52 protein-coding genes, 1 tRNA gene and 1 pseudogene (1 of these 54 cut by a window edge) are annotated in these 57,238 nt (G+C 66.3%); 20 read left to right on the top strand and 34 right to left on the bottom strand.

All coding sequences use genetic code 11. The annotated features are described in order from the left end of the window. Both BTO20_RS24765 and BTO20_RS24760 read left to right on the top strand, forming a co-directional pair. On the top strand, positions 1–541 hold the 3' portion of the coding sequence (locus tag BTO20_RS24765; RefSeq protein ID WP_087078700.1) for a hypothetical protein. It extends 68 nt beyond the left edge of the window; 541 of the gene's 609 nt are visible here — the last part of the coding sequence; its start codon lies off the left edge, out of view; its stop codon occupies positions 539–541. Continuing rightward, positions 538–1,002 (top strand): hypothetical protein, encoded by a 465-nt coding sequence (locus BTO20_RS24760; protein WP_408632125.1) that lies wholly within the window; start codon positions 538–540, stop codon positions 1,000–1,002. Before BTO20_RS24765 ends, BTO20_RS24760 begins: the two co-directional genes overlap by 4 nt. 5 nt (positions 1,003–1,007) lie before the next feature. On the opposite strand, the gene BTO20_RS24755 is transcribed toward BTO20_RS24760, so the two are convergent. Beyond that, positions 1,008–2,552 (bottom strand): PTS transporter subunit EIIC, encoded by a 1,545-nt coding sequence (locus tag BTO20_RS24755; protein WP_087078699.1) that lies wholly within the window; start codon positions 2,550–2,552, stop codon positions 1,008–1,010. Positions 2,553–2,676: 124 nt separating this feature from the next. Between BTO20_RS24755 and BTO20_RS24750 the strand changes: the two genes are divergently transcribed. After that, entirely contained in the window at positions 2,677–3,147 is a 471-nt protein-coding gene (locus BTO20_RS24750) for a PTS sugar transporter subunit IIA (RefSeq protein WP_087078698.1), read from the top strand. A gap of 136 nt (positions 3,148–3,283) precedes the next feature. After that, entirely contained in the window at positions 3,284–5,884 is a 2,601-nt protein-coding gene (locus BTO20_RS24745; RefSeq protein WP_087082610.1) for a helix-turn-helix transcriptional regulator, read from the top strand. Between the two features lie 3 nt (positions 5,885–5,887). Here BTO20_RS24745 and BTO20_RS24740 read toward each other — a convergent pair whose 3' ends face one another. From BTO20_RS24740 to BTO20_RS24720, 5 genes are all read right to left on the bottom strand, one after another. Continuing rightward, complete coding sequence (locus BTO20_RS24740) at positions 5,888–8,452, bottom strand: helix-turn-helix domain-containing protein (RefSeq protein WP_087078697.1); 2,565 nt, start codon at positions 8,450–8,452, stop codon at positions 5,888–5,890. 71 nt (positions 8,453–8,523) lie between these two features. Further along, positions 8,524–10,941 (bottom strand): phosphoenolpyruvate--protein phosphotransferase, encoded by a 2,418-nt coding sequence (ptsP, locus tag BTO20_RS24735; protein WP_087078696.1) that lies wholly within the window; start codon positions 10,939–10,941, stop codon positions 8,524–8,526. Then, positions 10,938–11,552, bottom strand: coding sequence for a dihydroxyacetone kinase subunit DhaL (dhaL, locus tag BTO20_RS24730; protein WP_087078695.1), 615 nt, complete (start codon positions 11,550–11,552; stop codon positions 10,938–10,940). The genes ptsP and dhaL overlap by 4 nt, the downstream gene beginning before the upstream one ends. Position 11,553: 1 nt before the next feature. After that, positions 11,554–12,552: a dihydroxyacetone kinase subunit DhaK gene (gene dhaK / locus BTO20_RS24725; RefSeq protein WP_087078694.1), complete on the bottom strand. Its 999-nt coding sequence runs from the start codon at positions 12,550–12,552 to the stop codon at positions 11,554–11,556. A gap of 11 nt (positions 12,553–12,563) precedes the next feature. Continuing rightward, positions 12,564–13,316 carry an MIP/aquaporin family protein gene (locus BTO20_RS24720; protein WP_087078693.1) on the bottom strand — a complete coding sequence of 251 codons (753 nt, stop codon included), beginning with the start codon at positions 13,314–13,316 and terminating at the stop codon, positions 12,564–12,566. Positions 13,317–13,467: 151 nt separating this feature from the next. Between BTO20_RS24720 and BTO20_RS24715 the strand changes: the two genes are divergently transcribed. Further along, on the top strand, positions 13,468–14,214 hold the full coding sequence (locus BTO20_RS24715) for an IclR family transcriptional regulator (protein ID WP_087078692.1): 747 nt from the start codon (positions 13,468–13,470) through the stop codon (positions 14,212–14,214). Between the two features lie 3 nt (positions 14,215–14,217). On the opposite strand, the gene BTO20_RS24710 is transcribed toward BTO20_RS24715, so the two are convergent. From BTO20_RS24710 to BTO20_RS24700, 3 genes are read right to left on the bottom strand one after another with little or no spacing between them, the layout of a single operon-like run. Then, positions 14,218–15,891, bottom strand: a complete 1,674-nt coding sequence (locus tag BTO20_RS24710; protein WP_232491267.1) for a patatin-like phospholipase family protein — start codon at positions 15,889–15,891, stop codon at positions 14,218–14,220. 37 nt (positions 15,892–15,928) lie between these two features. After that, the gene (locus BTO20_RS24705; RefSeq protein WP_087078691.1) at positions 15,929–16,465 is read right to left on the bottom strand and encodes a YbaK/EbsC family protein; all 537 of its coding nucleotides are present in this window, start codon (positions 16,463–16,465) and stop codon (positions 15,929–15,931) included. Further along, complete coding sequence (locus BTO20_RS24700) at positions 16,462–16,662, bottom strand: hypothetical protein (RefSeq protein ID WP_087078690.1); 201 nt, start codon at positions 16,660–16,662, stop codon at positions 16,462–16,464. Before BTO20_RS24700 ends, BTO20_RS24705 begins: the two co-directional genes overlap by 4 nt. 19 nt (positions 16,663–16,681) lie before the next feature. On the opposite strand from BTO20_RS24700, the gene BTO20_RS24695 reads away from it, so the two are divergent. Together BTO20_RS24695 and BTO20_RS24690 are read left to right on the top strand one after the other, a co-directional pair. Beyond that, positions 16,682–17,056, top strand: a complete 375-nt coding sequence (locus BTO20_RS24695) for a DUF488 domain-containing protein (RefSeq protein WP_087078689.1) — start codon at positions 16,682–16,684, stop codon at positions 17,054–17,056. A gap of 37 nt (positions 17,057–17,093) precedes the next feature. Further along, positions 17,094–17,696 (top strand): GNAT family N-acetyltransferase, encoded by a 603-nt coding sequence (locus BTO20_RS24690; protein WP_087078688.1) that lies wholly within the window; start codon positions 17,094–17,096, stop codon positions 17,694–17,696. A gap of 70 nt (positions 17,697–17,766) precedes the next feature. Here BTO20_RS24690 and mbtN read toward each other — a convergent pair whose 3' ends face one another. The 6 genes from mbtN to crcB (BTO20_RS24660) are packed head-to-tail and all read right to left on the bottom strand — an operon-like array spanning position 17,767 to position 22,710. Next, positions 17,767–18,927 carry a mycobactin biosynthesis acyl-ACP dehydrogenase MbtN gene (mbtN, locus tag BTO20_RS24685; protein WP_198344051.1) on the bottom strand — a complete coding sequence of 387 codons (1,161 nt, stop codon included), beginning with the start codon at positions 18,925–18,927 and terminating at the stop codon, positions 17,767–17,769. 11 nt (positions 18,928–18,938) lie between these two features. Beyond that, complete coding sequence (gene mbtM / locus BTO20_RS24680; protein WP_087078686.1) at positions 18,939–20,522, bottom strand: long-chain-fatty acid--ACP ligase MbtM; 1,584 nt, start codon at positions 20,520–20,522, stop codon at positions 18,939–18,941. Then, a complete protein-coding gene (locus BTO20_RS24675) occupies positions 20,519–20,788 on the bottom strand; it encodes an acyl carrier protein (protein WP_087078685.1) in 270 nt (89 codons plus the stop codon). The genes mbtM and BTO20_RS24675 overlap by 4 nt, the downstream gene beginning before the upstream one ends. A gap of 53 nt (positions 20,789–20,841) precedes the next feature. Further along, positions 20,842–21,921, bottom strand: coding sequence for a DUF190 domain-containing protein (locus BTO20_RS24670; protein WP_087078684.1), 1,080 nt, complete (start codon positions 21,919–21,921; stop codon positions 20,842–20,844). After that, positions 21,918–22,286 carry a fluoride efflux transporter CrcB gene (crcB, locus tag BTO20_RS24665; protein ID WP_087078683.1) on the bottom strand — a complete coding sequence of 123 codons (369 nt, stop codon included), beginning with the start codon at positions 22,284–22,286 and terminating at the stop codon, positions 21,918–21,920. Before crcB (BTO20_RS24665) ends, BTO20_RS24670 begins: the two co-directional genes overlap by 4 nt. A gap of 31 nt (positions 22,287–22,317) precedes the next feature. Next, entirely contained in the window at positions 22,318–22,710 is a 393-nt protein-coding gene (gene crcB / locus BTO20_RS24660) for a fluoride efflux transporter CrcB (protein ID WP_087082606.1), read from the bottom strand. A 71-nt stretch (positions 22,711–22,781) separates the two neighbouring features. Between crcB (BTO20_RS24660) and pgm the strand changes: the two genes are divergently transcribed. The 3 genes from pgm (at position 22,782) to BTO20_RS24645 (ending at position 25,800) form a co-directional block, all read left to right on the top strand. Continuing rightward, positions 22,782–24,416 carry a phosphoglucomutase (alpha-D-glucose-1,6-bisphosphate-dependent) gene (gene pgm / locus BTO20_RS24655; protein ID WP_087078682.1) on the top strand — a complete coding sequence of 545 codons (1,635 nt, stop codon included), beginning with the start codon at positions 22,782–22,784 and terminating at the stop codon, positions 24,414–24,416. Beyond that, positions 24,413–25,672: an MFS transporter gene (locus BTO20_RS24650; protein WP_087078681.1), complete on the top strand. Its 1,260-nt coding sequence runs from the start codon at positions 24,413–24,415 to the stop codon at positions 25,670–25,672. The genes pgm and BTO20_RS24650 overlap by 4 nt, the downstream gene beginning before the upstream one ends. Before the next feature lie 55 nt (positions 25,673–25,727). Further along, positions 25,728–25,800 (top strand) — tRNA-Ala (locus BTO20_RS24645). A 152-nt stretch (positions 25,801–25,952) separates the two neighbouring features. Here BTO20_RS24645 and BTO20_RS24640 read toward each other — a convergent pair. Both BTO20_RS24640 and BTO20_RS24635 read right to left on the bottom strand, forming a co-directional pair. Beyond that, positions 25,953–28,184, bottom strand: coding sequence for a serine hydrolase (locus BTO20_RS24640; protein ID WP_087078680.1), 2,232 nt, complete (start codon positions 28,182–28,184; stop codon positions 25,953–25,955). Next, complete coding sequence (locus BTO20_RS24635) at positions 28,181–28,828, bottom strand: LGFP repeat-containing protein (protein WP_157680317.1); 648 nt, start codon at positions 28,826–28,828, stop codon at positions 28,181–28,183. The genes BTO20_RS24640 and BTO20_RS24635 overlap by 4 nt, the downstream gene beginning before the upstream one ends. Before the next feature lie 957 nt (positions 28,829–29,785). Between BTO20_RS24635 and BTO20_RS24625 the strand changes: the two are divergent. Continuing rightward, a pseudogene (locus BTO20_RS24625) lies at positions 29,786–30,771 on the top strand (IS481 family transposase). Between the two features lie 53 nt (positions 30,772–30,824). Here the strand turns inward: BTO20_RS24625 and BTO20_RS24620 are convergent. Then, entirely contained in the window at positions 30,825–31,241 is a 417-nt protein-coding gene (locus BTO20_RS24620; RefSeq protein ID WP_087082603.1) for a hypothetical protein, read from the bottom strand. Positions 31,242–31,428: 187 nt separating this feature from the next. On the opposite strand from BTO20_RS24620, the gene BTO20_RS24615 reads away from it, so the two are divergent. Next, complete coding sequence (locus BTO20_RS24615; RefSeq protein ID WP_087078678.1) at positions 31,429–32,223, top strand: DNA polymerase beta superfamily protein; 795 nt, start codon at positions 31,429–31,431, stop codon at positions 32,221–32,223. 38 nt (positions 32,224–32,261) lie between these two features. Here the strand turns inward: BTO20_RS24615 and BTO20_RS24610 are convergent, their stop codons facing one another. After that, the gene (locus BTO20_RS24610; protein ID WP_087078677.1) at positions 32,262–32,492 is read right to left on the bottom strand and encodes a hypothetical protein; all 231 of its coding nucleotides are present in this window, start codon (positions 32,490–32,492) and stop codon (positions 32,262–32,264) included. Positions 32,493–32,954: 462 nt separating this feature from the next. Between BTO20_RS24610 and helR the strand changes: the two genes are divergently transcribed. Then, the gene (gene helR / locus BTO20_RS24605) at positions 32,955–35,177 is read left to right on the top strand and encodes an RNA polymerase recycling motor ATPase HelR (protein WP_087078676.1); all 2,223 of its coding nucleotides are present in this window, start codon (positions 32,955–32,957) and stop codon (positions 35,175–35,177) included. Here helR and BTO20_RS24600 read toward each other — a convergent pair. Then, positions 35,174–36,556 (bottom strand): NtaA/DmoA family FMN-dependent monooxygenase, encoded by a 1,383-nt coding sequence (locus tag BTO20_RS24600; protein ID WP_087078675.1) that lies wholly within the window; start codon positions 36,554–36,556, stop codon positions 35,174–35,176. The two genes, helR and BTO20_RS24600, sit on opposite strands and share 4 nt — an antisense overlap. A gap of 20 nt (positions 36,557–36,576) precedes the next feature. Further along, on the bottom strand, positions 36,577–37,734 hold the full coding sequence (locus tag BTO20_RS24595) for an LLM class flavin-dependent oxidoreductase (protein WP_087078674.1): 1,158 nt from the start codon (positions 37,732–37,734) through the stop codon (positions 36,577–36,579). Between the two features lie 284 nt (positions 37,735–38,018). On the opposite strand from BTO20_RS24595, the gene BTO20_RS24590 reads away from it, so the two are divergent. Next, positions 38,019–39,566, top strand: coding sequence for an HAL/PAL/TAL family ammonia-lyase (locus tag BTO20_RS24590; RefSeq protein WP_087078673.1), 1,548 nt, complete (start codon positions 38,019–38,021; stop codon positions 39,564–39,566). 24 nt (positions 39,567–39,590) lie between these two features. Here BTO20_RS24590 and BTO20_RS24585 read toward each other — a convergent pair whose 3' ends face one another. Next, positions 39,591–40,526 carry a LysR family transcriptional regulator gene (locus tag BTO20_RS24585; protein ID WP_087078672.1) on the bottom strand — a complete coding sequence of 312 codons (936 nt, stop codon included), beginning with the start codon at positions 40,524–40,526 and terminating at the stop codon, positions 39,591–39,593. Positions 40,527–40,649: 123 nt separating this feature from the next. Between BTO20_RS24585 and BTO20_RS24580 the strand changes: the two genes are divergently transcribed. Together BTO20_RS24580 and BTO20_RS24575 are read left to right on the top strand one after the other, a co-directional pair. Then, positions 40,650–41,462, top strand: a complete 813-nt coding sequence (locus BTO20_RS24580; RefSeq protein WP_029367539.1) for a HalD/BesD family halogenase — start codon at positions 40,650–40,652, stop codon at positions 41,460–41,462. A 41-nt stretch (positions 41,463–41,503) separates the two neighbouring features. Further along, positions 41,504–42,868: an MFS transporter gene (locus BTO20_RS24575; RefSeq protein ID WP_198344050.1), complete on the top strand. Its 1,365-nt coding sequence runs from the start codon at positions 41,504–41,506 to the stop codon at positions 42,866–42,868. Positions 42,869–43,023: 155 nt separating this feature from the next. On the opposite strand, the gene BTO20_RS24570 is transcribed toward BTO20_RS24575, so the two are convergent. The 10 genes from BTO20_RS24570 to BTO20_RS24535 all read right to left on the bottom strand — a co-directional run bounded on the left by BTO20_RS24570 (position 43,024) and on the right by BTO20_RS24535 (position 50,591). Next, complete coding sequence (locus BTO20_RS24570) at positions 43,024–43,560, bottom strand: carboxymuconolactone decarboxylase family protein (RefSeq protein ID WP_087078670.1); 537 nt, start codon at positions 43,558–43,560, stop codon at positions 43,024–43,026. 11 nt (positions 43,561–43,571) lie between these two features. After that, a complete protein-coding gene (locus BTO20_RS24565; RefSeq protein WP_029367534.1) occupies positions 43,572–44,159 on the bottom strand; it encodes a peroxiredoxin in 588 nt (195 codons plus the stop codon). A gap of 173 nt (positions 44,160–44,332) precedes the next feature. Next, a complete protein-coding gene (locus tag BTO20_RS24560) occupies positions 44,333–45,478 on the bottom strand; it encodes a glycerate kinase (RefSeq protein WP_157680316.1) in 1,146 nt (381 codons plus the stop codon). A gap of 19 nt (positions 45,479–45,497) precedes the next feature. Continuing rightward, a complete protein-coding gene (locus BTO20_RS39500; protein ID WP_157680315.1) occupies positions 45,498–45,644 on the bottom strand; it encodes a hypothetical protein in 147 nt (48 codons plus the stop codon). 1 nt (position 45,645) lies between these two features. Then, positions 45,646–45,915 (bottom strand): hypothetical protein, encoded by a 270-nt coding sequence (locus BTO20_RS39495; RefSeq protein ID WP_029367531.1) that lies wholly within the window; start codon positions 45,913–45,915, stop codon positions 45,646–45,648. A 15-nt stretch (positions 45,916–45,930) separates the two neighbouring features. Next, positions 45,931–46,956 carry a hypothetical protein gene (locus BTO20_RS24555; RefSeq protein ID WP_029367530.1) on the bottom strand — a complete coding sequence of 342 codons (1,026 nt, stop codon included), beginning with the start codon at positions 46,954–46,956 and terminating at the stop codon, positions 45,931–45,933. Beyond that, positions 46,953–47,279, bottom strand: coding sequence for a hypothetical protein (locus BTO20_RS24550; RefSeq protein WP_029367528.1), 327 nt, complete (start codon positions 47,277–47,279; stop codon positions 46,953–46,955). Before BTO20_RS24550 ends, BTO20_RS24555 begins: the two co-directional genes overlap by 4 nt. Beyond that, positions 47,276–48,232 (bottom strand): sugar phosphate isomerase/epimerase family protein, encoded by a 957-nt coding sequence (locus BTO20_RS24545; protein ID WP_029367527.1) that lies wholly within the window; start codon positions 48,230–48,232, stop codon positions 47,276–47,278. The genes BTO20_RS24550 and BTO20_RS24545 overlap by 4 nt, the downstream gene beginning before the upstream one ends. Further along, positions 48,229–49,407, bottom strand: a complete 1,179-nt coding sequence (locus BTO20_RS24540; RefSeq protein WP_087082601.1) for a dihydrodipicolinate synthase family protein — start codon at positions 49,405–49,407, stop codon at positions 48,229–48,231. Before BTO20_RS24540 ends, BTO20_RS24545 begins: the two co-directional genes overlap by 4 nt. Continuing rightward, positions 49,407–50,591 (bottom strand): Gfo/Idh/MocA family protein, encoded by a 1,185-nt coding sequence (locus BTO20_RS24535; RefSeq protein ID WP_087078668.1) that lies wholly within the window; start codon positions 50,589–50,591, stop codon positions 49,407–49,409. The genes BTO20_RS24540 and BTO20_RS24535 overlap by 1 nt, the downstream gene beginning before the upstream one ends. A 172-nt stretch (positions 50,592–50,763) precedes the next feature. Between BTO20_RS24535 and BTO20_RS24530 the strand changes: the two genes are divergently transcribed. From BTO20_RS24530 to BTO20_RS24515, 4 genes are all read left to right on the top strand, one after another. Continuing rightward, the gene (locus BTO20_RS24530) at positions 50,764–51,819 is read left to right on the top strand and encodes a LacI family DNA-binding transcriptional regulator (protein WP_087078667.1); all 1,056 of its coding nucleotides are present in this window, start codon (positions 50,764–50,766) and stop codon (positions 51,817–51,819) included. 140 nt (positions 51,820–51,959) lie between these two features. After that, the gene (locus tag BTO20_RS24525; RefSeq protein ID WP_087078666.1) at positions 51,960–53,564 is read left to right on the top strand and encodes a GMC oxidoreductase; all 1,605 of its coding nucleotides are present in this window, start codon (positions 51,960–51,962) and stop codon (positions 53,562–53,564) included. 26 nt (positions 53,565–53,590) lie between these two features. Then, positions 53,591–54,034 (top strand): hypothetical protein, encoded by a 444-nt coding sequence (locus BTO20_RS24520; protein WP_087078665.1) that lies wholly within the window; start codon positions 53,591–53,593, stop codon positions 54,032–54,034. A 35-nt stretch (positions 54,035–54,069) separates the two neighbouring features. Continuing rightward, positions 54,070–55,464: an NAD-dependent succinate-semialdehyde dehydrogenase gene (locus BTO20_RS24515; RefSeq protein ID WP_232490839.1), complete on the top strand. Its 1,395-nt coding sequence runs from the start codon at positions 54,070–54,072 to the stop codon at positions 55,462–55,464. 52 nt (positions 55,465–55,516) lie between these two features. On the opposite strand, the gene BTO20_RS24510 is transcribed toward BTO20_RS24515, so the two are convergent. Both BTO20_RS24510 and BTO20_RS24505 read right to left on the bottom strand, forming a co-directional pair. Further along, the gene (locus tag BTO20_RS24510; RefSeq protein ID WP_232490838.1) at positions 55,517–56,170 is read right to left on the bottom strand and encodes a nucleotidyltransferase domain-containing protein; all 654 of its coding nucleotides are present in this window, start codon (positions 56,168–56,170) and stop codon (positions 55,517–55,519) included. Positions 56,171–56,196: 26 nt separating this feature from the next. Further along, on the bottom strand, positions 56,197–57,225 hold the full coding sequence (locus BTO20_RS24505) for a putative nucleotidyltransferase substrate binding domain-containing protein (RefSeq protein ID WP_232490837.1): 1,029 nt from the start codon (positions 57,223–57,225) through the stop codon (positions 56,197–56,199). Positions 57,226–57,238: the final 13 nt, after the last annotated feature.

The raw sequence follows: 57,238 nt of genomic DNA, 5'->3' as shown, positions 1-57,238 counted from the left end.
AGGCGCATCGATGATGCGTAAGAAGCGTAGTGACAGGTTGAAGGACCAGTTCGGTCCGGAGTACGAGCGGGCCGTGGAGACCGCCGGAGGTCAACGCGCCGCGGAAAAGGAACTTCTTGCCCGCGAGCGCAAACACCACAAGTTGGACATCAGTGAGTTGACGCCGCAATCCAGGGCGCGATATGAGCAGGCGTGGGAGGAAACCCAGGCGGGGTTCGTGGACAATCCGTCGGAGTCGGTCAGCGAAGCCGACCGACTGGTGACCGAGGTGTTGCGCGAACGCGGTTATCCGATAGACGATTTCGAACAGCGAGCAGCTGACATCTCGGTGGATCACCCCAAGGTGGTCGAGCACTATCGGGCTGGGCACATCCTGCACCTGGCGCAAAAGCGCGGTGACATCGGTACCGAGGCACAGCGTGAGGCGATCGTGCACTATCGCACCCTCTTCGAGGAACTGCTGCGGCCAGACCACGAAGCACACGAAACATCGTCCGAGCGCGAAACCGGTACGGACACGGCCAAAGGGGCGCGAGCATGACTACCCACGACGACATGACCACTCACGACGAGCAGACGTCAGCCGGTCGGCCTCAGGCAGCAGACATGGCCGAGACCAGGGACACCGACGCGCCGACGAGGAACGTCGACACGGCTGAGCCGGCCCACAAGGGCCAATCTTCGGCCGCCGAGGCAAATGCGTCGACCGCCACCGACGCACCGATCGACGACAACACCTTGTTGTTCGCCGACGAGCATCTGTCGGGTCTGCGCTCGCGCTGGAATGACGTCCAGGCGGCCTTCGTCGACGACCCGAAGCAGTGTGTGCAGAAGGCGGACACTCTGGTGGCAGAAGTCGTCGAAGAACTGCACGCGAGTTTCGCCGACACACGTTCCCGGCTGGAGGCTCAATGGGCACGTGGCGAAGATGCGTCCACGGAGGACCTCCGCGTGGCGCTGAGGCGCTATCGCGATTTCTTCCAGCGGTTGCTGTCGGTGTGAAACGGCTACAGGATTTCGAGGATGCTGTTCTTGAGCGCCTCGGAGTCTGTGCCGAACACCGCCTGGACACTGTTGCCAACCTCGATCACGCCGGCTGCGCCCAGTGCGCGTAGCCGGTCTTGATCGACCTTGGTCTTGTCGGCGACGTCCATCCGTAACCGGGTGATGCAGGCGTCGACGGTGACCAGGTTCTCCCGGCCGCCGAACGCCTCGATGAGTTGTTCGGCCTTACTGGCGGTGCGCTTCAGGGTGTCGACCGCACCGGCGGCGGCCGTGTCACCGAGATTGGCGGCCTGCTCGGCGTCGAACTCGGCCTCAGGCTCGCGTCCCGGTGTGCGCATGTTCCACTTCGTGATCGCGAACCGGAACAGCAGGTAGTAGACGACGAAGAACACCAGGCCCATGCCGACGAGCAATGGGATGTTCTTCGCGGCCGGCGCCGTGCCGTAGAGGAGCAGGTCGACCAGGCCGGCGGAGAACGAGAAACCGAGATGGATGTCGAGCAGATAGGCGATCGCCAGCGACAGGCCCGTCAGCACGGCGTGCACGACGTAGAGCGGGAACGCCACGAACATGAACGCGAACTCCAGTGGCTCGGTGACGCCGGTCAGAAATGCGGTCAGCGCCGCCGCCGACAGGATGCCGACCGCGACCTTGCGCTGCTTCTTGTTCGCGACGTGGATCATGGCCAGTGCGGCGGCGGGTAGCCCGAACATCAGGATCGGGTAGAAGCCTGAGGTGAGGTGTCCGGCAGCGGGGTCGCCGGCGGCGAACCGGGTCAGCTCACCGGTGACCACTTTGCCGTCGGGCGTCTGATAGTCGCCGTAGAGAAACCACACATAGGAGTTGGGGATGTGGTGCAAACCGAGCGGGATCAGCATGCGGTTGGCGAACCCGTATACGAATGCGCCCAATGCTCCCGAACCGCCGATGAACCGGCCGAGGCCGGTGAGCCCTGCGTCGAAGATCGGATAGAAGTAGCTCATCGCGAACCCGATGAACAGACAGGCCAGTGACACCGCGATCGGGACGAACCGTCTGCCGCCGAAAAACCCGAGATACGACGGCAATTCGATGGTGTGATACCGGTCGAACAGCCACGCGGTGACCAAGCCGACGACGATGCCGGCGAACACGCTGTAGTTGATCTGGGCCTGCTCACCGGACTTGTCGACCTGACCGGCGAGCACGATCGGCGACATCGTCTTGAACACCGCCGACGTCACCAGATAGCCCACCGCGGCGGCCAGCGCGGTGGATCCGTCGGCCTTGCGGGCGAAGCCGATCGCCACGCCGATGGCAAAGAGCAGGGGCAGGTTGCTGAACAGGGCGTCGCCCGCGGCGCTCATCGACTTGAAGAACGGTCCGATCACCGGCGCGTCGATCCGGCCCAGCAGGTCAGGCTGGCCGAGCCGCAGCAGGATCCCCGCCGCGGGCAGCACCGCGATGGGCAGCATGAGGCTCTTGCCCAGCCGTTGCAGCTGGGCGAAACTGCGCGCTGTCGGACTCGATTTCCCCGGTGTCCCGCCAGGTTTCGTGGTATCGGTCATGGGTGCGTCGCCCTCCTGGTCGCCTGTGCGGCCGCCGCTGAGTTGGTCGGAAGCTTAAACGAGACGGCATGAATCGGAGGGCACGCTCACCAAGGTTGCAGCCACAAACAAAGGAGACCGACACGTGAGTACCACGACAGTGCTGGCGCCCGTCGCCGGGCGTGCCGTCGCCCTCGGAGATGTCCCAGATCCTGTCTTCTCGGCAGGAATGGTCGGTCACGGCGCGGCGATCGACCCGGGCCCCTGCGTGGTAGATGCCATCGCCCCCGTGAGCGGGAGGTTGCTGAAACTGATGCCTCATGCGTATGTCTTATTGACAGAGGAGAAAGTCGGCGTCCTGGTCCATCTCGGACTGGACACCGTGGCGCTCGACGGCGAGGGCTTCACCGTCCACCTCAACCAGGGCGATGACGTCGCCGCGGGGCAGGTCATCATCACCTACGATGCCGCGTCGGTGGCCGCCAAAGGGCTCAATCCCATTGTCCCCGTTGTGATCATGGACGAGCGCGAGGCCGCCAACATCGCCGTGTCCGATGCCGTGCGGACAGGTTCGGAGATTGCGTCGGGGGCTGTTCTTTTCACCGCGAACAAATGATCGGCCCGCAGTCCCGCTGCCCCAGAACTGGTTAACTGCGCAAACATTCGAGATGCGGCGTCGAAGTTTGGCCGATACACAGATTTGCGCGGGCGTAATGTCGGCCCGGCACACCGGCGCACCTTGGGGGTACGCATTGGCGGATTGGCCGTTCGTCGCACGGGATACGGAGCTCAGCGAAGCCTCGCTGGCGCTACGTGACGGGTCGCGCGGCGTCGTCCTCGTCGGGCCTGCCGGCGTCGGGAAGACAGCGCTCGCCAGAGTCCTTGCGCGAGAGCTGCAGAGCGAGGGACGATGCGCGCGATTCGTCCTCGGCACAGAGACCGCGCAGGCGGTGCCGTTTGGGGCGTTCCATCATGCGCTGCACCTCACCGACGCACGGGAGCCGGCCGTCATGCTCGGCGCGGCACAACAGGCCCTCGCCGATCCCAGCCTGGTCATCGTCGTCGACGACGCGCAGTACCTCGACCCGCTGTCCGCTCTGCTGGTTCAGCAGCTCGCGGTCAACGGGGAACCGACGCTCATCGTCACCATCCGTTCGGGTGCGGCGCCGACGGACGCGGTCACGGCACTGTGGAAGGAACAGCTGCTGGCCCGTCTCGACCTGGAACCGTTCACGCGCGAACAGACCGCCGAGCTGGCCGCGGCGGTGCTCGGCGGTGACGTCGACGATCGGGCCGTCGGGGAGCTGCACCGGTTCTCGTCGGGGAGCCCGCTCTATCTGCGCGGCGTGCTGAATGCCGCGCGCGCAGACGGTGCCCTGGTCCGCGACGGCGACCACTGGCGGCTGCGAGGCCGCTTGCGGCCCAGCCCGGACATCCACGAACTGGTGGCGTCGCGGCTGGATTCCCTGCGACCCGATGAGCTCGACGTGGTGGAGGTGGTGTCCGCGGCGCAGGCACTGGAGTGGGACGTGCTCCTGGACATCTGCCCGCCCGAGGCGGTGACCCGCGCAGAACGTCGCGGTGCGATTCAGGTGACCGCTGATGCGTCGCACACCATGGTGCAGCCGGCACATCCGATCGTCGGCGAGGTCGCCCGGCGCCGCTGCCCGGTAACCCGGTCGCGGCAAATCAATTCCCTTCTGGCTCGGCACTTGTCGGCGCACCGGCCGGCCTCTGCTGATGTGCGGACCCGGATCCAGTTGGCCCGGTTCATGATCGCCAGCGATGCCCCCGCAGATCTGGAGACCATCGTCGACGCCGGTGCCAGTGCGGTGACCATGTCCAATCTGCTCCTCGGGGAACAGCTTTCGCGATTCGCGTTGGAGCACGGCGCCGGTGTGCAGGCGGCGATCGTGCTCGCCGACGCCATCAGCTGGCAGGGCAGGGGGCAAGAGGCAGAGGAGCTGCTGGCGGGGTTCGACCCGGACGCCGGCGACGAGTTGACCGTGGTGCGGTGGGGCTGTCTGCGTGCGGCGAATCTCTTCTTCGGCTGCGGCCGTGCCGAGCAGGCGTGGGCCGTCCTGGACATCGTGCGCGCGCGCGTGACCACTGCCGCGGCGCTGAGCTTCGTCGCCGCGATGGAGGTCAGCTTCGCCTTCTTCGCCGGTGAGCTGCCTGCGGCCATCGCCTCGGGAACCGAGGCGCTGGCGTCGGACATGCTGCCGATGGCGACGGTATGGGCAGCGCTGGCCACCGCGGGTGCGCTGGCGCTGTCGGGGCGCTTCGCCGAGGTTGCCGCGGTGGTGCAGCAGGGTGAACGGGCTGCCGATTGTTGTGAGTCCGGCCCACAGCGCTACTCGCTGGCGCTCGCCGAGGCACTGGCCGGTCTCTACGGCGGTGACCTGCCCGCAGTCGACCGCGTCGCCACGCGGTACGCCGCGATGACGGCGGGTGCGCTGCAGGCAGAGGCCATCGTCACCGCGTTGTCGGGGCGTCTCGCGTTGGCGCGGGGCCGTGTCGCCGAATCGTGCGAGGCGTTGCAGACCTCGGTGTGGGCGATGTCGGAATGCCTGCCGCGGGGTTGGGTCATGCTGGTCGCCTCGTGGTTGGCGCAGGCCGAGGCGCATCGCGGAAACATCGACGCCGCCGCGGTGGCCCTGGCGCGGGCCGAAGCGGCCAGTGGGCCCCAGGTGGAGGTGTTCCGGCCCGAACTCGAGCTGGCCCGGTCCTGGTTGCAGGCCGCGACGGGGGAGACCACGTCAGCTCAGCAGCACGCCGTGCGGGCGGCGCAGCTCGCCCGTGGCGGCGGCATGCGCGCGGTGGAACTCACCGCACTGCACACTGCCCTGCGCCTCGGCGACCGTTCCGTGGACGCCAGGATTCAGCAGTTGGCCGCCCAGCTGGCCGCGCCGCTGTGCGAGCCGATCGCTGCGCACAGCCGGGGCGTGACCGAACATGACGGCCGATGCCTGGACGAGGCCGCCTGCCGTTTCGAAGAGCTCGGCGCACTGGCACTGGCCGCCGACGCGGCCGCGCACGCCGCCCGCGAGCACGCGCGCGCCGGGCGCCGGGGCAGTGAGCTCGAATCCGCGACCCGGGCGCACTGGCTGGCCAGCCGGTGCGGCCTGGCGACGCCGGCGACCCGGCGGGCAGCTGATCCGCTGCATCTCACCGAACGCGAATGGGAGATCGCGAATCTGGTGGGAGCGGGGCTGAGCAACCGGCGGATCGCCGACCGGTTGTGCTTGTCGGTGCGCACCGTCGACGGCCACCTCTACCGTATTTTCGCCAAACTCGGCATTGAGGACCGCGATCAGCTGGCCCGGCTGGTCCGGTTCCGGCCTGCCACCTGAGGATCAGGACGCGGTGCCGTCGGCGAGCAGTGTGATGAGCTCGTCGCGGGTGTTGACGCCCAACCGCTGACACGCCCGGAACAAGTGACCTTCCACCGTACGCACCGACATCACCAGCCGATCAGCGATCTCGCGGTTCGACAGCCCGGTCGCCGCAAGGGCTATGACCTCTCGCTGGCGTGGGGTCAGCACACCGGTACTGGCCATCGCCCGGTACGCCGGGGTGCGGGCACCGCCTGTGGCGAGCCGGTGCGCTGTGACGATCGCGCGGCGCTGCCGTTCGCCGTGCAGGTGCGGTACGGCCTGCGCCGCGGCGTCCAGTGCGGCGATCGTGTCGCCGATCACCGCATAGCCGTTCGACGCACTGAGCAGCCGGGCGCCGTCGGCCCGGCGCAGGGCGGCGGCATGTTCGCGGGCCAATCCGGCCCGCGGGCCCTGCACCACCGCGGCGAGTTGACCGAGTCGTTCCACGGTGTCGGTTGCGCCGAACTGAGTTGCGGTCTGCAGACACCACAGCTCCTGTGCCGGACGGCCCTGGGTGCGGGCAGTCCTGGCGGCGCCCATCGCGAAAGATATTGCCCGGCTGCGTGATCCGTGCACTGCCTCGAGCCATGCCTGGGTCAGCAGCATGTCGGTGCGCCAGATCTCGGAGTAGTCGCCGAAGTAGCGGTATCGCTCGGCGTCGGTGGTGCGGGCACCCGCCAAGTCACCCGACATCGCCAACACCATGGTCAGCCACATTCCCGCGAGTTCGCGTATGACACCCGACTGCGGGTCGAACACCGATCCGGTGGCCAACGATTCCCGCAGCCAGCGCTGTGCAGATTCCAGTCGGCCACAACACAATTCGGCGTATCCGAGGATGGCCGCGGTGAATGACCGGGAGACGACGACGTCCAGCGACTGCTGGCGGAGCCGGTTGGCGATGTCGGAGATGCGGTCCTGGGTACCTGCCCGGTGCAACGCGGCGATTTCCATCAGGCCCAGACCGAAGCGTAGATGCGAGGCTTGCGGGGCCGTTGCCGCCAGTTCGTAGCCGGCTGCTGCCGCGTCGGCCATGCGATCGACGTGACCGAGGTCGCCCAGACTGCCGACCAAGGCCCAGTAGCCGAACATCGTCGCAAGGGGATCGACGTTCTGTCCCGTCAGCGCGGCCGTTGCCATCTCCACTGCTTCCCGGGGATGGCCGAGGGCGCTGCGGCACGAGGCGTGCAGCGCGAGGTAGGACGGGCCGAGCCCGCACCCCTCGGCGGCGTCGCGAGCCGCGTTGAGCACCGTCTCGGCGCTGCTGGGCCGCGCCAGCACCCAGGACAGATTGGCAGCCCGCAACAGCGCGATCGACGCGCGTTCGGCAGCGTCATCGGTATCGGCCAGCTCGGCGAACATCGCGTCGGCCGCGACACCCTGACCGGCGAACGCCAACATCGTGGCCAGCGTGGCCTGGGCTGGGCGTCCGCCGCCGGCCGCGACCGCACCCTCGGCCAGTCGGGCAGCCAGGTCGAGGTCGAGCAGTTGCAGTGCCGCGTTCGCCGCTTCCACCAGGAACGCTGGATCGCCGTGGGTATCGGAATCCATCAGCAGCACGGCACGTCGCACTGTCTGGACCGCCGACGGTGCGCACAGCTGCCCGATCAGCTCGGCGACCCGGCCGCGGATTTTGCGCAGCCGCGCGGTGCCTGCCCGGTTGCGGCGGACCTCCCCGAACAACGGATGTGCCAGCCGTACGAGCCCGTCGTCCACGGTGATCAGGACCCGGTCGCGCGCGTCGTCGATCACGGCGGCGCCGACGAAGCGGAGCAGCACCGGTAGTTCGACCGGATCGGAGACCGCGAGCACGTCGAGCAGATCGCTGATCGCGTCCGGCTGGTTGCCCATGCTCGCTTCGAGCAGGTCGACGAGCGAGGCGGACAGTCGGGGCGGCCCGTCCCACACCCAGACGTCCGAGCGCCGCGTCAGCCGGCCGGCCGCGACCTCGTCGGTGACCAGCTGCCGCAGGTACAGTGCGTTGCCGCGGGTGTAGCTGAAGAATCGGTGGGCACTGGACGATTCCAGCGGAGCACCGAGAACCTGGGTGACCAGTGCGCTGACCCCTTCGGTGGTCAACGGAGGCACGGAAATTCGGGGCAACCGGGCACACAGCGCCGCCACCGAATCCGGCAGTGGCTCGCCGTCGCGGACCGTCATGACGACAGCGCCGACCGCCTGCTCGACAAACCGTTCGATCACCAAGGCCGATTGGTCGTCGAGCAGGTGGGCGTCGTCCACGCAGAGCAGAACCGAGGATTCGCCATCGACCAGGGCATGGATCACTTCCTGCACCCGCAGCAGCGGGTCCGGGCCACACCGCGCGGTGTAACCGGCGAGCGCACCCAGCGGGATCGACTGGCCGGTGACGGTTGCGGCGATCCACCGGACGACCCCGTCCGGTCGCCGGACGGCGGCGTGTGCCAGTCGGGACTTGCCGACCCCGGCGGGCCCGGTGAGCACCGCGCCGTCATGGGAGCTCAGCGCGGCCGCGATCAGGCGCAGTTCGTCCTGACGATCAACCAGTGGCCACGCAGTCGGCACATTCGGATCCTAAGGCCGCACAGTCGGCCGCGCCTGCGGGCACCGACGGTGCCCGCAGGCCTGAAACCCGATCAGCCGAACTGTGACCGCACCGCGGCGGCATCGGCGGCGGAGAGGGCCGCGGCGGCCAGTTGCCGCGCCTCGCCGCTGTCGACTGCCCGAACGGCGTCCTTGGTGGCCGGAATGGCAGGCGGAGTGACGCTGAGTGCATCGACACCCAACCCGAGAAGCAGTGCGGCGGCACGGTTGTCCGCGGCGAACTCACCGCAGACCGAGACCGAGGCCCGTCCCGCGGCGCCTTGACAGGTCGATCGCACCAAGTGCAGGACAGCCGGATCGAACGCGTCCCCGAGGCTCGCGACGGCGTCGTTGTTGCGGTCGGCTGCCATCGTGTACTGGGTGAGATCGTTGGTGCCGATCGAGAAGAAGTCGACGTGCGGAGCAAAAGCCGCGGCCTTGAGCGCGGCGGCGGGCACCTCGACCATCATCCCGACCTGCAGGTCAGCAGCCTGCGGACCGACCCGCCTGAGCGCGTCGTCGAGCACTCGGCGCGCGGCCAACAGTTCGTCGACCGTGCTGACCATCGGGAACATGATGCTGACCGGCGTGTGCCTGCTGAGCCGGGCCATTGCCAACAACTGGTCGGACAACAGCTGCGAGTGTGCCAGCGCCAGCCGGATACCGCGCACCCCCAAATAGGGGTTCGGCTCAGCGGGCGTCGGCAGGAACGCCAGCGGTTTGTCACCACCCACGTCGAGAGTGCGCAGGGTGATCCTGCGGCCCTCAAGGGATTCCGCGATCTTGCGGTAGACCGCGAGTTGCTCGTCCACGTCGGGTGCCTGTTCCCGGCCCAGGAACAGAAACTCGGTGCGGACCAGGCCCGCGAAGTCGGCGCCCTGGCTCGCTGCGGCGCGCGCGTCATCGACAGAGCCGATGTTGGCGCCGACCTTGACCGTGACACCGTCGCGGGTGATGGCAGGCTCCCGTGTGCGGGTGACGGCCTCCCGGTGCTGCTGCGCGGCTGCGGCGACCCGGGCTTCGAATTCCCGACGGACGTCGTCGGGTGGATCGACCAGGTATTCCCCGCGCGTACCGTCGACGGCCACGGTGGTGCCGTCGGCGATGGCCAGCACGGCCCGTCCGGCGCCAACGATCACCGGAATACCCTTGGCCCGCAACAGGATCACGTTGTGGGCCGTGGCGCTGCCGAACGCCAGCAGCACCGCGGCGACCTGCGTCGGATCGAGTTCGGCGGCCTCGGCGGGGGACAGGTCGGCGGCCACCAGCACGCCGGTGGCCGCCGCTGTGGGTGCCACATGTCCCAGCAGGGTACGCAGCACCTGATCGCCCACGGCACGGACGTCGTCGGCCCGCGCCTGCAGGTAGGCGTCGTCCACGGCGGCGAACTGATCGGCCACCTCGCTCACCGCGGCCGCCCAGGCCGCTGCGGCGTTGTGACCCTTCTCGATTCGATTCTTCGCCGCACCGAGGAGCGCATCATCGTCGAGCAGCAGCGCGTGCGCATCGAAGATCGATGCCTCGGCCTCACCCACGGCACGGGCGGTGTGGGCGCGGACGTCAGCGATGGCGGTACGCACGTCGTCGACGGCTGCGGTGAGGCTGCGCCATTCGGCCGCAGGATCCTCACCTCGGTGTCCGGGAACCTCGACGGTGCCCGCCCGAACCGACCAGGCTGGGCCGATACCCAGGCCCGGTCCGGCACCGATCGGTCGGCCCTTCGCAAGCGGCTCAGGTGGGGTCGAGGTGGATGGTGTCTCGTCGAAGTGCCGGGCGGCCAGCGCCAGGATGTGCTCGAGCACATCTGCGGCCTGCGGGCCGGACACCTGGACATCGACCTCGTCACCACTGCGTACGCCGAGCGTGGCGATCTTGGAGAGGCTCGCGGCATCGATCCACGCCGAACCGGTGCGCGGGTTACGGATCCGTACCTCGGCGTCGCGGCCGCGGACCTCCTGGACGAGGCGGGCCGCCGGTCTGGCGTGCAGACCGTGCGGGTTGACGACGACGAACTTCGCGGACAGCCCTTCGACGGCGGTGTCGGTGGCGGCTTGCTCGACGTCGCCGCCCAGCTGAGCGAGCTTTCCGGCCAGCGCACCCGAGGCCTCGGCGGCCACCTCCGCGGCCGGGGCTCCGCCGCCGGCGGCGACTGCGGCCACCACGAGCCCCTCGACGAGGGGCGCCGGGCACAGCACGACCCGCTCGCGAACCTCGTCGTCGAGCAGCTCCAGCGCGAGTTCGGCTGACAGCACGGCACTTCCGAGGTCCATGAGCACGACCGCGCCGTCGCCGTGGTCGGCGGCGGTGATGGCGTCGACGATCGCGACCGCGTCGGTACCGAAGGTTCTCTCGTCCAGGCCTGCCGCGACTTCGATCGGGATCTGCTTGCCGTGCAACATCTCCTGGGCCAAGTCGACGGCGGCCTCGGCGAGGGGACGACTGTGTGAGACGACGACGAGCCCGACGGTCACGTGCGCACCACCGTCGCGGCGGCACCGATCAGCAATGCTGCCGACGTGGCTCCCGGGTCGACGTGCCCGACGCTGCGTTGCCCCAGATAACTGGCGCGTCCTTTGCGGGCAACCATGGATTCGGTGGCGTCCCTGCCCTTTTCGGCGGCAGCCGTAGCCTCGGCCAGAGCCTTGGCCAGGTCGGCGCCCGACGCGAGTGCGGCGTCGAGGGCGTCGAGGGCTGGCGCGAGCGCGTCGAACATCGTCTTGTCGCCGGCTTCGGCGCGGCCCCGCTGGACGACGCCTTCGACGCCTGCGCGCAACGCCGCGGCGAAATCCGCGCTCTCGGCGCCCATCGCAGGCGCCATGCGCAGGAAGAAGGTGCCGTACAGCGGCCCACTGGCACCGCCGACCGACTTCACCAACGTCATGCCGACCTGCTTGCACAATGCACCGGCGTCGGCCGGTGGGGTGTCGTCGAGCGCGGCCACCACGGCCGTCATCCCGCGATCCATGTTGATGCCATGGTCGGCGTCACCGATCGCCGCGTCCAGATCGCTGAGATACTGGGCATTTTCGCCGATCAGCCGGGCGAACTCACGGACCCAGGCGTTGATTCGATCCAGATCCATGTCAGCATCCTTTCCGCAACGCGGGTGTGTCGACCGGGTGGTCCCACAACCGCAGCAATTCGTCGTCAGCGCGTAGCAGGGTCACCGAGCAGCCCGCCATGTCCAGGCTCGTGATGTACGGACCCACGAGTGAGCGCGCGATCTGCACGCCCGCCTTCTCTAGGATGGCCGCAACGTCGGCGTACATCACGTACAGCTCGATCAAGGGCGTGGCACCCATGCTGTTGAGGAACAACACCACCGGGTCCCCGCCGGTGAAGTCGAGGTCGGACAAGATGGGTTCGACCAGGAGTTCGGCGACGGCACGGGCGGGTTGCAGCGGCACGCGCTGCCTGCCGGGTTCGCCGTGGATGCCGATGCCGAGCTCGATCTCGGTGTCAGACAGTTCGAACGTCGGGTGGCCCACCGCGGGAACCGTGCCCGACGTCAAGGCCACACCCATGCTGCGGGATGCGGCGTTCACCCGCCGCGCCACCTCGGCGACCTCGGCCAGCGGCCTGCCCTCGTCGGCCGCGGCCCCGGCGATCTTCTCGACCAGCACGGTGGCGCCGACGCCGCGGCGCCCCGCGGTGAAGGTGCTGTCCTGCACCGCGACGTCGTCGTCGACGACGACCGACTCGACCGTGATGCCCTCGCCGGCAGCCAGTTCGGCGGCCATCTCGAAGTTCATCACGTCACCGGTGTAGTTCTTCACGATGTGCAGCACGCCGGCGCCACTGTTGACGTTGATCGTCGCCTCGAGCATCTGGTCAGGTACCGGTGAGGTGAAAACCTCACCGGCACAGGCGGCGTCGAGCATGCCGCGGCCGACGAAACCGGCGTGCAGCGGCTCGTGCCCGGATCCGCCGCCCGAGATCAGGCCGACCTTGCCCGCGACCGGGGCGTCACCGCGGTAGACGATGCGGTTGGCGTGGTCGACGCGCAGTTCCGGGTGGGCCACGGCCATGCCGCGAAGCGATTCGGCGACGACGTCGGCGGGATCGTTGATCAGTTTCTTCACAATTCGGCTCCTCAGACTACGGTCGGTGCTGGTTGGACGGTGATGTTCGCGGTGTCGGCGCGGGTGCGCGAGATCGCGACGTAGGAGAGTGCGGCGAGGGCGCCGGCGAGGAATTCCGCGGCGAGGTACACCGGCAATTGGTGCCACGCCACCGAGCCGCCTGCGATCTGCTGGACGAGCATGGGGCCGAAGGTGCGGGCGGGGTTGATCGACGCACCCGTCGTCGGTGCCAGCGGGATGATCGCTGCGAACACGACAAGGCCGATCGCCACGCCGGCGAAACCTGCGGACGCTTTGCGATGTATCACGCCGAAGACGGTGAACACGAGTATGAACGTACCTACGAATTCGGCGAAAAACGCCTGTACGGCACTGATGTCGCCGGTGTAGGTGGCGATGCCCAGGCCGGCGTCACGCGCGCGGGTACCCAGTACACCGAGGATGGCCGCGGCTCCGACGGTCGCGCCGACGAGTTGCGCGGCGATGTAGGCCGGAACGCGGGACCACGGGAACCGGCCGGTCACGGCCAAACCGACGGTGACCGCTGGATTGATGTGGTTGCCCGAGATGTGCCCGAGCGCGTAGACGGTCGCGACGACGACCGTGGCGAACGCGAATGAGATCACGCCGAGATCGGCCATGGTGAATGGCGCATGCCCGTTGATGATGATGGTCGCGGGTACCGAGCCCACGCCGATGAACACCAGGAACGCGGTGCCGAAGGCCTCCGCGGCGAGTTTTTGAGTGAGTGACGGATCGTCCATGTCGTGCGCTCCAGAGAGTTGGGATGTGACACACCATGTTCCGATTGTGAATCGGCTATCTCGCATCACATTCGACATTATCGAATGTGATCTGGAACATACGCTTATGCTGCTGTGAGCACAAGAGCGTCGTCGGCACGAGGAGGTCGTCGTGATTCAGGCGGTGGATCGCGCCCTTCGCATCCTCACCGTGCTGCAAGGCGGTCGGCGGATGAGCCTGGGGGAGATCGCCTCGGCGATCGAGCTCGCCCCGTCGACGGTGCACGGCTTGGTGCGCACGTTGTTGGCGCACGGCATGGTGCAGCAGGAGCTGGATTCCGGCCGGTACCGACTGGGCCCCGCGACGTTGCGGATGGGCAACGTCTATCTGGACACGCTGGAATTGCGCTCCCGGGTGGCGGTCTGGACGGAGGGGCTGGCCCGCCGCACCGGTTGCGCGGTGCGCACCGCGGTGTTGTTGTTCGATGAGGTCGTGGTGGTGGCGCACGAACCGCGTCCCGACGGCACCCGGCAGATGCCCGAGGTGGGCATCGTGATCCCTGCGCATGCCAGCGCACTGGGCAAGGCGCTGCTGGCCTACGCGGCCGACTATCCGTCAGGCGAGCTGCGCGGTATGACGGGCGAGACCGTCACCGACACCGCCGAGCTCGCCACCCAGCTCGACCAAATCCGCGGCATCGGCATCGCGACTGAGGTCGAGGAGGCTGTGCTCGGAGAATGTTCGGTTGCGGCAACCGTTTTCGATGCGTCGGGGGATGCGGCGGGCGCGATCGGACTGGTGGTCCCCGCGGCGCGTTGGCCGTTGGATCCTGAGGCCGTCGACGCGCTGCGGGATACCGCACGCACGGTCTCGCGCGAGCTCGGCGCGCCGGTGTGGCCGCCCCGCCGCGGCGGCTAGCGGTCAGGTCAGCCGACGGTTACGCCAGCGTTCGAAGCCGGTTGGCAGTTGGATGGCCGACATCACCGCACTCATCGGGGACGCGACCGACTTGACCAACGTCTTGCGGGTACGGGCGACCGGCGGTTGGTCACCCTGCCACCAGACCGGTTGCAGCAGTGCCGATGTCAACGGGATGGCGGCCTCGACGCTGTTGCGGCCCCATTCGCACGCGCGGTCGATGGTGGCGATCGACGGTGCCAGGTTGACCGGCGAGAGGGTCGGACCGAATCGGATGAGGTGGTCGGCATATGGCGCGTTACGCACCATCTGCAACTGCACGGCCTGCGTGATCGGCACGAGCCACAGATGCCTCGGATCCCACTGCGGATGGAAGCAGTCGAACGCCAGGTAGCAGGCGTTGCGGGTGCCCAACCGCCCATCGCGCACGCGTTTCCACGCCAATTCGATCGGCACATTGCTGGCCGCGCCGCCGTCGACGAGCGCCGCGACGTCGTGGCTCTGACACAGCGCGTCCAGGATCGGTTCCATCCGTGGGTCGTTCGTCTCGTGATGCAGCACGCCGGGAATCGCCGAGGAGAACGACGCGGCGTCGACGACGTTGAAATCGCGCGTCAGATCATCCCCGCCGACGACGATCGGCTTCACCACCCGGGAATCGATGAACGCGGCCACTTGCCACATGCGGGCCCCGACCAGTGGACCGATGCCCACCGGCAGCATGGGCAGCAGACGCAGTCCGGCCAGTTCCGGGCGCCGGAACCGCGACGGCAACGCGGCGAACGATCGCTTGCGAACTCCGGCCACCACAGCATCGAACGGAATTGCCATGTCCGACATGCGCATCCGCTCGCCGTCGGCGCGGCTGAACAAGGTGTGTGCGAACGCGTCGAAGCGCAGCGAGAACACGCCGGTCAGTCCGTTCCTGCGGCGTAGTCGTTCCGAGCCGAGGATCGCGCGGTAGGACACGGTCTTGGCCCACTCGACGTACTCGTCGATCGGCACAGGAAGGGTGCGCCCGACCACGGCGCCGATGATCGCGCCGAAGGACGACCCGAGCATGTAGTCGGGGACATGTCCCTCGTGCAGCAGCCGCTGCATGCCACCGATATAGACGAATCCCGCACCGCCGCCACCGCCGAGGACGGTCACCAATTTCTTGTATCCGACTTCGGAATCCAGTTCGGCCGGCGAGAAGTCGTTCCGGTGTCGCTCCAGGAGCAGGTCGCGCTTCTCGGCCTGGTCGTCGGCCAGGCGGGCCAGTGCCTCGCGGGCCGTGGTCAGCGCGGTGACGGCGTCGCGCTCTTCGCGCAGCGGGCCGTGCAGCGCGTCGATGACCCGTGATCGCCACGGGCCCAACTGCGCACCGACCGCGATGTCTCCCCGTCCGCGCGTACCGTTCGGGCCTGCAGCACCTGGTTCGAAGTCGCCCAGCCGAGCGAAATTCAGGATGTAACGCAGTCTGCGCAGCTCGGTGTCGGTCAGGACGTCGGGATCGGCCAGGGTGAGCCGGATCAGCCGGTTTTCCATCTTCTGCAGCAGCAGGGCGGGGTCGGCGGTCGGGGGTGCCGCGGCTTCCGCCACGGCGGTGTCGTCGACCTCATCGACCTGGTCGGCCAGGTCGGCCAGGTCCACCGCGTCCTCGAGGACCTGCGGTGGGCCCGAACGCCGAACCAACCGGTTGAGAACCGAATCCGACAACCGACGGTCCACGTCACTGCCCCGGTTTGGTGATCGCCAGGACCTCGGCGTTGGGCAGCGACGTCAACGCTTCGGCCGTCGCGTACAGCTTCGAAGCCCGCACCCCGCTGCCGATGATCACGCGCCGCGCATCCACCACGCCCTCGTCGATGAGAATGGGCCATTCCGGTGGTAGCCCCACAGGCGTGATGCCGCCGTACTCCATGTCGGTCAGCGACACCGCGGTGTCCATCCCCGCGAACGAGATGCGGCGCGCATCGAGTCGCTTGCGGACGATGCCGTTGACGTCGGCGCGGCTGGTGGCGAGTACGAGGCAGGCGGCGTACCACGTGCGATCGGCGCGCCTGGCCTCGACGACGACACAGTTGGCCGACACGTCGAGGCCGATGTCGTAGTGCAGGCAGAACTGCGCGGTGTCGGCGAGAGCCGGATCGATTGCGCTGGCCCACAGTCCGTCGGGGTCGTGTTCGCCGAGATAGCGCTGAACCGGGGCGCCGACGAGGTCGAGGGCTGCTGCCACGGGCGTGAAGGTGAGGTTCCCGACCTTCACCGGGAGTCCTCGCTATCGGTCCTGGCGCCGACGAATTCGAGCAGGCGGGGGTCGTTCGAGGTGAATCGCTCGACCTCCTCACCGCCGTCACACCGCAGCAGTGCGATGGTGATGCTGCCGGAAGTGCGGGCGATCACCTGCCAATGCGCACCCGAATCCTCCCAGCGCACCAGATCGGCAACGCGATTGACATCCATGCTCCTACGATCGCATGTGATGGCTGCGAAACATCGAATCCGGTTGGCGCGGGTGTACGAGGAACCGGCGCCTGACGAGGGGACCCGGGTATTGGTGGACCGGCTATGGCCGCGGGGGATCCGCAAGACCGATCCGAGGGTCGGGCATTGGCTGCCTGACGTTGCGCCGTCGACCGAGCTGCGGCACTGGTACAACCACCAAGCTGAGCTCTTCGACGAATTCGAGACGCGCTACACCGCGGAGTTGGAGACCTCGCCGGCTGCCGAGGCGTTCGATGAGCTGCGGGACATGGTGCGCAGGGGTCCGGTCACCTTGGTGACGGCGACCCGCGAGGTGGAATTGAGTCATCTGGTGGTGTTGGCGGGGCTGCTGACACCCGGCAAAGGTAGGTAAACCTACCCTCACTTCCTGCGGTAGGCTCGGCGATCAAATGACCGAGATCGACGACGCGCCCGTCCTCAAGCGCGAACTGACCGACATATCCGACGCGGTGCGGGCCGTGGCGGCGCCGCCCACCCCGATCGTGGCCGATCCGTACGCGATCCGGCCGGTCGACCCGGACGCCGACGCCGAGATGGTGTCGGAGTGGATGAACCGTCCGCACCTGGTCGAGGCCTGGGAGTACGACTGGCCGCCCGAGCGCTGGCGACGTCATCTGCAGGCCCAGGTCGACGGTGAATACTCCCGCCCCTTCATCGGCAGTTTCAACGGCGAACCCGTCGGCTATATCGAGCTGTATCGCGCCGCGAAGGACTCGATCGCACCTCGTTATGCCGCCGAACCCGACGACATCGGCATCCACGCGGCGATCGCCGACCTGCGCTACGTCAATCGTGGTCTCGCAGCGTTCCTGCTGCCGCGCATCGTCGCCAGTGTCTTCGAGCTCGAACCGAACTGCCGGCGCATCATGTTCGATCCGGATCACCGCAACACCGGTGCCCGCCGGCTCTGCGAGTGGGCGGGATGCACGTTCCTCGGCGAGCACCAGATGTCCAACCGGCGCATGGCGCTCTACTCGTTGTCCCGCCCCTGATGTGCCGAATGGCCAGTTGTGACACGGCTTTTCGGCCGACACGTGTCACAACTGGCCATTGGCCTCGATGTCAGGCCTGACCGAACTCGGCGTAGCCGTCGTAATCCGGTTTCATCGCGGCGGCCACCAGCTCCCACAGCACCTCGTCGGTGCCGCCACCGACACGGGCCAGCTTCATGTCGCGCCACCACGCTCCCAGCGGCGTCTCGTCGACGAGGTAGCCCGAGCCGCCGAAGATGTGCATGCATTCTGAGAGCACTTCTTCTCCCAGCCGCGCGGCGCTCACCTTGATCGCGGCGGCGGCGCGCATGTCGAGCTTGCCCTGGGCGGCGATGCCCAGCAGGCTGTAGCGCAGCATGTCGACGCGGGCCTGCAGGTCGGCGATGCGCATCCGCAGTGCCTGATGCTCGTAGAGCGTGTGACCGAATTGGCGTCGTTTCATCATGCGCGCCAGCGTGATTCCGATGACCCGCTGGGCCCCGGCGGCCACCTGCCCGGCGATGGACATGCGTTCGTGGGCCAGGCCCCACGAGATCGCCGCCAAGCCGGTTCCCGCGCGCGCGACCAGGGCGTCGGCAGGCACCCAGGTATCGATGTGGACGGCCGCGGTGTCCAGTGGGCCTGCGCCGACCTTGCGGTACGGCGCCTGCACCTCGACCTGGCTGGTGGGCACGGCGATGACGACGACGTTGCCGTGCCTGCTGGTCGGGTCATGGTCGACGCTGCGCGCCACCACCATGATGTGATCGGCGATGGGGGACAGCGACACGAACTTCTTGATGCCCTTGACCTCGAATCCATCTCGGGCCGTGCGGACTTCGGTTTCCACGATCTGCAAGTCGGAGCCACCGGATTCCTCGGAGGCGCCGATGCACAGCACCGCTTCGCCGCGGATCGCCTGCTCGCAGATGGTGCGCAGGTAGTCCGACTTGCCGAAGCGACGCAGCAGGGCGATCGCCGAATCGTGCAGGCTGACACCGACGCCGATGCCCGCCGAGCCCGTGCGGCCCAGCGCGAAGGCCAACTCGAAGAGCTTGGCCATGTCGGGTTGTTGACCGTCGCCCCATTTCTCGGTGAACACGCTCGAGCGCCCGAGGTGTTCGATGAGCTGACGCGGAAAGCGTTCGGTTGCTTCGGCTTCCGCTGTCCAGGCCGTCACGGACGAGTCGAAGACTCTGTCGAGCAGCTCGCGGTATTCCTCGACGGTGGTGGTCGCCGGTCGGGTCGTCATCGTGGTCACTGTCATGCCCTCACCATCTCCAGGTTGCGTTTGACCTCCAGTCGGCGCAGCTTGCCCGACGAGGTTCTGGGTAATGAGCCAGGGGCCACGAACAGCACGTCGGCCGGTACGACGCCGCATTCGGACGCCACCCGCTGCACCACTTCGCTGCGGGCATCGGATTCGTCTCCGCCGCGGAATTCGGCCGCGATCACCAGGCCCGGCCGCGGGGCACCTTCGTTGGCGCCCACGGCGACCACCGCACCTTCGCGAACTCCCTTGACCTGCGCGGCGATCCGTTCGACCTCGGTGGGGAAGATGTTGCGGCCGGCCACGGTGATCAACTCCTTGGCGCGCCCGCACACCACCAATTGACCGTCGATGAGGTAGCCGAGATCACCGGTGGGGAACCAGTCGTCGCGGTGGTGGGGCTCCTGCCCCAGGTAGCCCGACATCATCGAGGTGCCACGGACCTCGATCTCGCCGACCTCGCGGTCGCAGACACCTGCGTTGTCTTCGGTGGGGCGCAGTCGCACCTGCATGCCGGGGATCGGCTCGCCCAGGACGGCCAGCCGCTGGGTGCTGGCCCGGGTATCGGCCTTCACCGTGATCTCGTCGACCGCGACGCCGACGCCCGGTGTGGGAATGGATACGGCACACGATGATTCGGCCAGGCCGTAGGACGGGCACAGGGCTCCGGGGTCGAAGCCGAAGCGGACCATCTCCGCGCCGAACCGCTGGGTGCCGTCACAGTCGACGGGCTCGCCGCCGTTGAGGGCGAATCGAAGCGTCGACAGGTCGAGGCCTTGCAGTCGGCTCGCGTATTTGCCGATCAGGCCGTAGGCCATGTTGGGCGCCGCGGTCAAGGTGGCCTTGCTCTCCGAGAGCCAGTTCAGCCAGCTGAAAGGGGATGCCGCGAAGGCGGTCGTGGGCGCCTGCCACGACTCCAGTCCGTTGATCGCGGTGGTCAACAGGAACGCCAAGCCCATGTCGTGGTAGAGCGGCAGCCACGAGCAGCCGACATCGTTGGCGGACACGCTGATTCGCTCGCTGATGCCCCGCAGGTTGGCCAGCGCAGCCCCGGACGGGATCTGCGCGGTGCGCGGGGTACCCGTCGATCCGGCGGTGCCCTGCAGGATCGCGACGTCGGCGGGCTCGGAGGCGGGGCGGCGCCACGTGGCCGAACGCCGATCGTGGGCAATGGTGACGTCGTCATGGAGGGTGAGTTGGGCCGGGGCCGTTCGCAGTTGCTCCAGGTAGCCGCCGTGGCTGAACACGGTGCCCACACCGATACCGGTGAACCGGTCCAGCGTGGACTGCACCCAGCGCTCCGGGTCTGCGCCGCGGACCGGTCCGGGCAGTATCGACACGGCGGCGCCGGCCAGGACGGCACCCACGATCGCCGCGACGAATTCGACGGTCGGTTCCCCGACGAATCCGACCGTGCGCGAACCGTCTTCGCCGATGCGTTCGGCGACATTCTCGGCGCGCGCATGGACCTGGCCCCACGGATGACGGGACCAGGTGCGGGTGTCGGTGTCGAAAACGACGAGATCGGCGCTGGTCGTGGTCAGTGACTGCGACAGCGCCGTGGCGAGGGTGCTCACTGGTTGCTCTGCACCGCAGGCAGTTTCGCCAGAATCGCGGCTTCCAGGTCGCCGACGGTGTCGCAGCTGAGCAGGTCCTGTTCGGAGAGCGCGACACCGAGCTTATCCTCGATCGCCACCATTCCGACCGCGAACGCCACGGAGTCGAGACCGGCGTCGTCGATCAGCCGGGACTCGCGCGTGACGCGCCGGATGTCGACATTCATGTCGTCGCGCAGGATTTCGATGAGGGCAGCGCTCACGGCGTCAGACGTAGTCGGTTGCATGGGGTGCGACGGTACACCCCCAGATAAGGTAAGGCTAGGCTTACCCCTTGTGCTCAGTAGTGGTGCCGAGCCAGATCGGTGCTGCCGTACCGTACGCCCTCATCGACCACAACGGCAGCGGGGACCATCTCGGCACTGATCAAACCGTGACCGTCGGTCAGCTCGTCCACCGTATCGAAGGCCGCGGCGATCCGGTCGGACGTGTCGATCACGATCGTCGTCACCGGTACCTGACGGCCGATCTGGAAGAGCTTGTCCCCATGCGGTTCCCGGGTGCCGCTGTATCCCCACACGCCGCGTAGCACCGTGGCACCGCGGCTGGTGCCGGACTGCAGGAGTTGGCGCACGATGGCCCGGTGGATCGGCACACCGTCGTGCAGCGTGGCCTCGGACGTGTGGATCATGAGTTTCTGCCACAGGGGCCTGCCCTCGGCATCGGTCGCGGGCAAGGACGGTGGGCGGGTCAGCAGTTCGCCGCCGCTCTTGCACAGTTGTGCCCGCTCCACGGTCAGCAGCGGTTCGTCCAGCAGGTCGTCGAGTTCGCCGAGTGCCGCCGCCACCTGTTCCCGCGTGCCGATCGCGATGATCATGATCGGTACGTCGGAGTTGCTGCTGAAGAAGCGTGCCCGTCGACGCTGGCCGTGCGCGGTCCCGTCGACCCCGAGAAGCACTGTGGCCCCGGCGAAACCGTGCCTGTGCAGCGCGGTGCAGACCGCGCGGTAGGCGGGTGCGCCGCCCACCCGGTGGTGCCGGCCGACGTACACGGTCAACTTGGCGGTCTCGGGGATGGTCGGTGCCGGGCTGCCCCGCCTGACCAGTTGCGCGCGTTCCAGCGTGATGAGCCCGCGGGTGGTCAGCGTGACTGTGTCCTCGGCGAGCGCAGCGATCTTGTCGGCGGTATCCACGGCCGCGACCGCCACCGGGGGGTCCTCCGACATGCTCAGCGTCTGATCACTGCGCAAGTGGTGGTGCGGACCGAAACTGGCGATCCCGCGCATCATCACACTGGTGGCGACGTCGTTGCTGCCGTACAGGTCGAACAGGGCGTCGGCGGCGAAGCGGTGACCGTGGCGCATCCGCTCGGCGAAATAGGCGGTGAGCTTCAGATAGTCGGTCGCGTGCCGGTCAGTCACAGCCGAGCCCCCAACCACATTCCCAGTCCCGCCATCATCAGGCCGAGAACGACACTGACGACGATATTGGCCGCCGCCGGCCACAGGCGGCGTTCTTCGCTCAGCCGCTGCGTTTCCAGCATCCAGGTGGAGAACGTGGTGTATGCCCCGACGTACGCCGTGCCGGCCAGCAGAGCGACGTGCGGACTCAATGCCAGCCCGCCGAAAAAGCCCAACAGCAACGCGCCACTGAGGTTCACCACGAGCGTGCCGAATGGGAAACCTCGCGTGTGTCGCGCCGAGACCGCCCGGTCGACCAGAAAGCGCGACACCGCGCCGAGTCCGCCGAGCAGCACGACCCCCGTCCAGACCAATACCGTCGTCATGCGCGATGCGCCTTCGGCTCCCCGCTGCCGGTCACACGCGAATCCGCCGAACCAGCGCCGTCGCCAGCCCCACCGCAAGCAACCCCAAGGCCAGGCTGGCCGCCGTGTAGCCAGCAGCCAGGCCCCAGTGCCCGGCCTGCAGCATTCGAACGGTTTCCACCTGCATGGTCGAGAACGTGGTCAATCCACCGCACACGCCCGTGCCCAGCAACGGACGCCGGTAACTCGATACCGGCAGGCGTTCCAGCAGTCGGGTGGTGAAGTAGCCCAACATGAAGGCGCCGACGATGTTGACGACGAAGGTCGGCCACGGCCAGTGGCCGGGCGCCGGAGCCGCCACGATCGCCAAGACGGCGCGGGCCACCGTGCCCAGCGCGCCGCCGATGAACACGGCGGCCAACTCGCGAGGGTCATGGCCGAACATGAAGTAAAAGTATGGCGGCAACTCGGCGACCGGCAGACACCGACGCGCTTCTGGTAGCAGAATCGTCAACCATGGCTGCGAACCCCCGTGCCGGACAACCGGCACAACCCGAGGATCTCATCGACGTCGCGCAGGTGGTGACGGCGTATTACACGTTGCAACCCGATCCGGAGGACGTGGCGCAGCAGGTGGTGTTCGGCACCTCCGGACACCGCGGGTCCAGTCTGGATGCGGCGTTCAACGAAGGCCATATCCTGGCCACCACCCAGGCCATCGTGGAATACCGCGCCGCACAGGGCACCACCGGGCCGCTGTTCATCGGCCGTGACACCCACTCCCTCTCGGAGCCGGCGTGGGCTTCGGCGCTGGAGGTGCTGGCCGCCAATGATGTTGTGGCGATGATCGATTCGGCGGATCGGTACACCCCGACCCCGGCGGTCAGCCACGCCATCCTGACCTTCAACCGGGGCCGTGATGCGGATCTGGCCGACGGCATCGTGGTGACCCCGTCGCACAACCCGCCCCGCGACGGCGGATTCAAATACAACCCGCCCAACGGCGGGCCTGCCGACACCGACGCCACCAGTGTGATTGCCAAGCGCGCCAACGAGATCCTGCGAGAAGGCCTCAAGTCGGTCAAGCGCATCCCGCTGACCCGGGCCTTGCAGACCGCGCAACGCCACGACTACCTCGACGCCTATGTCGCGGACCTGCCCAACGTGGTGGACCTGCACGCGATCAAGGCCGAGGGCATCCGCATCGGCGCCGACCCGCTTGGCGGGGCCAGCGTCGACTACTGGGGCGCGATCGCCGAGCGGCACAACCTCGACCTGACCGTGGTCAACCCGCTGGTGGATGCCACCTGGCGGTTCATGACGCTGGACACCGACGGCAAGATCCGGATGGACTGCAGCTCGCCGAACGCGATGGCCTCCCTCATCGCCAACCGCGACAAGTATCAGATCGCCACCGGCAACGACGCCGACTCCGACCGGCACGGCGTCGTCACCCCCGACGGCGGGCTGCTCAACCCGAACCACTACCTCGCCGTCGCCATCGACTACCTCTACACCCACCGGCCCAACTGGCCCGGTGCCACCGCTGTGGGCAAGACTGCGGTGAGCAGCTCGATCATCGACCGGGTGGTGGCCGGGCTCGAGCGCAAGCTCGTGGAGGTTCCGGTCGGCTTCAAGTGGTTCGTCGACGGCCTGATCACCGGGGCTATCGGGTTCGGTGGTGAGGAAAGCGCCGGGGCGTCGTTCCTGCGCACCGACGGTTCGACGTGGACCACCGACAAGGACGGCATCATCCTGGCCCTGCTGGCCTCGGAGATTCTGGCGGTGACGGGCAAGACGCCGTCGCAGCGCTACGCGGAGCTGGCCGAGCGGTACGGGGCGCCGACCTACGCGCGCATCGACGCGCCCGCCAACCGCGAGCAGAAGGCGCGGCTGGCCAAGCTCTCGCCCGAGCAGGTCACCGCCACGGAGCTGGCCGGTGAGCAGATCACCGCGAAGCTGACCGCCGCGCCGGGCAACGGGGCCCCGCTGGGCGGGTTGAAGGTGACGACGGAGAACGCCTGGTTTGCCGCGCGCCCGTCGGGCACCGAGGACGTCTACAAGATCTACGCCGAGTCGTTCAAGGGCCCGGAGCATCTTGCCGAGGTCCAGCAGGCCGCCAAGGACTTGGTCAATACAGTTATCGGGTGAGTGTCACGCAGAGCGACTGTACGCAGACCAAACCGAAGCTACCGGGTGAAGTCTGGGTTCTGATCGCCGCCAATGCCGTGATTGCGCTCGGTTACGGCGTGGTGGCACCGGTGCTCCCTGCCTACGCCCGTCACTTCGGCGTAAGCATCAGCGCGGCGACCTTCGTCATCACCGCGTTCGCGCTCATGCGCCTGACCTTCGCGCCGGCCAGCGGCCTGCTGATCCAGCGGCTGGGGGAGCGACGGGTCTACGTCAACGGCCTGCTGATCGTCGCGTTGTCCACGGGCGCCTGCGCGTTCGCCCAGTCCTACTGGCAGCTGCTGCTGTTCCGGTCGCTCGGCGGCATCGGCTCGACCATGTTCTTCGTCTCGGCGCTGGGGCTGATGATCCGGATCAGCCCGCCAGACGCCCGCGGCCGGGTTGCCGGCATGTTCTCCTCGGCGTTCCTGGTCGGTTCGGTCGGCGGGCCGGTGCTCGGCAGCCTCACCGCCGGGCTCGGGCTCAGTGTGCCGTTCCTGATCTACGGCGGCGCGCTCTTGGTGGCAGCCGCCGTGGTGTTCATCAGCCTGCGGCACTCGTCGCTCGCGGCCCCTGCGCCCGACGACGGCCCCAAGGTCAGTGTGCGGACCGCGCTGCGCAATCGGGCGTACCGCGCGGCGCTGCTGTCCAATTTCGCCACCGGATGGTCGGCGTTCGGCCTGCGCATCGCCCTGGTGCCGTTGTTCATCACCGAGGTGTTCCACCGCGGAGCCGGCGTCGCCGGTCTGGCGCTGGCCACCTTCGCGATCGGCAACGTCTCGGCGGTCATCCCCAGCGGGCATCTGTCCGACCGGGTGGGCCGGCGGCTGCTGCTCATCATCGGACTGACCGCGGCGGGGATTTCGACCGTGCTGGTCGGCTTCACCGACGGGCTGACGCTGTTTCTCGTCAGCGCGTTCGTCGCGGGGTTCTCCACGGGCATCTTCTCGGCACCGCAGCAGGCCGCGGTGGCCGACATCATCGGCAGCAAGGCGCGTGGCGGCACCGCGGTCGCCACGTTCCAGATGATGGCCGACGTCGGCTCCATCGGTGGCTCCCTGCTGGTGGGCATGATCGCCCAGCATTTCTCCTTCTCTTGGGCGTTCGTGGCCAGCGGTGCGATCCTGCTGCTCGCGGCGACAGGCTGGGTCTTCGCCCCGGAAACCCGCCAAATTCCGCCCACCGAGCACACCCCGGCCCGTGCCCTGGGGCCAGAGGCCGGTGGCGAGGTGCCTTGACCAGCGATTTTGAATGGCGGGTAGCCGTGGTGTAACTTCGTGGAGCACGACAAACGGGGCTATGGCGCAGTTGGTAGCGCACCACACTGGCAGTGTGGGGGTCAGGGGTTCGAATCCCCTTAGCTCCACGTTTGAAAACCCGCTCTGACCTCGGTCAGGGCGGGTTTTTCGTTTAGCTGGCGAGAGCCCTCCGGTGTCGAGCCGGCGGGCCTGATCACCGAGATTCACATCAGGGACAAATGAGGCGCATTTCTTGTCCCTCAGTACAGTCTCGGCGCCGTCATGCCAGCGGTGTGAGCCCCACCGACGGGAACAGGTCATGGGTGGGCAGGGTGTCCATGACGGCGTCGATCAGCTCGTCGTAGTCGGGCTGCATCTCGCGCTGCGGCGCGCCGGCATTGAACGTGACGGCCCAGCTGATGCCGTCGTCGCGGATGGCCATCAGCGCGTCGGTATTGCTCAGGCCGCCGTTGTGCGTCCACTCGACGCGGCCGTCCGTGGCGTTACCGGCGAACATGATGTCGGCCGGGCCGTAACTGTTCAGGAGACGGTGCTTGGAGGTTTTCGAAAAGCTCGCAAGCACTTTCACCAAGTCGCATGACGGGAACGCCATCCCGCCGATGGCGTCGCCGACCTCCTCCAGATTGACGTTCCCATAGCCGGATCGCACCAGCGGCTGGTCGGCGCTCATCAGGCTGGCGGGCAGATCCATGTTCCAGTCGTGGCTGAGAACCTCCTGGGGCCGCCGGCGTGCGAGCGTCGATCCCGACGGTGTCGGCAGCGTGAGGCCCAACGGCGCCAGGACGCGGGTCTTCAGCGCGTCGAACCACATACCGCCGGTGAGCTTCTGGACGAGAGCGCCGAGGAACAGGTAATTGGTGTTGCGGTAGTCACCTTTCGGCGGATCGAACGGCTGGCACATCATGAACGCGGCGAAGTCCAACTTGCTGCGGGCCGGCAGCGACTTGCCGAATGCGGCGACGACCTCAGGGTCGAAACTCGCGAAGTTTCTGGCGACGGCCGTCTTGTGCTTGATGAGTTCCAGGACCGTGATGTCTTCGAATCCCTTGGTCTTCGTCAGTCCCGGCGGGGGATTCAACGCCAGCAAGTGATCGATCTTGCTGTTGTCGCCGAATTGAGGTTTGGTCTTCGGGTCCTCCATGAGTTGACGGATCAGGATCGCCGTCAGGACCTTGCTCTCACTCCCGATCCGGAAGCTCGTCTGCGGTTGGGCGATGGGATAGCCTTGGGCACTCCAGGTGAACGCGCGTGCGTAGATCAGCCGATGATCTTGAGCCACAGCCAGGTTGGCCGCCCGGATACCGGTCCGCTTGAGGTAATCGACCATCGCCTCGTCGAGCACGGTGAGCTCGGGTACCGGAGTGCCCGTGATGACGAGCCGACGCGGTAACGGGTCGATCCGCTTTTTGAAGATGACCGAGAATCGATGATCGTCGGTACCACCCATATCGATATGACGCGGCAGATAGCCGAGCTTGCGGTGGGATTCGACCTTGGCATCCATCTCGGCGGGCGTGAGACCGCTGAACGACGCGCCGGGGCCGATGTCGTCGTCTCGGTACAGCGAGGCCCACTGGTCGTCGGACACTGCCGTGAGTTCGACGCGGCCGCCGTGCGCGAGCTGGATCGGCAATTTGGCCATGTCGACCTCCGGCGCGATCGGGTGGGTCTCATAAACCGACCACGGGATGGTGTCCGGATCTCGGCGGTAGACGCCGGCTGCCCAGGACGCACCGTTGCTCTCGAAGAGGGTCAGACTGGTCAGCACCGCCTGATTGCGTTGGGCGATCTTGTTCATCGCCAGCAGCGACCCCGGATCGGTTGAGCCACCGTCGGTCATCCTCGGAAACCACATCAGCGGTGGCTCGCCTGGACGCGTGGTCGCCGCCCACACACGGTCGTTGCCGTCGCCCGACGCGGATATCAATTCGATCGAATGGCCTTGCGAGGCTTCATTGTCCAGAAATCTCGCCAGCCCGGCCTCGTCGACGCCGTGGATCTCGTGCTGGTCGATGTCATTGCTCTTGAGCCAGACGGCCGCGTACACGACGTTGTTGGACAGCCGTTGCACTGCCAACGACACCATCCGGTGGTCCTTGCGCAAGGCGGCGATCTTGTTCTTGTGGAACGTGGCGTCCCGGTTCCAATAGGCCTCCCACGTCACCGATGACTGGTCCACGGCTCCGGTGGCGGATGTCCACTTGATGTCTCCGTGCTGGAAGTGGCTGATTCGGCCATCAGTACCGGCCGGGCCTTCGTCGGTGCGCGGATAGCCGAGCCAGCTCTCCTCCCAGCCCAGTGCGGACCACTTGGCGTGGATGGCGCCGTGCACCTCGTGGGCCCCTGTGCTGGGATGCCAGTAGATCGAGCCGTGGTCGTAATGACGGAACCGCCCGGTTCGGTCGGGGCAGGAGGTCTCCGGTCCTTTCGGAGATCCGAGGTCGAAACCCGCCGCTTTCAGCGCTGCGAATTTGTCGTCGATGGCCGTCATGGCACGATCACCGCCCCGGTTGCCTTGGTCCAACGGATGAGCCCGTGCTCGAACCTGCTGAAGCGGCTGCCGTCGGCGGCGGGTGTCTCGTCGCTGAGCACGCCGCCGAGCGACGCGCCCTGCGGAGACTGCCACGCGGCCAAGATCGGGCCGTGTACGGCGAAGGCTCGCCAGTCATGTCCGGGCCAATCGATCACTCCGTGCTCGAACGTGCTGCGACGTGTCGGCGGGGTCGACGCCTGCTCGTCGGAGACGGGGTATCCGACCGCCGATCGGACGCCGCCGATCCTGACCCACTTGTTGTAGATCGCTCCTTGAACGGCGAACGCGCCCAGATCTTTTCGCCAGACGATGGCAGCCCCGTCGAAGTAGGAGATGCGCCCGGCGCCGTCGCGGGTCATCAACTCGTCGGACGTGGGAAACCATGGATCTGTCGGACTCTCGACAGCGCGAAGGTGATCGAGGATGGCGCCGTGCACCTCGAATGCTTCTTTCGGGTCTGGCATCGTCAGGTCGAGGCGAATCTCGCCGAAGGCGTACCTGCGCCGGCGACCGCGGCCGAAGTCTTCTCCCGGGCTTTTCGGCGGTCCGAGGAAACCGTGGTCGCCGCCGAGCATCGCATATTTGTCGTCGATTAACCCCACAGCCGGGCACCTTAGTGCAGTAGTCTTGGCGTCACCAGATGCTTCGACTGTGAATCACTGGCGCGCTTGGTAATTCGCTTATCTGTTGGTGTGCTGCGTCGCGCACGAGGGGGTGGGTCTGGGCTGACGGTTCCGACGTAGGTGCCTCTTCGCTCACGTTGCCGCCCCCGGCGACGCGGCGCCGAATTCTCATTCAGGCTCGCTGCTCAAGCCTTGTCTCTCAGGTGTTTTCAACTCTGCGGCACGGATGGTGCCAGCATGGGCGATCGCGTCCTGGGCGGTCAGAGCCTTGGCAACCTCGTGCGTTGATGAGTCCTGTTGTGGTGCAGGTGATCACGATGGTCAGGATTCGCGATCGATCTTCATAACCTATCGATAACCTATACATAGGTTGGCTCGATAACGTCGAACGTGGGACGAAATGGAAAGCCATGGCGGCTTTCCACGCCCAGCAATGACTTCGGTCCGTGTCGGGGAGGCCGGAGCCGTGGTTTCGATTCGCGTTTCACAGGGGTGCTCATGAAGAGTCTGAAGAGAGTTGCAGTTGGTGCGGCCGTCGCGGGGGCTCTCGGCGTATCCGCGCTCGGCCTTGGCTCTGCCACGGCCAACGCGGCACCGCTCACGCCCGGCGTGCAGTGGTCGCAAGGTCCGTGGCACCACGGCGGTTGGGGTGGTGGTCCCGGTTGGGGAGATGGACCCGGTTGGGGGCCGCCGCCCCCTCCTCCATACGCCGGCTGGGCTCCGCCATGCGTGTCCGGACCGCTCGGCTTCGTGCAGGTCTGCGCTTAGCGCCGGCACCGGGACACCCGCCCTGACCATCGGTCGGGGCGGGTGTCGCGTCCTGGGCTAGATGTACTGACCACGGACGTTAGGTACGGCGTGGCGTGGTGACATGAAGAAGACCTCCGAGTGAAGTGCGAGCTGTCTAGGAACGCACCAACCCTCTCGGAGGTCTTCGTGTCACACCGTAATGCCCCGCTGTCAGAAACTGGTCGTCTGCGCTTGGCCCGTTGTGTCGTCGATGACGGCTGGTCGCTGCGCCGCGCGGCCGAGCGATTCCAGGTCGCGGTTACCACAGCGGCACGCTGGGCAGGCCGCTACCGCGAGCAGGGTGAGGCCGGCATGGTCGACCGCAGCTCACGCCCACGCCACAGCCCCAACCGCACGCCCACTCGTATCGAGCGGCGGATCATCAAAGTTCGCGTACTGCGTCGCTGGGACCTGCACGCATCGCATACCTGTTAGGACTCAACGTTTCCACGGTGCACCGGGTCTTGACTCGTTACGGCCTGGCCAAATTGCGTTGGCTCGACCGCCCACGGGACGGGTCATCCGCCGGATGGAATCGGCTGCCTGCGGCGACATGGTCCACGTTGACGTCAAGAAACTGGGCAAGATCCCGCCGGCGGCGGCTGGCGGATGCTGGGAAAGTCAGTCGGCAAACGCAACAAACAAGCCGATAAGAGTTCGGGCAGCAGACCAAGCACCACAATCCAGTGCGCGGCTATCACTTCCTGCACAGCGCGATCGACGCGCATTCGCGTTTGGCCTACTCCGAGCTGCTCTCTGATGAGCGCAAGGACACCGCCGCCGCTTTCTGGCTGCGAGCCAACGCCTGGTTCACCCGGCACGGCATCACCGTACGAAAAGTATTGACCGACAACGGTTCCTGCTACCGATCACACGCATTCGGCGAGGCACTGGGCGGCATCGAGCATCGCCGCACTCGGCCGTATCGACCGCAGACTAACGGCAAAGTGGAGCGTTTCCACCGCACTCTGGCTGACGAGTGGGCCTACGCGCGTCTCTACACCAGCGACGCCGAACGCTGCGCCGAATATCCCCGCTGGCTGCACACCTACAATCACCACCGCGGCCACACCGCACTCGGCGGCCAACCACCCGCCAGCCGCGTACCTAACCTCTCAGGTCAGTACAGCTAGACACCGACTGCCACCCCGCCAGGCCTGACGGGGTGGCAGTCGCATCCGGTGTCCTACAGCCGAATGAATGCGCTCGCCTGGGCATCCCACACGCCCCAGGCACCGATATCGGGATCCCAAACCACCGGGAGACCGATGGCCCAGTCCGGAACCGGCGGCGCCGGAGGGGTGCCCATCGGCGGGATTGCCGGGACCGCGACCCACGGCGGCGCCGAGGCGAACGGAATGCGATCCTGCGGCATCGGTCCGCCGTGCCCAGGAGGCGGCAGATAATCCTGTCCCGGCGGCAGCGGATTGCCCGGCACGCCGGCGTTTACCCCCGGACCGGGAATGCCGGGAGCCGGGACCGGCGGTGTCGGTGGCATCGGGACATGCGGATCGGCATGGGCCAGGCCCGCGCCGATGCCCAATCCAGCCATACCGAGCATGCTTGTGGTGACTGCACGCGCTGCGATTTTCTTCAAGGTCATGCGTTTGAACTCCTTGCGTGTGCTTCTGATGACGGGATCGCCCGGCCGGATGGCACACAGCGACGATCCCTGACCCCCACTCACGCCGCATACCCGAACACCGGGCCGCCAAACACACGCCAGGTGAGAGCGGCGGCCCGCGAAAACCGGTGGGAGACGACTCCGCGCGGTCGTTACGCTCAAGGGCATGGATGGGCCGTACATCAACCCGCACAACACGCCGTGGCACCGTGACATCGCCGAACGCAACACGGTGCTGAGGACCCAGGTCGGATCGGGACTGCACGGTGTGACGGTCGAGGGGACGGACGACCGGGACGAGATGGGGATCTGCATCGAACCGCCGGACTGTGTGATCGGGCTTGCACGGTTCGAGCAGTATCAGTACCGGACACAGCCAGAAGGTGCACGTTCGGGTGCGGGCGACCTCGATCTGACGATTTACAGCCTGCGCAAGTGGGCTCGGCTGGCTGCCGGTGGCAACCCGACTGTGCTGTTGCTACTGTTCGTGCCTCCGCAGGAGATCGTCGAGATTGATTGGCCGGGAAGGGAATTGCAGGACAATCCGCAGCTGTTCCTGTCGCGCGACGCCGGTCGCCGGTTCATCGGCTATCTCGACGCCCAACGCGACCGGATGCTGGGCCTGCGCTCACAGCGCACCAATCGCCCGGAGCTGGTCGACGTGTACGGGTACGACACCAAATTCGCCTATCACGCGATACGGCTCGGCTTGCAGGGCGTCGAGATGCTCAGCACCGGTCAGATCACGCTGCCGATGCCCGAGCCATCCCGGACCTGGCTGCGTGATCTACGGATCGGCAAGGTCGACAAACCGACGGTCATCGACACCATCGGCGATCTGCGGTCGCAACTCGCTACGCTCACCGATACGGCTGATCTTCCCGAGCGGCCTGACTACCCAAAGTTGAACGACTGGCTGGTCGATGTCTATACGCGATGGTGGAACCCGCTGCGGTTATAGCGATGTCGTGGATGCGCGGTCACAATGAATGCGGGACGTCAGTGGTGGAAGAGCAGGACGCCGTACACCCCGCCGAAGGGCTGCTGCAGTTGAGCGGCTTCCTGGGCGGCGTCGCCCGGCGTGGCGGTGATCTCGGCGTTGCCCGGATTCTGGTCGATTGACGCGCCGGTCGGCAGGGTGCTGGCAGAGGCGATCGGCGCGGCGGCGATGGCGACGGCGGCCACGCCCATGGCGACCAGCGGAACGATACGAGCAGTGGTGACGTGCATGGTCTTCTCTCAATCTCTGCTGTTGTTCTGATGCCGAACTCGGCACCTATCAGAGTCGTCTCGAGGTGCCCCGATGTCGTCAGCGCTGGCACCCAACCCGGTCTTCCAGCTAGCAGGAAGCCACCTGTGGGGCTGATGCGGACGGCGGCATGGCTGCGGGGAACTGAAAACCGTTGTGCGCCAGCAACATTCTCCGTTGGGGAGAAACGAAGCCGACTCGGCGGCGCGTGACAGCCGGCTCTGGAATGGCCGTAGAATGGTTGGGCCGACCGAGCGGTGAGGCGGCGATCACGTCAGAGATACGGAGCGACCAATGTCCGCGCCCTTCCCCTCTCAGCTTATAGCGTATGAGGGGGCTTGCGGCAAGGCCGGGGGTATGGCGCAAAATCGCTGGCCTGAACCAGAACTCGGCGGGAATGCGGCACCGGTGTGCCGCGCGAGGTGAGAGCGAAAAGCGAGAGTATGTCAGAGTACGAAGACGAACTGCGGTCCGAGCGGGAGTACGTCGCCGGGCTGTACGCACGCCTCGACAGTGAGCGGGCCGAGGCCAACCGCCGTTACAAGGCCGCCCTGAGCAGCCCTGTCGACCCCCAGAACGGCAGCACGCTGGTCGAACGCGACGCCGAGGTGCGTGCGATGGCCAGGGAGATGCAACGGTTGGATGTCGCCGACTACGGTCTGTGCTTCGGTCGGCTGGAGACTCTCGACGACGAACATCTGTACATCGGCCGCCTGGGCCTGCTGGACAGCGAGAACGACTACGAACCGTTGCTGCTCGACTGGCGGGCGCCGCTGGCTCGGGCGTTCTATGTCGCGACCGCGGCCAGCCCGGAGGGGATGCGGCGACGTCGTCAGTTCCACACCCGGGGCCGGCGGGTGATCGACTTCACCGACGAGACCCTGGGCCGCCCCACCGGCGCGGAGCTCGGCGAGGAACTCGACGGCCCGGGCGATGCCGCCCTGCTGGCGGCGGTCAACGCCCCACGAGGGGAGGGCATGCGCGACATCGTCGCGACGATCCAGGCCGAGCAGGATGAGATCATCCGGTTCGAGCACTCCGGGGTGCTCGTCATCGAGGGCGGCCCGGGCACCGGCAAGACGGTGGTGGCCCTGCACCGGGTCGCCTATCTGCTGTACACCCAACGCAAGCAGATGGAACGCCACGGTGTGCTCGTGGTGGGTCCGAGTTCGGAGTTCCTCAATCACATCGGGCGCGTGCTGCCGTCGCTGGGGGAGTCCCAGGCAGTGTTCATGACCACCGGTGATTTCGTCCCCGGCCTGCGCGTGAGTGCCGAGGACACCGAAGACGCCGCGCGGTTCAAGGGCTCGTTGAAGATGCTCGATGTCTTGGCGGCAGCCGTGGCGGATCGTCAGGAGCTGCCGGAGGATCCGATTCCCATCGACCTCTCGGATGTCACGGTTCGGATCGATGCCGCGACCGCGGAGTGGGCCAGGGAAGAGGCCCGCAAGACCGCCCTGCCGCACAACGAGGCTCGTGCGGAGTTCATCGACGTCGTCACCTATGTGCTCACCGAACGTGCCGTCGCCCGCATCGGGAAGGGCTGGCTGACGCGCGACGACAAGCACGCGTGGGCACAGATGCGTGCCGACGTGGTGAACGAACTCGAGGACCACGAGCAGTTCACCGCCGCACTCAACAGGCTGTGGCCCATCCTGACCCCCGAAGATGTTCTGGCGCAGCTGTACACATCGCGTGAGCGGTTGAGCGCGGCAGGGGCGGACGACGCGCTGTACCGTGCCGAGGGCGAAGCGTGGACGGTGTCGGACGTGCCACTGCTCGACGAACTGGTCGATCTGCTGGGCCGTGACAAGGCTGCCGACGAGGCTGCCGAGCGGCAGCGCAAGGAGGAGGCCGCCTACGCGGCCGGAGTGCTCGATCTCATGGTCGACCGCGAGGACCTGATGGATGACGAGGACCACCTGCTGGCCGCAGATCTGCTCGACGCCGAGCAACTGGCGGAGCGGTTCCAAGAGCAGGATGGCCGTGAACTCGCCGAACGTGCTGCCGCGGACCGGGATTGGACCTATGGGCATGTGGTGGTCGACGAGGCGCAGGAACTGTCCGAGATGGACTGGCGCGTGTTGATGCGGCGTTGCCCGCGGCGGTCGTTCACGATCGTGGGCGATCTCGCACAGCGGAGGTCGGCGGCAGGCGCGACATCATGGGGGTCGATGCTCGAACCGTATGTGCCGTCGGAAGCCAAGGGTGCGAACCGGGCTGGCCGGTGGGTATATCGGCCGCTGACGGTGAACTACCGCACACCCGCGGAGATCATGGAGGTCGCGGCCGCGGTGCTGGCTGAGTTTGCCCCGGGCGTCCAACCACCGGAGTCGGTACGCGCGTGCGGCGTCAAGCCGTGGGCCCGCAAGGTCACCGACGACGAATTGGCAACTGCAATCGAGGAATTCGCTCAGGAGGAAGCCGGCCGCGAGGGCACCAGTGTGGTCATCGGGCCGCCGGGGATGCCGGGCACCGTGCCGCCGGCCGCCACCAAGGGACTCGAGTTCGATGCGGTGCTGGTGGTGGAGCCGCAGCAGATCCTGGCCGACGGACCGCGTGGTGCGGCCGAACTCTACGTCGCCCTCACCCGCGCCACGCAGCGACTCGGTGTGCTGCACCGCGATCCGCTGCCGGCGGCACTGTCCGGGCTGGACGAACGCTAGCCGGTGACCGCGGTCGGGTGCTGCGCGCCGGACGGCTCGGGGATGCCGAGGCCCAGATGGTCGCGCAGCGTCGTACCGCCGTAATCGGTGCGGAACACCCCGCGTTCCTGCAGCAGCGGCACCACCCGGTCGACGAACGGATCGAGGCCGCCCGGCGTGACGTGTGGCACGAGAATGAAACCGTCACTGGCGTCGGCCTGGACCAGGTGATCGATGGACTCGGCGATGGTGGCGGCCGACCCGATGAAGTTCTGCCTGCCGGTCACCTCGATGATGAGTTCGCGGCTGCTCAGTCCTTCGGCCTCGGCCTTGGCTCGCCACTCGTTGGCGATGGCGATGGGGTCGCGGTGCATCCGGACGCTGGCCCGGCCGCGGGCGATCGTGTTCTCGCCGACGACGGGGTCGACGGTGGGCAGCGGACCGTCGGGATCGTGGTCGGAAAGGTCGCGGTTCCACAGTTGTTCGAGGAATTTGATCGCGGTCTGCGGTGACACCTGGGCCAGCCGCACTTCGTGAGCGAGGTCGGCGGCTTCGGCGTCGGTGTCAGCCAGCACGAACGTCGCGGCGGGCAGGATCAGCAGTTCGTCGTGGCGGCGGCCGTATTTGGCCAGGCGGCCTTTGACGTCGGCGAAAAACCTCTGGCCCTCTTCCAGGGTTCCGTGTCGGGAGAAGATGGCATCGGCTGCAGCTGCCGCGAACTCGCGGCCACGGTCGGAGTCGCCGGCCTGGAAGATGACGGGCCTACCCTGTGGGCTGCGAGGCACGTTGAACCGGCCGCTGATGTCGAAATGACGGTCGTGGTAAGAGAATTCACCGGCGGCCGGATCGGACAGGAACACCCCGTTCGCCTTGTCTGCGACGATCTCGTCACCGCGCCATGAGTCGAACAGCGTGTGCGCAGCCTGCAGGAAGCTCTCGGCTCGCTCATAGCGCTGATCTTCGGGCAGGAAGCCGCCACGGCGGAAGTTCTCTCCGGTGAAGGCATCCCATGACGTCACCACGTTCCATGCCGCGCGTCCGTCGGAAAGCTGGTCCAGTGACGCGAATTGCCGTGCCACCTCGTATGGTTCGTTGAACGTCGAGTTGATGGTTCCGGTCAGGCCCAGTCGGTCGGTGACGGCCGCGAGGGCTGCCAGCACCGTGAACGTGTCCGGACGGCCGACGACGTCGAGATCGTAGATCTGGCCGCCCTGCTCGCGCAGCCGCAGTCCCTCGGCGAGAAACAGGAAGTCGAACTTGCCCCGCTCGGCGGTCTGGGCGAAGTGCACGAACGAATCGAATTCGATGTGGCTTCCTGATGCGGGATCGCTCCACACCGTGGTGTTGTTCACGCCCGGGAAGTGTGCGGCGAGATGAATCTGCTTGATGGGCTTGCTCATACGGGGTCCTTGTCCAGAGTTCACACGGTCGCATACCGATTGATGGGGCGCTGCAGGCCGAGCAGGCCGCGTAGCGTGGCAGCCTCATAGCGATCGCGGAACAACCCGCGCCGCTGCAGCTCGGGAACCAGCGCGTGGGTGATCTGTTGCAGATCGTGCGGCACGGTGGCCGGACGAAGGCGGAAACCGGCTGCTCCCGCAGCGTGCCAGTCCTGTACCAGATCTGCCAGTTCTGTTGCAGTTCCGGTGAAGATCTCTGCATCGCTGAGGTATTCACCGCCGGCCAGATCATCGAGCCGAGCCCGTCGCGACCGCGCGGCGTCGGCGGTGTCGTCGAGGAACACCACCAAGTCGGCGAACACCCGTACTGGCGCGGCGTCGCGTGCCCGTCGTGCTGCGATACCCGCGACCAGTTCGGTGACCTCGGCGGCACTGTGCGGGGTGACGAACCCGACGTCGGTGCTCGACGCGATCAGCGCATAGGCAGGGTCGACGTGGCCGAGCGCTGCAACGATCGGCTGGCCTTGCGGCGGACGGGGTGTGATGGACGGGCCTTTCACGGAGAAGTGAGCGCCGGCGAAGTCGATGTAGTGCAGCTTGTTCCGGTCGATGAACCGTCCGGTCGCTGCATCGCGAATTTCGGCGTCGTCTTCCCAGCTGTCCCACAGCCTGCGCAGCACCTCGACGTAATCGCCGGCCTCGCTGAACAGTTCGTCGACGAGTCCGGCTGATCTCGCAGGCAGCTGGCGCCGCCCGAAGTGTGCGGCGATGTCGCGGCGTCGGGACACCTGAATCCGCACGCCCGCCCTGCCGGAACTCACGTAATCGAGGGTGGCGATGGCCTTCGACGCGTGGAACGGTTCGGTGTGCGTGGTGATGACGGTGGGCACCAGCCCGATGTGCTTGGTGCGCGGTGCGACCCGGGCCGCGATCAACACCGCGTCGAGCCGGCCCCGAACCCGGTCGGTGCGATCATCGGGACGGCCCGGATGGTCGGACTGCAGCCCGAGCGAGTCCTCGATGGTGACGAAATCCAGCAAGGCCGCCTCGGCTTCGGTCACCAGGTCGGTCCAGTATTGCGCCGTGAGCAGGTCGGTAGGGCGGGCGTCGGGCTCGCGCCACGACGCCGGGTGCCACCCGGTGCCGTCGAGCGCGACGGCGATGTGGGGTGCGGCCACGGAAGGTCCTCACTTTCGGTCGCGGTCTCTGGCAGCAACGCGGCCGGGTAGATCGATCATCCCCGCCCTCGGCCCTCGCGAGTGTCCAACCAGCCGTGACCTGGCCTCCAGAGATCGGCGCACGGTGATGCGAAGTCCTCGATCAGCCTGCCAGGTTCACATGCGACGCGCCGGCGCGCTGGGCTGTCGAACGCACGCTTATAGGGTCCATTAGGAATGCTTATTAAAAGGGGAGGTTCCAGCGCATAACGTAATGACTCCTGTAGTTTTCCGAAGGAGTTCAGATGACACAGCGCGCCAAGGACATCGAGGTCGTGAGCCTCGGTGACGGCGACATCACCATCGAAGAGTTCGTCGCAGTGGCTCGCCATCGCGCCAGAGTCGAGTTCGCGCCGGCGTACGTAGGCCGGGTCCGGCGCTCGCGCAAGTTGATTGAGCGCTTTCTTGCCGAGAACCGACTGATCTACGGGGTGACCACCGGATTCGGTGACAACGTCTCCAAGGTCATCTCGCCGCAGGATGCTGAGGCTTTGCAGCGAAACATCGTGCTGTCGCATGCTGTCTCGGTGGGCGAGCCGCTCCGCGCAGAAGTGGTCCGGGCCATCCAGCTGATGGAGCTCGTGGGCCTCGGCCAGGGCTACTCGGGTACCAGCCTGGAGGTACTGACGCTGATCCGCGACCTACTCAACAACGACGTCACTCCCTATGTCCCAGGGGAGGGCTCGGTCGGCTACCTCAGCCCCGAGGCGCACATGGCGCTCGTGCTGATCGGTGAGGGACGCGCGTGGGTCGGTGACGAATTGCTCAGCGGTGCAGCTGCTTTGAGCCGGGCCGGGTTGGAGCCGGTCACTCTTGGTTGCAAGGAAGGGCTGACGCTGACCAATGGCACGCATTCCGTGAACGGAATCGCGGCCCTCGCGATCTACGACGCGATCGAAGCGGCGAAGGTCGCCGACGTGGCGGCGGCGATGAGTCTGGAAGCGCTGCGGGGCACCATCAACGCATTCGACCCGAGGCTGCACACCATGAAGCGCCATCCCGAGCAGTCGGCTGTCGCGTCGAATGTGCGCCGGATCTTGGCCGGCAGCGAGATCATCGAGAAGTTCCGCGACTACCGCGTGCAGGACACCTACAACCTTCGGGCCATTCCGCAGATGCACGGCGGAGCCAAACGGGCGCTGAAGGACGCGTCGAAGGTCATCGAGGATGAGCTGCGTTCGGTCGGTGACAACCCCGTCATCTTCCCCGAGGGGGACGACGGCACGGCGTTGATGGGCGCCAACTTCGACAGCACCTTCGTCGGCATCCAAGCCGATCTCATGGTCAACGCGATGACCGTGCTCGCCAAGATCTCTGAGCGGCGCACCGACCGGATGGTCAACAGCGCCTTCAGCGAACTGCCGCCGTTCCTTTCACCTGAACCCGGCCTGCACAACGGGTACATGATCCCGCAGTACACCGCGGCAGCGTTGTACATGGAGATGAAGGCAGCGTGCGTACCGGCGTCGGCGGACTCGGTGCCGACGTGTGCCAATCAGGAGGATCCGGTCAGCAACGCCTACCTCGCGGTGACCAAGGCCTACGAATTGACCGGCAAATTACGGTACGTGCTGGCGATCGAGCTGATGTGCTCAGCGCAGGCCCATGACCTTCTCGGCGCCGGCCGCGCATCCGAAGCGTCGGACGCCGTCTATCGGGCGGTCCGCGCTGTAGTCCCGACGGTGGCCGACGACCGATTCTTCGGCGACGACATCGAGCGACTGCAGCGGCTCGTGTTCGATGGCGGCGTCACGCGAACTGTGGAGAGCGTGGTCGGCAGTCTGGAGTTCTGACGCGTCCACGTAGTCCCTTGGCTCTCAGCCGGCGGGGTGCATGGCTGCCGCTTCTTCGCGTGCGACGGTGTGCGCGAGATCGATGAACGCGTGGGCTGCCGGAATCTGGTAGCGATCCCGGTGCCACGCGATTCCGATGATCCGTCGGCTCACGCCTGCAATATGGAGCACCCTGATCCCGTGTCGATAAGGATCGACCGACAACCAGGGCAGGACGGCGGCGCCGACCCCCTCGGCGGCGAGACCCAGGATCGTGCCATTGTCGTTGGAGCGGAACACGATCTGATCCCGCAGGGCCGGGTGGCCGAGGCGGTTCTCGATGAGATGGGCCTCGCGCAGGTGCGCGTAGGTGATGAGCGGTATCCCCACCAGCGCTTTCAACGAGATAACCGATTGTCCTTCTCCCAGTGGGGAATCGGTTCGAACCACCACGACATAGGGGTCTTCGAGCAGTTCCTCCGAATCAAATGGACCCTCTGGTAACGGTGCGACGGTGAAGGTGAGGTCCAACTCGGCGTGTTCGAGCTGGGCCAAAAGTGCGCCGTCGTCCTCCATTTCGACGAGCTGAATGTCCACATCGGGATATCTACCGGTGAATTCGCGAAGTACGCGCGGCAGGATCCGAACTCCGACGCTCTGGAAACAGCCGATGCGCAGCGTGCCCGTCGTGCCGTTCTCCAGCGCGTCGAGATCGGCCGCCGCGCTGGTCAGCCGCGCGACGACGGCCTCTGCGTGACGCAGCAGCATCTGTCCGGCGGGCGTGAGGGAAACCGGGCGCGGACCGCCGGGACGTTCCACCAGTTGGTGGCCGATCGACCGTTCTAGTCGGCTGATCTGTTGGCTCACTGCGGATTGCGTGTATCCGAGGCGTTCGGCCGCGCGACTGAACGATTCTTCCTTGCTGACTGCGATCAGCGCAGTGAGATAGCGCAGCTCGATCGTGTTGATGTCCCGGCTCATTCACTCAATCTAGAACATTCACTAATGGATATCAGTGTGAAGATGAATTGTCTTAATGTAACTGGCCTGACACTGTCGTCGTTGTTGAGGCCTGCACCACATACATATTCCAAGGAGGACACCATGTCTCAAGCAACGGCACGCACGTACGCCGACATCGTCGATCTGGATCGCTACCCGATCGATGAACTCGAGAGCGACCGTGGTCGTGCGTTCGTGGCAGCATGTCGTGAGCAACTGCGGCGCGACGGTGTATGCAACCTGCCCGGTTTCGTGACGCCGGTGGCCATCGCCGAGATGATCCGCCTGGCAACCAAACTCGTATCGGCCGCGCATCGAACGGACGACACGCACACCATCTACTTCGAACCGGCCGACGCAACCGTCGCCGCTGCCCACCCGCGTGCGGCGCAGCAACGGTCGGCCAAGCAGACCATCGCGTGCGATCAGATCCCGGCCGATGCGCCGATCCGCCGGCTGTACGACTCCGACGACCTCACCCGGTTCATCGCCGCGGTGCTGGGCAAGGCCGAACTCCACCGCAGCGCCGATCTCCTCGATGCGGTCATGATCGCGCTGTTCGAGGACGGCGACGAGCTCGGTTGGCACTTCGACCGCAGCGAATTTGCGGTCACCGTGATGTATCAGGAAGCCGAGAGGGGCGGCGACTTCGAGTATTACCCCGGCCTGCGGTCGGAAGCAGACCCCAACTACGCAACGATAGAGAAGGTCTTGCACGGCGACGGCGAGGGCGCGGTGCGGTTGCCGAGCGGCCCGGGCTCGCTCGCGATCTTCCATGGGCGCCACGCGCTGCACCGTGTCAGCCCGGTTGAGGGCGCCCGGCCGCGCATCAATTCCGTGCTCACCTACAGCGAGAAGCCCGACATGCGGCTCAACGCCCTCACCCGAGGGCTTTTCTACGGTCGGACGCAGTAGTCACCCCCTGGTCGCCCGTTACACACTCACTGGGAGCACCGATGTCCAATAACCTCAATCCAGCGACGCCGACCCCGTCGCCACAGCTGATGACCACACCTGACAACGCGGACGATGCACCGCTCAACCGATTCCACGTGAAGATCACCGCACTCACGTTCGGTGCGAACTTCTCCGACGGCTACGCCCTGGGCGGTATCGGGATCGCATTGGCGTTCATCGCGCCACAGATGAACCTCGGCCCGGTATGGCAGGGCATACTCGGCGCCTCGATGTTGCTGGGCATCTTCGCGGGCAGCATGGTCCTCGGCTGGCTGGGCGACGTGTTCGGCCGCCGCCGGGTGTACATGCTCGACTTCATCCTGATCGCGGTGGCATCGGCCGCGCAGTTCTTCGTCGAGGGCCCCACCGAGCTCCTCATCCTCCGACTGTTGATCGGATTCGGGATAGGCGCCGACTATGCCCTTGGACCGACACTGGTCGCCGAATTCGTGCCGCGGCGGTTCCGCGGCGCGCTACTGGCATCCCTGACCGTGATGTGGACTGTCGGCTATGTGGTCGCCTACTTCGTCGGTACCTGGCTCGCCGAACTGTCGCCGCATGCGTGGCGGTGGCTGCTGGCCAGCGGCACCATCCCGGCTCTGCTCGTCCTGATCCTGCGTATCGGCACGCCCGAGTCGCCCCGCTGGCTCATCAGCAAGGGCCGCCTCGACGAGGCCAGAGCGATTGCGGCGCGCTACCTCGGCGGCCACCTCGACGTCGACCGTATCGCCGGGGAGCGCCCGACGACGCCGTACCGCTATCGCGACTTCTTCGGCCCGAAGTACAGACGCCGCACCGCCTTTGGCATTTTGTTCTTCAACTGCCAAGTAATTCCGTACTTCGCGATCTACACCTTCCTCCCGCTGCTCATGGTGAAGGTGGGTCTGGACGGGCGCGAGTTCTTCGCCGGGGCAGTCTTGAACGTCTTCCTGCTCGTCGGTGGCGTCGCCGGGCTGTGGTGGGTGGCGAAGATGTCCCGTCGCCGTCTGCTGATCTGGTCCTTTCTGGTGATGGCGATTGCGTTGTCCATCGTCGCGATCGGCCCCAACGGCCCGCTGCCACTGGTGCTGGCCGCGTTCGCGGTGTTCACGTTCGTGATGTCCGGAGCGTCGAACCTCGAGCAGGTCTACCCGCCTGAACTGTTCCCGACCGAGCTTCGTGGTTCGGGTGTGGGGCTGCTGAACGCAGCGAGTCGGATCGGGTCAGCAGTCGGCACCTTCGTCCTGCCGATCACCCTTGCGGCGTACGGCCTGACGGCGTCCATGATCGGACTGGTCGTCGTGCTCCTGATCGGCGCCGTGTCGTCGGCCTACATGGCGCCGGAGACAGCCCGGCTCTCGCTCGAAGAGTGCGCGGAAGTGTGAGGTGACTGCGGTGGGATCCGAAGTGGGAATGAGCATCTCGTCGCTCGGGCAGGCTGGGTCGACCGGGGGCGCCAGGTCGACACCAGCGAAGCGCTGAGCCGGGCTCATGACAAAAGCAACGCACAGACCGTGCACTGGCGGGCGTGCAAGTCGCTTCAACCTCTATCTGCTGTGCCGGCTTGGGTGGCGAGCGCGGTAGAGACGCCGGCGATGATTGCTGCGACGCGCAGAGCTTCGAGAATCGTCTCGCGCTCAACACCTGATTCCCGGAGGGCGCGCTCGTGAGCGATGACGCAGTGTCCGCACCCGTTGATCGCGGACACGGCGAGAGCCCAAAGCTCGAAGTGTGCCTTTTCGACACCGGGATTGGCGATGATGTTCATGCGCAGGCCGACCCGCAGGTCGTCGTACCGTCCATCCAGAAATCCGCGTGCGCGATAGAAGACGTTGTTCATGCCCATGATGGACGCAGCTGCCAGTGCGGCGTTGTAGGCGTGTCTCGGCAGAACTTCGGTTGCGTCGGCGGCGATATCGGCGAAGACGGTGTCGTTACGGGCAACGGCTGCCGAGGCGAGCAATGTGCCCCATAGCTGTTGCTCGTCCAGGGCGGTTGATCGACGAATCGATCCGAGGTTGAGTTTGAGGTCTTTTGCGTAGTCGGGTAGGCGGTCTTTCAGATTCTCGACGGTCATCGTGGCCGACCTCAGGCGCTCTCGGCGAGTAGCGCGCCTGCATCGATGGTGGGATCGCCCTTGCGCCAATTGCAGGCGCACAATTCGTCAGACTGGAGGGCATCGAGGACTCTCAGGACTTCGTCGACGTTGCGTCCAACGGATCCTGACGTCACTGACACAAACTGTACGGTGTTGTCCGGATCGACGATGAAGGTGGCGCGATCGGCAACCCCTTCCTCATTCAATACGCCTGTAGCGGTGCACAGTTCGCGCTTGATGTCGCTGAGCATGGGGAAGGGTAGATCGCGCAGATCGTCATGCTGTGCCCGCCACTGGAAGTGCACGAATTCGCTGTCCACCGATGCGCCCAGGATTTGTGCGTCGCGGTCGGCGAACTCGCCATTGAGGCGGCCGAAGGTGGCAATTTCGGTGGGGCAGACGAACGTAAAGTCCTTCGGCCAGAAGAAGATAACACGCCACTTTCCTGGATGGTCACCGCTGGTGACTCTGGTGAAATAGTCGTCGGGCTGAGAAGCGGTGATTTCGCCCAAGTCTCCGCCGATCAGAGCGACGAGGTTGTATGAGGGGAACTGGTCTCCGATGGTCAGTAGTGCCATGGTGAGCTCTTTCGTCTGGAACGAATGTCGATGGTGCCGATCCCGTTGGATCCAAACACCTTGTACTTCAACGCTAGTGATGCCTTGGACGCTTGACAACGTGACGTGTGCCCCACTTTTGGTTTTGCGGCGGTCACGTAATAGTGCTGTGGTACAGGGCCTTTCGTATCGATCTAGAGAATTGCGAGTTCTCGTTGCACTTGGTGGACCAGGGCTGCGGTGGCCTGGCGTATGAGACGTGCACTCAGTGTCGGGTCAGAGGAGCAAAGGGGGTCCATGCTGTCCAGCGCAATGACAGCCGTGAACGGGGAGTTGAGGCCGTGGTCGTTGAGGCGGTTGGTGCCGACGATGGCAGCCGAGGGCACCGAGAGCTCGGATGCCAGAGCTGCGACGGCGAAAGGTGCTTTGCCAAGCGCGCTTTGGTCGTCCATGCAGCCCTCGCCGGTCAGGACAAGGGCGGCACCTTCGATGGTCTCGGACGCGCCCAGCATGTCCAGAAAGAGCTCGGCCCCGCGGCGCATATGTGCACCGAGCAGAAGCCCAGCCCACGCAAGGCCCCCGGCCGCGCCGGCACCGGGACGCAGGTGCTCGTCTGGTCGGCCGAAGGCGGGTCCGGCGACTGCGGCGAGCTGGTCCAGGGCTGCGGTCAGGGTGTGAACTCCTTGCTCGTCGGCGCCTTTTTGTGGACCGAACGTGGCCGCGGCTCCGCGTGGCCCGGTCAACGGCGCATCGACATCGCAGGCGACGGTAAGCGTGGTCGTTTTGAGTCGGGGGTCCAAGCCGTCGGTGCAGACAGAGGAGAGGTCTTGTAGGCCAAGGGCGTTCGGGGCTATTGGGGTGCCGGTGCGGTCACGCAGCTGTGCGCCGAGCGCGACGAGCATGCCGGCACCCCCGTCGGTGGTGGCGCTGCCGCCGAGCGCCAGCGTGATGTCACGAAAACCGAGGTCCAACAGTCTCGTGATCACCTCGCCGACGCCGCGACTGGTTGCAACGAGTGCTTGAGCGGAACTGGGTCGCCATCCGCGTAGGCCGCATATAGCGGCGATCTCGATGAGCGCCTGGGTGTTTGAGATCGCGACGGTAGTGATGATCGGCTGTCCCCACGCGTCGGTGCAGCGGATCTCGCGGCGTGACCAGCCAGTGCGTAGCGCAGTGCCCACGCTACCGTCGCCTCCGTCGGCGACAGGCATGGTGATGCAACGATTCTCCAATCCTGCATCGCGGCATCCCAGCGCCATTGCGGAGGCGACTTGATCAGCGGTGAGGGTGCCTTTGAACTTGTCTGGAGCCAAAACGATGTGGGGATGGTATGCGTTCACTGTTGGTCTCCCGGGGCGGTCAGCGGGCGCTGGCCATGAAGTCGACGAGAAATTGCGAGAAGATGACGGCGACGATGATGGAGAACACGAGAAAGCCGAGGGCCCACGTTCGCGCGTTGAGTAGCGGAAGCATTGTCGGCGAACCATTTTCAGGAATCTGGTCCATGTCAGAGTTCCTTGCGATAGACGATGTCGGTGAGGACGGCTCCGACAGCGCACAGGGTTACGATGATGCCGCAGAACACCCATCCTGCTCCGCCTCCGCCCGATTGGGCGTACCAGTCGTTGACATAGACGAGCAGAAGTACGCCGAGCAGTAGTGCGCAGAGAACGACCAGTGCCGAGAGGCGGCGCAGTTTGGCGGTCCGGGCAGCGCTCAGGTAAGCCTCGATGAGTTCGGTGTCGTTGTCAGGCTGGTGGATCGGTTGAGGGGACATGTGTTTCCTTGCCGGTTATCCGCGCTGGCGGGCGATGTAGGACTTGGGCTCGGTGACGATGAACATGGCACCGAGGACTGTGCAGATGGATCCGATGGTGACGATCAGGCTGAATGGCGCGCCGTAGACGGTCAGCGAGAAAATGGCGATGAAGAAGAAGGCGAGAGTGTTGGTCAGGACGCCGCCGCGGACGGCGCCGGCGTAGGAAATGCCGATGTAGTAACCCATGATCATCCAGATGGCCCAGCCCAAGCCGATGACGGCGCCCATGGCAACCAGGCGGGGTTCTGACCATGCTTGACGGGCGATATCGCGCCCGGTGGGGAACAGGAGGAACAGCAGTGCGTTCGCGATGAGAAGTTCGAGGAACGCACGCCACCAGAGGAACCCCTCGGCGGGCATGAGGTCAGTTCCGGCGGAGATCGCGAAGCTTTCGAATCCCCATGTCAGTACCGCGACGACGATGATGACCAGACCGGTCGCGAAGTAGACGCCGTGGGTGGGCGCGCCGATCTGCCCGCCGGAGACTGCGAGCCAGATGCCGACGGCGAGGGCGGCGAGCCCGAGGATGGTCGAGGGGCGCAGAATTCGCTCCCGGTACAGCGCGGCACCGATAACCGCTCCGACGACGCCGGCGAGTCCGCCGACTGCTCCTGCCAGCGCGCCGCCGATGAGACCTGAGGCGGCTGCGAAGCACAAGTCACCGACGAAGCCGCCGACGGCGACAAACAGATTCCACCAACTGACTCGGTGCCCAAGGACGCGCAGGATGTCGCGCCAGGTACCGCTGACGGCGAGGAACACCGCGATACCTAGTACGCCGAAGGGCACCTGCAGTGTGGCGACGAGGGCGAAGGCGCCGGTTGGGGCTTCAATGTTGAACGGTGGCGCGGCGACGATGGAGCCGAGGAGGCCGAACGCGAGGCCGAGTGCCGGCGCGGCCAAGACGGCGTAGATCATGCCCATCCGGGTTTTCTTGCCGTCGGCCAGGCGGGAGCGCTCCGCCAGATGCGTTGGGTCTACCGGGTGCAGGTGGGTCATCGCGCGGTGTCCTTGCTGGAGAGTGCCACCGCGGGGGCCCTGTCGGTGGGAAGACAGCTGTCGAGGTTGAGTTGGTAGGCGATGAGAGGTCGTGCGGATTCGGCGAGGCGGTAGCGGCGCAGAATATGTCCGCAGTGTTCGCGGTGATCGACGACTTCGACCCAACCGACGGTGCTCAGCCCGATGAGGTCCTCGCGCAGGCCACTGAGCTCACTGTCGCGGTAGTGCTGGCGCAGCAGCGCGAACAGTTCATGTTCCCAGGCACCTTGGGATCCAAGGTGATAGAGAGTCATGGTGGCCTGGTACTTCGGTGCTGGTTTCATTTTGAAGTCCTGGTGATGACAGTGCCGGTAGCCAGGGTGGGCCCATGGTTGGCCGGCGTCGGAACGGCGGTCAGCGGGGAACAGTGCGCGGTGTTCGGTGTGGGCATCGCGATGGCGTCGAACTGGGCTGCGATGAGGGAAGCTGCTTGCTGGTAAGGCATGTCCCAGAGTTGTTGGTTGAAGATCTCCACCTCGACGTCGCCGGTGTAGCCGGCGGCCAGCACCGCCTGGGTCAACCGCGGCAGATCGATGTGGCCATGTCCCATGACGCCGCGGGCGAGCAGACTGTCGGCGGGCAGAGGGGTGATCCAGTCATTGACTTGGTAGGAGGCGATGCGGCCCTGGGCGCCGGCCCTGGCGATCTGGTCGAAAACCTCAGGGTCCCACCAGATGTGAAAGGCGTCCACGACGACCCCGACAGTGATCGCGGGGAATGGTTCGGCGATGTCCAGGGCCTGACCCAGGGTTGAGATGACGCCTCGGTCGGCGGCATACATCGGGTGCATGGGTTCGACTGCCAGCGTTACCCCGGCGCCGTGCGCGTGCTCGACGAGGTGACCGATGGCGTCCTGGGCGCGCTCGCGTGCGCCACGCAGATCGGTGTCCCGATCGGGCAGACCGCCGGCGACCAGGACCAGGACGGCAGCTGATCCTTCGGCTCCGGCGTGGGCGAGAGCCGCAGTTTCGTCGATGGCTCGGCGGTTTTCGTCGAGTGCCGCGCTGCGGGCAGCACGGTCGGAGGCGGTGATGAATCCGCCTCGGCACAGGCTGGAGACGCGCAGACCCGACGCGGCGACCAGCTCGGTTGCTTTCGGCAATCCGACTTCGGCGACGGGTTCTCGCCATAGCCCTATCGATGTGATGCCGGATTCCGCGGTGGCGGTCAGCGCCTCCTGCAGTGGTGCGTACTTGATGCTGGCCTGGTTGAGCGACAGGCGGGGATGGGCACTCATGGGAACACCCGCATCGCCGAGCGCACGCCATGGACGGTGAGAAGATCGCTCCAGCGCTGCGCAGCCAGTTCGGGGTGCTCCAGTGCGCCGGCCGCATCGGCGAGTTGCACGAGCCGGGATAGGTGAGGCAGGCTGCGAGCCGACTGCAGGCCGTTGACCATGGTGAACGCCGGTTGGTGACCGTTGAGCCAGGACAGGAACGCCACTCCGGTCTTGTAGTACTCGGTGGGTGCGGCGAAGACATGGCGGGCCAACGTCTGGGTGGGTTGCAGCAGCGCCCGGAAGCGGTCCTCGTCGCCGTCGTCCAACGCCGACAACGCGGCCGACGCCACAGGAGCACAGGTGGCGAAAGCGCCGAGCAGGGCATCACAGTGGCCGTCGGCGTCGCCGGCGATGAGATCGACGTAGTTGAAGTCGTCGCCCGTGTACACCCGCACCGATCCGGGCAGTTCCCGGCGCAGAGAGATCTCGGTGCGCCCGTCGAGCAGGCTCACCTTGATCCCCGCGACCCGGTCGAGGTTGTCTTCGATGATCGAGCGCACCGTTGCGCGTGCAACGCTCAGGTCGTTCGACCCGAAGTAGCCCGCCAGCTGTGCGTCGAACGGAGTGCCCAGCCAGTGCAGGATCACCGGCTGCGCCGCGCGCGCAAGCACAGCGCCGTAGACGCGGCGGTAGTCCGCAGGGTCGTGGGCCGCGCGGGCCAGGTGGCGGCTGGCCATCAGGACTGCCTGAGCTCCCGCGTTTTCGGCGTGGTGGAGCTGTTCGAGGTATGCGCTGATTATCTCGTCGACCGAGATATCTTGGCTCTCAATGTGATCGGTGTTGACACCGACGACCAGAGCGCCGCCTACCTGGGCGGCCTCAGCAGCGCTACGGGTGATCAATTCGCGTACCGCGGGCGCGTCGAGACCCATGTTGCGTTGGGCGGTATCCATGGCGTCCGCGACGCCGAGGTGCCAGGACCACAGGTGATGGCGGAACGCCATGGTGGCGTCCCAGTCGATGTCGGCCGCAGCTCCTGGCACATTGTTGCCCGCGACCCGGGGCACAACGTGTGCGGCGGCGAAGGCGGCCCGCGCGCGGGGGGAGCCGGGCCCTGGATCGCCAACAGTGTTGGACTGCAGCTCGTACGGCGCCAACGTACCGAACTCGTCGATGAGATTGATGTTGCCCATCACACGCTCACTGCCACGTCGTGCGGAGCCTCGAGGGTCAGTTCGCGCAGCTGTACCCGAGTGCCGGTGCGCGAACTCTGCAGCCCTGCTTCGGCCAGCTGCACTCCGCGCGCGCCGGAAAGGAAGTCGTACGGGTGGGGGGCGTCCTCGACGACGTGGCGGATGAACTGCTCCCACTGCACTTTGAATCCGTTGTCGACGGGGACGTTGTCGGGCACCGTGGTCCAGTCGGCGAGGTAGTTGTGTGTGTCAGGTAGGTCGGGATTCCATACCGGGCGGGGAGTGAGCGTTCGGTGCTGCACTCTGCAGTCGAAGAGTCCTGCGACGGCACTTCCGTGAGTGCCGTCGACCTGGAATTCGACCAGCTCGCGGCGGTGGACCCGCACGGTCCAACTGGAGTTCAGCTGAGCGACGATGCCGCCGGCCAACTCGAAGATGGCGTAGGCGGCGTCATCTGCGGTGGCGGTGTAGGCGACGCCCGTCTCGTCGACGCGGGCCGGAATATGGGTGCGGGCTGCGGCATACACCGATTTGACGTTCCCGAACAGGTACTCCAGCACGTAGTTCCAGTGCGGGAACATGTCGACGATGATGCCGCCACCGTCCTCGGCGCGGTAATTCCAGCTCGGGCGCTGCGCGGGTTGCCAGTCCCCTTCGAACACCCAGTAGCCGAATTCTCCACGGACCGAGAGGATTTTCCCGAAGAATCCCGAGTCGATGAGAGTCTTCAGCTTGACCAGTCCGGGAAGGAACAGCTTGTCGTGCACCACGCCGTTCTTGATGCCTGCGCGTTGGGCGCGGCGCGCCAGTTCGAGAGCAGCGTCGAGGCTTTCGGCGGTGGGCTTCTCGGTGTAGGTCGCTTTGCCGGCGTCGATGGCTTTGTGTAGAGCGGGAACTCGCGCCTTGGTGAGCAGGAAGTCGGCGTAGATATCCCATTGGGGATCGGCGAGACAGGCGTCCAGGTCAGTCGAGACGTGGGCGATGTTGTGGCGGTCGGCGATCTCCTGGAGTTTCTTGCGGTCGCGACCTACCAGGATGGGCTCGACCTGCACCCGGGTGCGACCGTCGGAGAGCAGCACTCCGCCTTGGTCGCGGATCGGCAGGATCGACCGCGTGAGGTGCTGGCGGTAACCCATCCGGCCCGAAGCCCCGTTCATGATGATTCCGATGCGCGATGGTGGCATGAGTGGTCCTCCGAGATTACGATTTGGGTAAGCGCTTTCCATAGAAGCATGGGCACCGTGAGGCGCGCAACACCGGTAGTGAAATGTGGGATGCCTGCGCGGTGCGGCCCGCTTCGTGCTCCCATTCGGGGGATAAAGTTCCTGGGGGATAAGCCGAGATGACGGGGCGGTGATGGACAACAGCGGGGTCACACTGCAGGACGTTGCCGACCGGGCCGGGCTCTCGTTGGCGACGGCATCACGGGTGCTCAACGGCAGTTCCCGCACTGTCGGGGCGGCCGCGGCGGAGAAGATTCGGCGTGCAGCCGCTGACTTGGGTTATGTGTCCAATGGCCCGGCCCAAGCGTTGGCGCGCTCGACGACCTCAGTCGTGGGCCTTGTTGTCCATGAGGTCGACGATCCCTACTTCGCCGCGATCGCCCGCGGCGCGATGACTGTCGCTGCGAGACATGGCTTGCTCACGACGCTGGCGAACACCTTCCATGATCCCGACCGTGAGATCGAGTACGTCAAACGCCTTCAAGCTCAGCGGGTTCGAGGGTTGTTGCTCGCCGGCAGTGGGGTGACCACCGAGGGATACACCGAAGCGCTGGCTGCTGTGCTGGAGGGTTTTGCCCGCGGAGGCGGGCGCATCGCACTGGTCAGTGACCACAATCTGCCGTATCCGGGCGTCTTGCCGGCCAATAAGAACGGCGGGGCCCAGGTCGCCCGGCATCTCCACGATCTCGGCCACCGCAAGGTAGGGATCATTTCTGGCCCCTCGTTCTTGTCGTCGGTCAGCGATCGGCTGTCGGGCTTTACGGGCGCGTGGGAATCTTTCGGGCTTGACGCCTCCCAGATCCCCGTCGTCGGTGGCGATTTCACGCGCAGCGGCGGATTTGCGGCGACTCTCGCCCTGTTCGAGCGCGACCCTGGGATCACGGCCATCTTCGCGCTCAATGACCTGATGGCGGCGGGTGCCTTGGCGGCCCTCGCCGATCCACTCGGGTACCGGGTACCTGCCGAGGTGTCCGTGGTCGGCTTTGACGACCTGTGGATCGCCGCAGACCTCCGCACGCCCTTGACCACGGTGCGGCTACCGCTTGAGGACATGGGCGCGCAGGCGATGGACCTGCTGCTTTCCACCGAATCCATGGGCGCTGACAAACCCCGCAACATCCACGTACCGGTGGACCTGGTGGTGCGCTCCAGCACGGCTCCGGCACGCATCGCCGGTCCCTTGGCCTGATCTTCTCTCAGCGCGGCCTCGCCATCTCTGTCAGGCACTTTTGACGTGACCCTTGCCACATACGCTGCGATGCTCGTATGGTCAGAGGAAAGCGCTTACCAATTGCGGGTGCTCGCCGCGGACGTAGGAAAGGGATCGTTATGGAACACGCTGACGTGCTGATCATCGGCGCCGGGGCGTCCGGAGGTGTTGCTGCCGGAGCGCTGTCCGGCGCCGGCTTCGATGTGCTTTGTCTGGAGCAGGGCAGTTGGCCGGATCGCGCCGACTACCCTGCGCAGCGGCCCACCTACGAGCTGGAGGCCCGTAAGCAGTGGTCGGGTAGTCCCAACATTCGGGGTAATCCGGCGGACTATCCAGTCGATGACAGCGCCTCGGATGTGGCGCCGCTGATGTTCGCCGGTGTCGGCGGGAGCATGGTCCTCTACGCGGGGGACTGGCCTCGATTGCTGCCATCTGATTTCCGAGTGCGCACGCTGGACGGTGTCGCTGATGACTGGCCGTTGCGTTACGCCGACCTGCAACCGTTCTACGAACGCACGGATGTCGCGTTCGGTGTCTCGGGAGTCGAAGGGGACCCGGCATACCCGGAAGGGACCGGTCCACCACTTCCCCCGCTGCCCATCGGGGCGATCGGAGCCCGAATGGCAAGGGCCCATGACCAACTCGGCTGGCACTGGTGGCCGGCGGCGCAGGCGGTCCTGTCGGCACCCTATCGCGGCCGGCGACCGTGTGTGCAGATCGGCGCATGCATGCAGGGCTGCCCAGAAGGCGCAAAGGCCTCGACCGACCTGACCCACTGGCCGCAGGCTACCGCGGAGGGTGCCCGGCTCCTCACCGGCGCGCGGGTATCACGGATCCTGATGTCGCCCAACGGTCTTGCCTCGGGCGCGGAATTCTTGCGTCCGGATGGAACATGGGACGCGGCATATGCTGATGTCGTGGTCGTCGCGGCCAATGCGATCGGTACACCGCGCATCCTGCTCAACTCCGCTACGGCTGCGCACCCAGATGGACTCGCCAACTCCAGTGGTGCACTTGGACGTCGGTTGATGATGCATCCGTTCGCCAACGTCACTGGGTATTTCGACGACGACATGGCCAGCTGGAATGGTCACGTCGGTGCGAAAATCGCCTGCTACGAATTCTACGAAACCTCCCCAGACCGCGACTTCGTGCGCGGCGCAAAATGGAGTCTGGCGCCCACCGGTGGACCGCTGAACGCGGCGATGCCCACCCGGGCGGGACAAGACGTATGGGGACGGGCCCACCACGATCACGTGCGGCGACACCTGGGCCGCTCCATCAGTTGGGGAATCTTCGGTGAGGACCTACCGGATGTCGATAATCGCGTCACCATCGATGCCACACTTACCGATTCATCCGGGATCCCGGCACCCAAGATCACCTATGCGGTAAGCGAAAACTCCCGACGACTACTCGATTTCCACATCGCGCGAGCTGTGGAGTCGTTGCAGACCGCGGGTGCCTACGACACCGCGGTCGAATCACTCATGCGCTACTCGGGCTGGCATCTTCTCGGCACCGCCCGCATGGGTGATGACCCGCAGACCTCCGTGGTCGACCAGTACGGGCGCACTCACGACATCCCGAACCTCTACATCGTCGATGGCAGTGTTTTCGTGACATCCGGCGGAGTGAACCCGACCAGCACCATCACCGCTCTGGCGCTGCGATCGATCGAGCACATGATCGCCAACCGCCGCGACCAGAAGGTCCCCGCATGATTGTCAGCACAGCTCAGGAGCTTTCGATGACCACCGGCACCACCGCGGCCACCGGCAAACACGACGCGGCAGTTAGCGGCGCGTGCAGGCTCTGGCTGGGCACCATCGGGGATCTACTCATTCCTGCGGGGGAGCAGATGCCCTCGGCAAGCGAGGTCGACGTCAGTACAACCCAACTCGATGTCGTGCTCAACGCCCGGCCTGATCTGATCGAGGATCTGAACACGGCGTGGGCACGCGCCGCGGGGCTACCACCCCAGATGGCGCTGGATCACCTGCGTACGACCTATCCTGTGCTCTACCAATCGCTTTGCCTCATCGTTGCTGGCGGGTACTACGCCCATTCCGACGTGCTCAAGAGGCTCGGTTACACCGGGCAACAACCGCGCACGGTACAGGCCGGTGTCGACATCGATGAGGATCTGCTCGAGCGAGTCATCGAACGCGGACCCCGATTCCGGCAGGCCTGAAACCTCAAGTCCCCGCAACTCACCGTAGGAGCATTGTGACCAGTACTGACATCCGAACGATCATCACCACCAACCCGGCCACCGGCGAGCCCTTGGCGCACTACCCTGCACACGATGACGCCGCAATCGAAGAGGCAGTCGACCACGTCCACGAGACGGGCCTGAAATGGCAAGGCGTAGCTGTTCCCGAACGCGCCCGGCTACTGGGCACCGTCGCTGACGTCCTGGCGCATCGCCGCGAGGAGCTGGCTGCCCAAATCACGCTCGAAATGGGCAAACCCATAACGGAAGCGACCGCCGAAGTCGACAAATGCATCTGGCAGTGTCGGCAGTATGCACAGGACGGCGCAAGCTACCTGCAGCCGGAGGACCTCGATGTGTCAGCGCAGTCCTGCCGCACTGTGTACGAGCCGCTGGGCGTCGTTCTCGCTGTGATGCCGTGGAATTTCCCGCTATGGCAGGTCTTCCGGTTCGCCATCCCGGCCCTGCTCGCCGGAAACACCGTGCTGCTCAAGCACGCCGCCAACGTCACCGGCAGCGCTCTGGCGATCGAGTCGGTACTGCGGGCCGCCCAACTGCCGGCCGGGGTGTTGCGCACTTTGGTCGTCGAGGAATCCCAGGTACCCACCGTCGTCGCCCGGCTCATCGCGGACCGCCGTATCGCGGCGGTCACCCTCACCGGGTCGACGCGTGCAGGCGCCTACGTAGCCTCGGCCGCCGGCCTCGCTCTGAAGAAGAGCGTCCTCGAACTAGGCGGTTCCGACCCCTTCGTAGTACTGGCAGACGCCGACGTCGATACCGCGGCTGTGCACGCCGCGAAATCGCGATTTATGTGCGCAGGCCAGACCTGCATCGCAGCCAAACGTCTCATCATTCATCGCGATATTGCCGATCAGTTCGAAAGGAAGTTCGTCGCTGCGGTCAACGCACTCACTGTCGGCGATCCGCTGGATCCCAGCACCACCGTCGGTCCGCTGGCCCGGCCGGACATCCTCGATCAGGTGCAGCGGCAGGTCGAGCAGTCGGTAAGTCGGGGAGCCACAGTACTGACCGGCGGCCACCGGCTCGATCGCCCGGGAAACTTCTACGCGCCCACCGTGATCACCGATGTCACCGACGATATGCCGGTGGTATCGGAAGAGACATTCGGACCCGTCGCGGCTTTGATCCGGGTGGATGACGACGATCAGGCGATCCAGGTGGCCAATTCCACCGAATACGGCTTGGCGGCAAGCGTTTGGTCTCGCGACGTGAACCGTGCGCGCACGGTTGGCGAGCGCATCGAATCTGGAGTGCTGTTCATCAACTCCATGGTGACCTCGGACCCGCGAGTGCCGTTCGGAGGTACCAAACGCAGCGGGTACGGCCGCGAACTCGGCGCTGCGGGCGTGCGCGAATTCACCAACCTCCGCACGATCTGGGTCAAATGAACTGACGCTCTGGCTTCAGGTGGCCGCCAGTCTGCCTTACTTTGTCGTGCACTCAGGGTGCGTCAGCGAGTTGCCCCAGCCAGACATGATCGGGATAGAGCCGGGTGATCCAACCGGCGAGGCGGTTTCTGGCGGTGTCGGTCAGCTGCGGTGCGGCACGGGCGAAGTCGTCGTGATCCCTGGCGTCGGTGCGGCGCGCCTTGAACAGCAGAGCCACCTCGGGTACGAGATACGGCATACCGTCGCGGTGACCGATCACCTCGTCGTAGGGCAGCGTGATGGACGGGTCGCGGCGGCACACCCACCGGCCGCGGGTGTGCGGCTCGCGGAACACGTCCAGGTGATAGCGGCCGCTGGCGGGATCACGGCACCAGGTCTGATGAAGGTCGGGATGCTTGCCCGCGACGGCGTACGGCCAGAGTCGCCCGGCTCCGGCGACATCCCACTGGAAGCCTGGCAACGCATGGACGATCTCCGGAAAAGCCTGGCGGGGAACGGCGATCTCGATGTCGGCATGGAGCCGCGGTGTACCGCCGAGGTAGAGGTCGATCGCCCAGCCACCGGCCACACACCACGGAGCGCGAACGTGTGCGAGGCGCTCGGTCACCTCGCTCGGGGTCCATGGCGCCCACAGCCGGTCGAGCTCCTCGTCAGAGGGCATCTGGCCGTCGGGTGGAAGTGCATCGTGCGGTGCGGAATTCGTCATCTCGGCTCAGGGTATCGCGCGTTGGGTCACCACGTGGAGAACGCCGACGTCGACGCCAGGTAATCCAGTTTGCGGCGAATTCCGTTGAGTTCTCGGCCGATGCTGCGCAGCGCGGTGCGGTCTTGGGGCGACAGTACTGACAGGTCGACCCGATCTTCGAACTCGCCGCGGTGGTTTCCGGATTGGGCTGCACCCCATCGGGCCGCCCGTACCCGCCAGCGGATGCTGGACCCGATGGCATGGCACTTGTCGAGTTCCCTCGCGTCGAGACTGTCGAGATAGGTGCTGCCTGCCCCGTCCCGCAGACGAGCGCGGGTGCTCAGGACATCTGAGCCGCAACTGAGCGCCGCCCATCGGGAGATGCGCACGACGGGGTCCACCGCGGCGAGCTTGATGTCGACACCGTCGTCGGCGGTGGTGAGGAGTCGCAGCCGCGACGGCACATGCGCGCGGACATAGGTCGCGTCCTGCAACATTGCGGCCAACGCCGCCGGCTGCGCGCGCGCCGCCGTCCCGGCCTGACCACGGAGGTCGGGACCGGCGGTGATCGGTGACGCATCGGCCAGCAGGCCGATCATCACCACTCCGCGGTCGGCGGCGGGGTCCGCGGCCCAGTAGCTGATCGCGTCGGCCCACTCGCGGGCCGTGCGGTTGAACCGCGCCCGCGCGGCGACCGCGCCGTTGTCGTCGCCGCGGAAGCCGCAGGCGCCGAGCAGTTCGTGAACTCGTGCCGCATGGGACAGGGCAGCCTCGGGCATGGTGTCATCCGCCCGGACGAACAACGTTTCGAGATCAGAGCCGGGTAGCGCGTCGCCGCGTCCGACGCTGCCCGAGGCGTACCAGACACCGCCCTCCGTACCCACCAGCCGTGCCGCAGCGCTCAGAGCTGTTCGGACCAGCGACGACCAGCTGTCTGCCACCCTGGCAGCGCCGGCTCTCGCGGCGATGAATTCGGCGACGGCTTCGTGCGCGTGGCCGGCCCCGCTGAGCAGGTCCTGCTCGCTGGCCGCAGCAGCCATGCGGCGGCGTGCCGGCTCCAGCGGGTCATCGGACATACGGGCGATTCTG

It is taken from the genome of Mycobacterium dioxanotrophicus (assembly GCF_002157835.1).
In the GTDB taxonomy this organism is placed as follows: Bacteria; Actinomycetota; Actinomycetes; order Mycobacteriales; family Mycobacteriaceae; genus Mycobacterium; species Mycobacterium dioxanotrophicus.
Note: the sequence above shows the minus strand (reverse complement) of the source record. Positions and strands in the feature narration are given on the sequence as shown.

Coding starts and splice junctions, on each gene's coding strand:
- helR (WP_087078676.1), top strand. CDS start 32,955: ATGTCAGAGTACGAAGACGAACTGCGGTCCGAGCGGGAGTACGTCGCC.
- BTO20_RS24615 (WP_087078678.1), top strand. CDS start 31,429: ATGGATGGGCCGTACATCAACCCGCACAACACGCCGTGGCACCGTGAC.
- dhaL (WP_087078695.1), bottom strand. CDS start 11,552: ATGGATCTGGATCGAATCAACGCCTGGGTCCGTGAGTTCGCCCGGCTG.
- pgm (WP_087078682.1), top strand. CDS start 22,782: ATGGCTGCGAACCCCCGTGCCGGACAACCGGCACAACCCGAGGATCTC.
- BTO20_RS24535 (WP_087078668.1), bottom strand. CDS start 50,591: ATGCCACCATCGCGCATCGGAATCATCATGAACGGGGCTTCGGGCCGG.
- BTO20_RS24690 (WP_087078688.1), top strand. CDS start 17,094: ATGACCGAGATCGACGACGCGCCCGTCCTCAAGCGCGAACTGACCGAC.
- BTO20_RS24700 (WP_087078690.1), bottom strand. CDS start 16,662: ATGGATGTCAATCGCGTTGCCGATCTGGTGCGCTGGGAGGATTCGGGT.
- BTO20_RS24570 (WP_087078670.1), bottom strand. CDS start 43,560: ATGACCGTCGAGAATCTGAAAGACCGCCTACCCGACTACGCAAAAGAC.
- BTO20_RS24760 (WP_408632125.1), top strand. CDS start 538: ATGACTACCCACGACGACATGACCACTCACGACGAGCAGACGTCAGCC.
- crcB (WP_087082606.1), bottom strand. CDS start 22,710: ATGTTCGGCCATGACCCTCGCGAGTTGGCCGCCGTGTTCATCGGCGGC.
- BTO20_RS24545 (WP_029367527.1), bottom strand. CDS start 48,232: ATGAGTGCCCATCCCCGCCTGTCGCTCAACCAGGCCAGCATCAAGTAC.
- BTO20_RS24610 (WP_087078677.1), bottom strand. CDS start 32,492: ATGCACGTCACCACTGCTCGTATCGTTCCGCTGGTCGCCATGGGCGTG.
- BTO20_RS24540 (WP_087082601.1), bottom strand. CDS start 49,407: ATGGGCAACATCAATCTCATCGACGAGTTCGGTACGTTGGCGCCGTAC.
- BTO20_RS24600 (WP_087078675.1), bottom strand. CDS start 36,556: ATGAGCAAGCCCATCAAGCAGATTCATCTCGCCGCACACTTCCCGGGC.
- BTO20_RS24675 (WP_087078685.1), bottom strand. CDS start 20,788: ATGCAACCGACTACGTCTGACGCCGTGAGCGCTGCCCTCATCGAAATC.
- BTO20_RS24720 (WP_087078693.1), bottom strand. CDS start 13,316: ATGGACGATCCGTCACTCACTCAAAAACTCGCCGCGGAGGCCTTCGGC.
- BTO20_RS24755 (WP_087078699.1), bottom strand. CDS start 2,552: ATGACCGATACCACGAAACCTGGCGGGACACCGGGGAAATCGAGTCCG.
- BTO20_RS24510 (WP_232490838.1), bottom strand. CDS start 56,170: ATGACGAATTCCGCACCGCACGATGCACTTCCACCCGACGGCCAGATG.
- crcB (WP_087078683.1), bottom strand. CDS start 22,286: ATGACGACGGTATTGGTCTGGACGGGGGTCGTGCTGCTCGGCGGACTC.
- BTO20_RS24585 (WP_087078672.1), bottom strand. CDS start 40,526: ATGAGCCGGGACATCAACACGATCGAGCTGCGCTATCTCACTGCGCTG.
- BTO20_RS24580 (WP_029367539.1), top strand. CDS start 40,650: ATGTCTCAAGCAACGGCACGCACGTACGCCGACATCGTCGATCTGGAT.
- BTO20_RS24565 (WP_029367534.1), bottom strand. CDS start 44,159: ATGGCACTACTGACCATCGGAGACCAGTTCCCCTCATACAACCTCGTC.
- BTO20_RS24530 (WP_087078667.1), top strand. CDS start 50,764: ATGGACAACAGCGGGGTCACACTGCAGGACGTTGCCGACCGGGCCGGG.
- BTO20_RS24620 (WP_087082603.1), bottom strand. CDS start 31,241: ATGACCTTGAAGAAAATCGCAGCGCGTGCAGTCACCACAAGCATGCTC.
- mbtN (WP_198344051.1), bottom strand. CDS start 18,927: ATGACGACCCGACCGGCGACCACCACCGTCGAGGAATACCGCGAGCTG.
- BTO20_RS24520 (WP_087078665.1), top strand. CDS start 53,591: ATGACCACCGGCACCACCGCGGCCACCGGCAAACACGACGCGGCAGTT.
- BTO20_RS39495 (WP_029367531.1), bottom strand. CDS start 45,915: ATGTCCCCTCAACCGATCCACCAGCCTGACAACGACACCGAACTCATC.
- BTO20_RS24505 (WP_232490837.1), bottom strand. CDS start 57,225: ATGTCCGATGACCCGCTGGAGCCGGCACGCCGCCGCATGGCTGCTGCG.
- BTO20_RS39500 (WP_157680315.1), bottom strand. CDS start 45,644: ATGGACCAGATTCCTGAAAATGGTTCGCCGACAATGCTTCCGCTACTC.
- BTO20_RS24525 (WP_087078666.1), top strand. CDS start 51,960: ATGGAACACGCTGACGTGCTGATCATCGGCGCCGGGGCGTCCGGAGGT.
- BTO20_RS24695 (WP_087078689.1), top strand. CDS start 16,682: ATGGCTGCGAAACATCGAATCCGGTTGGCGCGGGTGTACGAGGAACCG.
- BTO20_RS24575 (WP_198344050.1), top strand. CDS start 41,504: ATGTCCAATAACCTCAATCCAGCGACGCCGACCCCGTCGCCACAGCTG.
- BTO20_RS24555 (WP_029367530.1), bottom strand. CDS start 46,956: ATGACCCACCTGCACCCGGTAGACCCAACGCATCTGGCGGAGCGCTCC.
- BTO20_RS24640 (WP_087078680.1), bottom strand. CDS start 28,184: ATGACGGCCATCGACGACAAATTCGCAGCGCTGAAAGCGGCGGGTTTC.
- BTO20_RS24590 (WP_087078673.1), top strand. CDS start 38,019: ATGACACAGCGCGCCAAGGACATCGAGGTCGTGAGCCTCGGTGACGGC.
- BTO20_RS24550 (WP_029367528.1), bottom strand. CDS start 47,279: ATGAAACCAGCACCGAAGTACCAGGCCACCATGACTCTCTATCACCTT.